Origin of the sequence: Xanthomonas campestris pv. asclepiadis (genome assembly GCF_020784175.1) — a bacterium.
GTDB classification, from domain to species: Bacteria; Pseudomonadota; Gammaproteobacteria; order Xanthomonadales; family Xanthomonadaceae; genus Xanthomonas; species Xanthomonas campestris_D.
The window spans coordinates 1-57,671 of sequence record NZ_JAJGQM010000008.1; the positions used below are offsets into that span (position 1 = coordinate 1).

Below are 57,671 nucleotides of genomic sequence, written 5' to 3' on the forward strand. Positions count from 1 at the left end.
CATCGTTGGTCTCCTTGGTGGCTAGTGTGCCCGGGGACCTCTAACTATGGATGGACCAATTTTACGGGGAGTCGACACGTGCTATTCGCCAGGAGCGCGCCATCCTCGATCTGTTCGCTGAGCGGGTGAAGGTGTTTGAGGCCAAGCTTCGCGCTCAGCAAGATCTTCGCCTGGAACGCGTCATCAAGAACCATGCGCAGATGCTGGCGCTGTTCGACTGTCTGCGACTGGTTGTCGCTCTACCTGACGACATGGTCGAGCAGACGCGGCTCGCGTTGTTGGACATGGCGCTGGAACGACAGAAGGCGATCAGCGCAGACCACGCGATGGTCAACGAATTTTGGGAGGTCTACGAATACCTCGAGGCGACCGGCCACGGCAAAGCTGTGGTCAACCACAGCCGCGACGCGCAGCGCATTGCAATCAACCTCAACCACTTCGCTGCACGGGCTTCACAGTTCAGTCAGCCAGTACCCGATCTCAAGGTGCTGCGTGCGCTGCTCGGGGACTCGCGCCGGCACAAGTTCATGGGCGCAAACGTGGCTGTCAACAGCGCCGTCCTCAAGGACGATCTGACCGGCGTCGGCACCACCGTGAAGTGCTGGGTGTTCCAGAAATGAGCGCGCTTTCTCATGTTGGATATTTTGGGAAATTTTCGTTGACTTCTACCAAGGATCGGAGCGAGTATTCCTACGTCGCCGCACATTCGGCGACCGGGCTTGGCAGCCCGATTACTCAGGCGCACCAGCGCCCATCGACCGATGCAAGGCGCTTTTTTGTTGCCCTGCATCGCGCCGGGCACGTGCTTGCCATCTTTATGGCGGGCGGTACGTGGAGGGCTTCGGCCCTGCCGGCTCCTGAGTCCGGTCTGCCAACCCGTGCCGTCCGCCACCCTGCTTGGCAGCGGGTTGGCGGACTCCAATCTACTCAGGAGTCCAGCATGCCCTACGACACCCAAGAAGCGCCCGCGTCTGCGGCGTGCCAGGTCGCACACTATTTCGGCCTGATCGCCAACACCCTCGAATGGAACCATGCCGCGTGGCTGAGCCTGATGGCGCGCCTCGAAGGCACTGGTAAGGCCATCCACGCCCTCACGCTTGCTGACGTTGCTGCAGCGATCGCTGTCGTCGATGCTGCGTATACGGAGGCGCAGCGATGAGCGCCAACAAGCAATTTCGCGTCTGCGCAGGCGTCATCCTCAGCTTCGAGATGATGCAGGGCTATGTGCTGGCAATGCTGCATTCCGATGCGCAGCACGACGTGGCACCGGTGCTGATCGCCTGCGAAGCCACTGGCTTTGATGACGTGTTGCTGGGTGGCGATGCGCAGAGCGTGGTGCTGGGCCGGCTGCATGTCTGCATGCGTGTAGATCCTGCAGTCGACGTGCTCACCTGGCTGCAGAAACAAGCAGGCGCCAACGGAAACGCACGATGAACACGGCGCAGGCACTCGCTTATCCAGAAGACGCCGATTACACGATCAGCGAAGAAGAACACGACCGCCTATGGCGCGTGCAGCAAGCAGCCAGCTTGCTTGCCACTCTCAATCACAACATCGCCACAAGTGCAGGAATCAGCCACGACGGCATCGCCGCTGTTGCCGATTTCATGCGCAAAGAGTTGCTCGACATCGCCTGCGGCGCCAGGCACCTGCGTGAACCCACCAAGCCGCCAACCGGCGCCGATTTGATCTGACCGTTCCAGCGGGTCCGGCGGGCGGTGCGTCAACACCGCCCCTGGACCTTCCATCAACGAAGCTCGAGGAGAGCCACATGCAACAGCACGCTGTCACACGCCCGCAGATTTCCAGTGCCGGACCCTGCCAGGAGGCTACCACGCCCGTCGGAGCCGCCTTCGACTTAGCCGCAGGCAAGGACTGTAGCGCGATCGCCACGCTCTACATCACCCACGACGCGGTGGTGGTGGTGGTGGTGGTGGCCGCTCTGACCATGGGGCAGCACAGCAGTGCCGCCCAGTGCTGGGAGCGCCGCCGAGGCCCTGGCAAAGGATGGAAGCTGATCAGCGGCCCACGCCTATTCACCAGCGAGGCCGGCCGGATCAGCAATGCGCTGGCCGAATTTATGGACGATCTGGATTTTCCTTTCGACCTGGCCAACATGCTGCCGCGCCGCCCGACCGCTGCCGCCGAGGCGGCGATCGCTGCTGCCGCGCGGGAGGTGGCGCATGCTTAATTTGGCCCTGATCATGATTGCGCCGACGATCGGCGGCGCGCTGCTCTACCGCCTATGGATCTCGCGCCCGACGCATACCGCATATATCGGGCTGGCCGGAGGGCAGATCCCGCAGCGCCTGCGTCACCGCACCCACATGGCTGTAAGGCGGGAGGCTGCTCATGGCTGAGTCGGTCATCCTTCGGCTCGCAGGGCAGCTGCAAATCTCTCAACGCCGAGGCTCTACGTCGGGAACTCGGCCTGCAGGAGGTCATCGAACTGGACGACATGTTGTTCGCGTTCCGCGCTGATCGCCTGGAGTCTTCCGGGCAACTGATCCTGACCTGCGACGATCAGCAAGCCAGTACCTGGTCGGTGCGCTGGGGGTTGCGCCTCATGCGTGTCGAGGAAGCACGCGCCCAGCTCGGCGCCGCATGGAGGACGCAGCCATGAACCTGCAGCGCACGATCGAGGTTGCTCGCGCGGCTGCGCGTATGGGAGAGCCTGGTCCTTTGTCCACCGGAGAAGTGCTGACCGCCGCTCTGGTGCTGAATCGTGCCGATTGGCTGGCCGAGATGGACTACACCATCGCCGAGGCGCTGGACCGTATCGACTCCGACACCGTGCAGCATCTGCGGGATGCCGAACGCGCATTGCGCCGGGAGGTACCGTGACGCAACGTCAGGTCGACCACAACACACCACTGCCGGGCTGTAGGAACGGCCACACCGCGCGCCACATCCTCGACCTTCGCCGTCCTGAGGCTGGTGGCGGGCACTTCGTGGAGTGCGCCTGCGGGCGCACGCAGAAGCATCCCAGCTTAGAGCTGGCCATCGCTGAGTGGCGACGTGGCAACGGGATCCGCGCGGCGCGTCAGCCCCGTCCAGCAGCCAGCAACGTGGTGCAGATGGGGCTGCGACTGACCGGAGGTACGGGGCGATGACGCAAAACCTGCGGCGCCATGCGAGCAACGACTGCATTACGGGTACGAAGCGCACGGCGGTGATCGTCAGTGCGTTGAGTCATGAGGGATTGAGCGTCCAGACCGCTGACGGCAAACCAGCGAGGCTTGCAGTTGTAGATCAGGATGGACGCGTTATTGCAGTTGGCCAAGAGATTGCTGCTGCGGCCTTCGATGCGTCCGTGAAGTCGTATCGCAACTTCTTAATCGGCAACGGCCACCTGCGTATCCTGTCGAAGCCAGTACCCACCTAACGACGCCTCTTCCTCAAAGTTTACTTGAACTAACTTTCGGGCAGCCAAGGCTGACGAAGCCGACTTTGGGGTTCAGCTGGGACATGGAAGCAGGAGCCTGGGAACGGAGCGGCCTGGGGCCTGAGTGGAGCAATTATAGCGGCGCGCGGGCAGCGCTCTGAACCGCGCTGCGGGCAGGCAAGGTCATCTTAGCGAGACCCTCACCTGCAGCGCCGCCGATCCGGTCGATAATGCGCGCCTTCCCCTACCGCAGCAGGAGTTCCCATGGGTCACTGGACCACGCTCGACACCCCCGACGGCCAGGTCGCCGCCTGGCACGCCACCCCGACCTCCAGCCCGCGCGGCGGCCTGGTGGTGATCCAGGAGATCTTCGGCGTCAACGAACATATCCGCGCGGTGGCCGACGATTACGCCGCGCGCGGCTACGAAGTGCTGGCGCCGGCCTTCTTCGACCTGGAAGAGAAGGACGTGCAGCTGCCCTACGACCAGGAAAGCCTGCAGCGCGGCCTGGCACTGGCCAATGCGGTCGGCCTGGAGCGTGCGGTGGAGGTGGTCAAATCCGCCGCCACCCTGCTCAGCCGCGCCGGCAAGGTCGGCACCGTGGGCTATTGCTGGGGTGGCTCGGTGGCGCTGCTGTCGGCGATCCGCCTGGGCCTGCCCTCGGTGAGCTATTACGGGGGCCGTAACACCCAGCTGCTGGACGAAACCCCGACCGCACCGGTGATGTTCCACTTTGGCGAGCAGGACAGCAGCATTCCGCCCGAAGCGATCCAGGCCCACCGCGAGAAGCTGCCACAGATGGAGACCTTCGTGTACCCGACCGGCCACGCCTTCAACCGCAGCATCGACCCGAACCACTACGACGCCGACAGCGCCGAGCGTGCGCTGCAACGCACCCTGGGCTTCTTCGAAGCGCATCTGGGATGAGCGGGACTGCAGCGGGCACCTCCGAGGCAAGCGGTTTCCAGCTCGACGCGCGGCTGGCCGCGGACAGCGTGTTCGTCGCCGACGGACCGCTGTCGCAGGTGCGACTGATGGATGACAGCCGCTTCCCGTGGCTGCTGCTGGTGCCGCGGGTGGCCGATGCCAGCGAGTGGATCGAGCTGGATGGCGGCCAGCAGCGCCTGTTGCTGGCCGAGATCAATCAGCTCTCGCAGTTGCTGCGGGTCGAGCCCGGCGTCGCCAAGCTCAATATCGGCGCGCTGGGCAATATCGTGCGGCAGATGCATGTGCACCTGGTCGGCCGGCATCCGGGCGATGCGGCCTGGCCCGGCCCGGTCTGGGGCAGCGGCAGCGCGCAACGCTTCGACCCTGATACGCTGCAGCAGCGTGTCGCTGCATGGGCGCAGCGGCTACGATAGGCGCCCGCCCCACAACCACCTTCCCGCATGAAATCCAATGTCGTCGCCGCGCTGATCCTGATCCTCGTCGGCCTGCTGTTCCTGGCCAATAACCTGGGCTGGACCAATGTCAGTCTTGGCCGGCTGATCGCCACCTGGTGGCCGGCGGCGTTGGTCGCTTGCGGTGTGGGGATGTTGTTTGGGCGCGGCAAGTAGTCGGGAATCGGGAATCGGGATTGGGGAATCGTGAGAGCGGGCTTCAGGCGCTGTTGATTCCCTGGTTTGCTTTGGTGTCTTCCAAGAGACCAGCCCCGATTGCGCGCTGGCGCCGTCTGGCCGCTGATTCGCCAGCCGGTGCCCCTGGCTACCTCTCGGCTTTGCCGACATGACGTTTGTCATTCGCAAGTATTGACTTCCGGCACCTGATCGCCGGGCGCGTTGCGCGCAGCATGGCCTCACACCTACCGAGGACATCGCCATGCGCTACCGTCTGATCCCCGCCCTGTTCCTGATCACGCTGGGCACGCTGTTTCTGCTCGACAACCTCGGGCTGGCCCGTCTCGATGTGGGCAACCTGGTGTCGACCTGGTGGCCGGCGTTGCTGATCGGCGCCGGCGTGCGCCAACTGCTGCGCTACCGCGAGCGGGCGACCGCCACCTGTTGAAGGTCGCGGCCGCACCACGGCATCAGGTGCGCGGCAGGGTCACGCCGGTCTGGCCCTGGTACTTGCCGCCGCGGTCCTTGTACGAGGTCTCGCAGACCTCGTCGGACTGGAAGAACAGCATCTGCGCCACGCCTTCGTTGGCGTAGATGCGCGCCGGCAGCGGCGTGGTGTTGCTGAATTCCAGCGTGACGTGGCCTTCCCACTCCGGCTCCAGCGGGGTCACGTTGACGATGATCCCGCAGCGCGCATAGGTGCTCTTGCCCAGGCACACCACCAGGGTGTCGCGCGGGATGCGGAAGTATTCCACCGTGCGTGCCAGCGCGAAGCTGTTCGGCGGGATGATGCAGACATCCGATTCGATATCGACAAAGCTGCCCGGATCGAAGTGCTTGGGGTCGACGATCGTCGAGTTGATGTTGGTGAAGATCTTGAACTCGCGCGAGCAGCGCACGTCGTACCCGTAGCTGGAGGTGCCGAAGCTGACGATGCGCTGGCCGGCGGCATCGTGCTTGATCTGCTCGGGCTCGAACGGCTCGATCATCGCGTGCTGTTCGGCCATGCGCTTGATCCAGCGGTCGCTCTTGATGCTCATGCGGTGTTCCTTGAAGACGGAAGGCGGCGGGCCGAGCGGCCCGCGCGAAAGGAAGCGAATTCTAGCAAGCGGCCGGCACCAGCGGCCGGCCTGCGCGCTACAGCAACGAAGCCGAAATCGGGATGCTGGCGCGTGGGCGCTTGCCCAGCTCCTCAGATAGACGCGCTGCCGCAGCCAGATAGGCCCGCGCTGCCGCCGACTCAGGCGCCGCCACCACGATCGGCTGGCCGGCATCGCCCTGCTCGCGGATCGCGATCGCCAATGGCAACGACCCGAGCAAGGGCACACCGTACTGCGCGGCCATGCGCTCGCCGCCGCCTTCGCCGAACAGGTGCTCGCGGTGACCACAGCTGGAGCAGGTATGCACCGCCATGTTCTCGACGATGCCGAGCACCGGCACCTCGACCTTTTCGAACATCTTCAAGGCCTTGCGCGCGTCCAGCGTGGCGATGTCCTGCGGCGTGGTGACGATCACCGCACCGGCCACCGGGATCTTCTGCGACAGGGTCAGCTGGATGTCGCCGGTACCTGGCGGCAGGTCGACCAGTAGGTAATCCAGGTCGTCCCACAGCGTGTCGTTGAACAGCTGGGTCAACGCCGAGGTCGCCATCGGCCCGCGCCAGATCATCGGCGTGTCCTGGTCGACCAGCAAGCCGATCGACATCGCCTCGATCCCGAATGCGCGCAAGGGCTCGATCGACTTGTTGTCCGGGCTGTCCGGCCGCCCGCTCAGGCCCAGCATCGCCGGCACGCTCGGCCCGTAGATGTCCGCATCCAGCACGCCCACGCGCGCGCCCTGCTGACGCAAGGCCAACGCCAGGTTCACCGCGGTGGTGGACTTGCCCACCCCACCCTTGCCGGAGCCGACCGCGATCACATTGCGGATACGCGGATGCGGCGCCAGCGCGCCCTGCACCGCGTGCGCGGGGATTCTGCGCTCGCCGCTCATGCGCGTGCGCTCCGGGGGAGGTCGATCGCCTTGCTTGAAGCGTATTGCACCATCGTCGTCATTGCCTGCCTGATTCGTCGTGCGCTGCCAACACAGCGATGGCTGCATCGCCAGGCGCAGCGCATGGGAAGACCGGCAGTTTACCGGCTCGGCCACGGGCACATGCGTTTCAAGCTGCCACCAGACATAGGCGCTGCTCGCTTACCCATGTGTCAAATAGAGACAAATTTCACAAATCTGGACACATGATTAAGGAATTGTTACGTTCGGGATTCAGTTCAGCCAGCGCTCAGCGAGCACAGCTGTTTCGCAAAATCCCAGCGAGGAATCCGCAAGGTCATGTCGAGCCGTCTTCCGCAACACACCCAGCGTCATCGTTTGAGCACCGCGTTGTTTGCCGTGCTGGCCGCTTCTGCCGGCCACGCTGCCGCGCAGTCAGAAAACGGGGTCGCACCCGGCACCACCGATCTGGACAAGGTCACCGTCACCGGCTCGCGCATTGCACGCACCGGCTTTGTCACACCCTCGCCGGTCACTGCAATCAGCGCCGAGGAAATCCGCGCCACCGGCGCGACCACCATCAGCGATCTGATGGCGCGCATGCCGGCGCTGGCACCGAGCTACACGCTGGGCAATTCCACCCGCTTCATCGGCACCGCCGGCCTGGGCCTGCTCGACCTGCGCGGCATGGGCACCGACCGCACCCTGGTACTGGTCAACGGCCGTCGCCACGTGGGTTCCAGCCCGGGCTCGACTGCGGTGGACGTCAACACGATTCCGGTGGAATGGGTGGAACGCGTCGAAGTCATCACCGGTGGTGCCTCGGCCGTCTACGGCGCCGACGCAGTGGCCGGCGTGGTCAACTTCATCCTCAAGAAGAACTTCACCGGATTCGAGACGCGCGCGCAGACCGGCCTGGCTAATGAGGGCAACTACAATCGCTCCTTCGCCAGCTTCTCGGCAGGCACCGACTTGCGGATGGCCGCGGCAACATCGCGGTGTCGGGCGAATACAGCAAGCAGGACCGCTTCGGTCGCGGCAACCGCGCCATCGGCCGCGAGTATCTGGTGTCGGTTCCCAACCCCGCCTTCGACCCGAGCCAACCGCCGAGCGAACGCAATCCGCAGAATGTGCTGAGCGGCCCGGGCGGCAATCATTCCACGTCCTACGGCGGCACCTTCAACCTGGGCACCTTCGATTTCCGCAACCCGGCTAGCTACGGCAACCGCTACCTGTTCAACCAGGACGGCAGCTTCCGCCGCAATCGCTACAACGGCACGGTGGTCAGCAACACCTCGTGCGTGGATTGCGATTTCGTCGACCTGAATGCGGTCGCCGACCTGCAGCCCGGCTTCGATCGCAAGAGCGTCAACACCATGATCAACTTCGAGGTCAGCGCGAACCATCGCCTGTTCTTCGAAGGCAAGTACAGCGAGACCGATTCGGAATTCTTCGGCCAGCCGGCCTTCGACAGCTCGCTGCGCGTGCGTCGCCAGAACCCGTATGTCAGCCCCGAACTCGGTGCGCTGATGGATTCGCGCGGTGCCACGCAGATCCTGATGAACCGCTTCAACGTCGATGCCGGCCGCCGTGGCGAGAACATCGAGCGCAAGACCTATCGCGCGGTGCTCGGCGCCGAAGGCAACTTCACCGACAACTGGACCTACGACGTGTCTGCCAACTACGGCAAGACCACGGTTGATCGTCTGAATCTCAACAACCGCATCAACGAGCGCTGGCAGGCTGGTATTGATGCCGCACGCGATGCCAGCGGCAACATCGTCTGCCGCACCACGCTGGATCCGAACGCGATCAATCCGCACACCAACCGCGTCTATTCGGCGCTGGCGCGCGAAGGCTGCGTGCCGTTCAGTGTGTTCGGCAATGGCGCGGTGACCCCGGAAGCAGCCGCATGGTTCAACACCACCGCGCGCTCGCAGGCCAAGATCCAGCAGACCGTGTTCAGCGCATCGGTGGCCAACAGCAACCTGCTGTCGCTGCCGGCTGGCGACATCGGGTTTGCCGGTGGCGTGGAATACCGCAAGGAGCAGAGCGAGGAAATCACCGATCCGCTGGCAGCCTCGGGCGCGACCTTCCTCAACGCCATCCCCAATAACGGTGGCGAATACACCGTCAAGGAAATCTTCGTCGAGAGCACCATTCCGTTGCTTGCCGGCCTGCCGGGCGTGGACCGGTTGGCACTGGATGTGGCAGGACGCTATTCGGACTACGACAGCATCGGCTCGACCAAGACCTGGAATGTAGGCCTGGACTGGACCATCATCCCGTCGCTGCGTCTGCGCGGCACCGTGGCACAGGCAGTGCGCGCGCCCAGCATCGGTGAGCTGTACGACTCGCAGAGCGAGAACTTCGCGACCATCAACGATCCCTGCAACTACCTGCCGACCAACACCAACCGCCCGGGCACCGCGGGCGATGTGGCATTGCGCCAGGCCAACTGCAGTGCGCTGGGCGTGCCGGTGGGCTGGATCGATACCTTCACCTCCACCCGCCCCGGCGTGAGCGGCGGCAACCCGGAGCTGAAGCCGGAGCGCGCGCGCAGCCTGTCCTATGGCCTGGTGTGGCAGCCGGAGTTCTTCGACGGCTTCGGCATGTCGATCGACTACTGGCGCATCGACCTGCAGGACGCGATCGGCACCGTGACCGCGGAGACCAATGCCACGCGCTGCGTGGACAACCCGGGCGGCATCAACAACAGCTTCTGCGGCTTCGTGCAGCGCGCCCCACTGGGTGGATTCACCGACCCGCAGGGCCGTATCTATCCCGAGCACAGCATCATCGGCTGGCAGGCGCTCAACGAGAACCTGTCACGCTCGCGGCGTGTGGGCGTGGATCTGGAGATGGACTACCGCTTCCAGCTCGGCGAAGGCAATACCGTGCTGCGCCTTGTCGGCACCCGTTTGATCCAGGCGCGCGAATGGGTGTTCCAGGACTTCCCGGCCGAATACGACGAGTACGTGACCTACGTGACCGACCCGCGCTGGCGCGCGCAGTTCCAGACCAAGTACAACTGGAACGAATGGCGTGCCTCGTGGGACATGAACTACGTGGACGGCAATCTGCGCGTGACCCCGGAGAGCTACAACAGCAACCCGGGCTCGGCCAGCCCGATCAGGAACGGCTCGTACACCTACCACAACTTCCAGTTCGGCTATCAGTTCCCCGGCTCGAAGATCGACGTCTACCTCGGCATCGACAATGCCTTCGACAAGGATCCGCCACGCAACTACTTCGGCTCGGACTTCACCTCTGCGCTATACGACAACGTTGGGCGGTTCTTCTATCTGGGCACGACGGTCCGGTTCTGAGTCCGGTTGACGATGTATCGAAAAGACCCCGCTCGCCGGGGTCTTTTTTTGAATCCATGTTTCAGATGAAACCAGTCAGCCAAACTCAACAATCAGATGCCTAGCGCATTGCTCATGTAGCGCTCGGTTAATCGGCGCGATGTCACGCCGCATGGCATGCGCTGACAAAAATGAATACTTGTGCAGCGCAAGCACGCTCCCGTTCGTAGGGCTGGCAATTTGTGCGCAAATCCGCATATTCGATGCGGATCTCGCCCTTTTCATTAACGAATCATTCAAACCGCTTGCGACTCAGCCCACAGATTCATTACGTTCGGGTTAAGGCCATCTGACTTTGCGATGACCGCCACTTCTCCCGATACCCAGTTGAAAGGTTAGGAATGAGCAATCAATTTCGTCGCCACGCCCTCAAGCGCACTGCTCTGGCAGTCGTGCTCGGCGCCTGTCTCGCCAACGGTGCGGTCTACGCACAGAGCACAACCGGCAGCATCTACGGTAGCGCTCCCTCGGAAGCCGGCAGCACCATCGTCGTGCAGAGCGACACCGGCCTCAGCCGCACGATCACCATCGATGCCAACGGCCGTTACAACCTCGGCTCGTTGCCGGTCGGCGCCTACACCGTGACCTTGAAGCGTGGCGATCAGGTCGTCGACACCCGCAAGAATGTGCAGTTGCGCGTCGGATCAGGCACTGAGGTGTCTTTTGCTGGCGCAGCTGCCTCTGGCGGAAACGCCGATGCAACCACGCTAGGGGCAATCACCGTCACCGCCGCCAATGCACCGAAGATCGACGTGAGCTCCACCAGCTCGCGTTCGGTGATCACCTCCCAGCAGCTTGCGATCCTGCCTCTTGGCCGTAGCGCGGAAGCAATTGCCTTGCTGGCACCGGGTGCCGTGGCGGGCAGTGGCGCATTCGATAACGGCTCACGCTCGGTCGTTTCGTTCGGCGGCGCCGGCGTCACTGAAAATGCTTACTACATCAACGGATTCAACGTCAGCAACCCGCTTAGCAACCTCGGTGGCGTGAGCTTGCCGTATGGCGCGATCGACCAGCAGGAGACCTACACCGGCGGCTACAGCGCGCGTTACGGTCGCTCGACCGGCGGCGTGATCAATCAGGTCGGCAAGCGTGGTACCAACGAATGGCATTTCGGTGCTCAGGCAGTCTGGGAACCCAAGTCGCTCGCAAGTTCGCCCGAGAACGTGCGCTTCCCCAATAACACCTTGCCAGATGGATTTGAATACACCAATCCGGATCAACCCGGCACACTGTATCGCAGCCGCAAGGACGACGCAGCGACTCGCACGGTCTATAGCGCGTATGCGGGCGGCCCGTTGATCGAAGACAAGCTGTTTGTTTTCGTGGCAGGCGAATCGGACAAGACCGATGGCGTTTCCACCAACTCCAGCGCGGCAAGTGTCCTGGGACGGAACAACTACGCCTATAGCGCGCCAAAGTTTTACGGCAAGATCGACTGGAATATCAACGACAGCAACATTGTGGAATACACCCGCATCGAGAGCACTGATCGTCGCGCTGGGTATTACACCGATTTCGATTACGACACATCAACCGGTGGTGGCCGCAGCGGCACGTTCGCTGATACCTACAAGATCAAGGACCGGTACGACATCTTCAAGTACACCGGTTATCTCACCGACGACCTGACCTTGAACGCCACATGGGGCCGTAGCCGCCAGGACAATCTGCAGGGCAATCCGTACGTTTCCACTCTTCCTTACCTGCAGAATGTTACTAACCAGGACCCTGCGCTGACCGGTGGTACCCCGATCACCAATGACCAGGCAAGCAACCGCATCAAGGCAGCTCTTCCGCAGAACAAGACCCGCAGCCTGCGCCTTGAACTCGAATACCGGCTTGGTGACCACGACCTGACCGCCGGCGTGGATAACATGTACTTCAATGCGTCCAATGAAGGTGTTCAGACGACCGGGCCGGGATACCAGTGGCTGTTTGCGCGTCAGTCCAACCCTGCGGTCGACATCCGCCCGAGCCTTGGTGTCGGCCCTTCCGGCGGCAATGGCTACTACGCACAGCGCCGCATTTTCACCACGACAACAAGCATGGCAGTCGAGCAGAAGGCGTATTACCTGGAAGATCGCTGGCAAGTCACCGACAAGTGGCTGGTATTGCTTGGCATCCGTAACGACAAGTTCACCAACTTCAACAGCGCAGGCGCTCCCTATGTTGACAGTGGTGATCAGTGGGCACCACGTCTGGGCGTGAGCTGGGATGTGTTCGGCGATTCGTCGCTGAAGCTGTACGCTAACCTGGGACGCTACTATCTGGCACTGCCCAATAGCGTTGCGGTGCGCGGTGCATCTGCTTCCACCTATACCGATGAATACTTCGCCTACAGCGGGCTGGACGCAAATGGAGAGCCGACTGGCTTGAGGGCGTTGGGCCCGGGCCCGGTCTCTTCGAATGGTGAATACGGCCAGACGCCCGACCCGAATTCGTTCGCACCGAGCGACTTGAAGTCTCAGTACCAGGATGAATTCCTGATGGGCTTTGAGAAGACGCTTGGCGAGAAGTGGAACTCGGGTGCAAAGGTGACCTATCGCAAGCTGCAGACCGCGATCGATGACGTCTGCGATACAGGCCGGATAGCCGATAAGCTCGAGGCCAGTGGTATCGATTCCTCGTCCGTTGCCATTCCTGGCTGCGTGATGTTCAACCCTGGCGAAACCAACACCTACAACTTGGCCAATGTCGACGGCTCGGGCCGCACGCAGGTGCGTATGTCTCAGGAGGATTGGGGATTCACCAGCGGTGCCAAGCGTAACTACGTGTCGGTCGACTTGTTCCTGGAACATCCGTTCGACGAAAAGTGGTTCGGCCGCGTCGATTACACCTGGTCGCATCTGTACGGCAACACCGAAGGCCAGGTGAAATCCGATCTGGGACAGGCTGACGTTTCCAAGACGCAGGACTGGGACTCGGCAGAGCTGATGTACTACGCAGGTGGAAGTCTGGCCAATGATCGCCGCCATCAGTTCAAGGCATTCGGTGCCTATCAGTTCACACCGGAATGGATGGCATCTGCCACGGTGCGCGTGTTGTCCGGCACACCAAAATCGTGCCTGGGCTATTTCGGCGAGGGCGAGCAGGATCCGATTGGCTATGAGTCGGCTTACCACTATTGCGCCGGTTCTCCTTCTCGTCCGGGCGACGCAGGCCGCACGCCTTGGCTGACGAATCTGGATCTGGGCGTGACCTATCGCCCGTCGTTTGCCGATCACAAGCTCGCCATCGGGCTGCAGGTCTTCAACGTACTCAACGACCGCGATGCCACACGTACGGAAGCGGTGTACGGGGACGACCGTTACACGGTGTCCAACACCTATGGCATGGGCACCTACTTCAACCCACCGCGCTTCGTCCGTCTCTCTGCGGCTTATGACTTTTAAGCGCAGCGTTCAGAACTAGAACACGCACTTCTCCACGGCCCCGAAAGGGGCCGTTTTTTTTAGTGCGTCCCCTACTGCAGCTGCGTCGGAGCCCGCCTCCCGCCCCTCTACACACCCCGCACCCATGACCTTCGACACCATGCCATCCGGCTGGCGAGGCGTAGAGTGCCGGCCACGGCTCCGGCGACGGAGCTTCCCAATCGACTGCTGCTCCTGGAGCCTTTGTGATTCGAACACCTCATCTATTGACGTTGACCCTGGCCGTGGCGGCCGCGCTCAGTGGTTGCAAGAAATCCGACGACGCTGCGCCGGCGGCCCCGGCCGGCGACGCCGCAACTGCGGCAACCGCTGCGCCTGCAGCTCCCAAGGCGCTGACCCTGGACCAGAGCAAGCTGCCGGCGGTGAACCAGTTCACTGCCGCCGATCTGGACCCCAACGGCAATGCGTGCACGGATTTGAATGCGTACGCCAACGCCAAGTTCCTGGCCGCCAACCCGGTGCCGAGCGACCGCACCAGTTGGGGCGCGTTCGAGATGCTCGACGAGCGTTCCAACGCGATCCAGCAGCAGCTGGTCGAACAGGCTGCGGCCGACACCGGCGCCACCGGCGTGGAAAAGATCGTCGGCGACCTGTGGTCCACCGGCATGGACGAGGCCAAGATCAATGCCCAGGGCATCGAGCCGCTGAAGCCGGAACTGGCCGCGATCGACGCCATCAGCGACCAGGCCAAGCTGGTCGACTATCTGCGCAGCAGCGCGGCCAAGGGCAACAACGAACTGTTCGGCTTTGGCGCTGAGGCGGATTTCAAGAAGTCCAGCCAGAACATCGCCTACGCGATGCAGGGCGGCCTGGGCCTGCCGGATCCTGAGTACTACACCAGCGACGCCAACAAGGCCAAGCTGGAGGCCTACCAGGCGCACGTGGCCAAGGTGCTGGAACTGTCCGGCGTGGCCGCGGCCGATGCTGCCGCGCAGGCCAAGCAGGTGGTCGCGTTCGAGACCCGTCTGGCCAAGGTCTCCAAGACCAGCACCCAGATGTCGCGCGATGCCTCGCTGGCCTACAACCCGATCTCGCCGGCCGATGCCGACAAGCTGACGCCCAACTGGTCGTGGACGGAATTCTTCAAGTCACAGGGCGTCCCCACGCCGGAGATGTTCTCGCTGGCGATCCCGGCCTTCCACCAGGAAGTGAGCAAGATGATCGCCGACACCGATCCGGCGATCTGGCGTGCCTACCTGCGCTTCCACACCGTCGATGGCGCCTCGCCGTTCCTCAGCCAGCCGTTCGTCGATGAGAACTTCGCGTTCTACAACCAGACCCTGCGCGGGCAGAAGCAGATCAAGCCGCGCTGGAAGCGCGTGCTGGCCACCATCAACGGCCAGACTGGCGAAGCGCTGGGCCAGATGTACGTCAAGGTCGCGTTCCCGGCCGATTCCAAGGCCAAGATGGAAACCCTGGTGAGCAATCTGCGCACCGCGCTGAAGGCCCGCATCGAAAAGCTGGACTGGATGAGCCCGGAGACCAAGACCAAGGCGATCGCCAAGTGGGAAAGCTTCACGCCCAAGATCGGCTACCCGGAAAAGTGGCGCGAGTGGAACGGCCTGAACACCAGCCGCGACAGCTACCTGGGCAACGTAATGGCCGCGTCCGAGTACAACTACAAGTGGAACCTGTCCAAGATCGGCAAGCCGGTGGACAAGACCGAATGGGGCATGAGCCCGCAGACGGTCAATGCCTACTACAACCCGCTGCAGAACGAGATCGTGTTCCCGGCCGCCATCCTGCAGCCGCCGTTCTTCGACCCGAATGCGCCCGAGGAAATGAACTACGGCGGCATCGGTGCGGTGATCGGGCATGAGATGACCCACGGCTACGACGACCAGGGCAGCCGCTTCGGTGCCGACGGCAACTTCATCGCCGATCCGGGCTGGTGGACGCAGAAGGACCTGGACGCGTTCAAGGCGCGCACCGGCAAGCTGGTCGCACAGTTCGACGGCTACCGCACCCCGGCGGGTGACAAGGTCAAGGGCGACCTGACCCTGGGCGAGAACATCGCCGACCTGGGAGGCCTTAACACCGCCTACGACGCAATGAAGACCGCCACTGCCGGCAAGGACGATCCCAAGACCGACGGCATCACCCGCGACCAACGCTTCTTCCTCAACTGGGCCACGGTGTGGCGCCGCAACTTCACCCCGGAAGAACTGGTGGTGCGCCTGAAGACCGATCCGCACGCGCCGGCCAACTTCCGCGCCATCGGCGCACCGTCGAACATGCCGGCATTTGCCGCAGCGTTCTCGTGCAAGGCTGGCGATGCGATGGTGCGTCAGGGCGACAAGGAGGTCGTGATCTGGTAATTGCGCAACGGTGATAAGACAACAGCGGCGATCTTCGGCTCGCCGCTTTTTTTTTGCGTACCGGCGTTGCCGAGTCACGCGCTGTTTCGCCATACGGCTGTCGCCGGCAACAGAGGCCGTGCCTCTCGCGTAAAACCTGTTGCAGCACGTCACACGTCAAAGGACGACGTGTTGCACGCGCCGGATGCACACCTGCCGGCGCCGCACCCCCTTGGCACAAAAAGCAAAGCTGGGTACTGCAAACAGCCCAGCTCCGATGCCCGCTTGGTGAACCGGTGTTGCAGAACAATCTCAACAAAGCTCAAGCCCAAGAGTGGCAAGGCCGCGCCCGCTTATGCTCGCCGTCCATCTCCCCCTGCTGGTGACCGGACATGCCCCTGCTCAGGAATTCTCCCCTCGTCCTGGCCCTGCTGATTGCCATGCCCGGCTGCAAGCGCGTTTCCGATCAAGGCAGTGCGCCCACGCAGGCAGCGGCGCCTGCTTCGGCGGCGGCGGTGGCCAAAACGACCTTCGATATCGGCGAACTGGACACTACTGGATCGGCGTGCCAGAACCTGGACACGTTCGTCAATGCAAAGTGGAACAACGCCAATCCTATTCCTCCTGATCAACCCAGCTCGGGAATTTTCAATCAGCTACTGGACAATAGCGGGCTCACCCAACGCGCCATTCTCGAAGCCGCTGCCAGGGAACCGGACAGGCAGACGAACCCGGTCGCACGCAAGCTGGGGCTTCTCTATGCAGCAGGCATGGATGACGCCGCGATCCAGGCCGCTGGATACCAGCCCATCGAGTCGCAGCTGACGGAGATCGCAACACTCAAGTCAAGCAAGGATGTCGCCGACTACATTTCCCGTCGCCATGCGGAGGGAGATGGCCAGGTCTTCAAATTCGGCGCGGGCGCGGACCTGCGCGATGCGCGCAGGCAAATCGCTTTTGCCAGTGAGGGCGGCTTGGGATTGCCGAGCAAGGAGTACTACACCGCCTCCAAACATGCGTCCATTCGCGAAGCCTACCTGGCCTATATGGCCGAATCCTTCATGCTGACCGGCAGCAACGCCGAAACTGCCAGGGCACAGGCCAAGGATGTGCTGGCCTTGGAAACACGTCTGGCCGCCGCCTCGCTGTCGCCAACGGACGCAGGCCAGAGCCAAAAAGGCGGTCACTTCGTCAGCGTCGCCGATGCCGACAAGATCACTCCACATTTTTCGTGGAAGGAGTTCCTTGCAACCCAGGGTGTGGACGTGGGCGATGGTTTCTCGCTATCGCAACCGCGCTTCTTCGCAGAGTTCGACCGGCAGTTGGCCACTGCGCCGATCGCGCAGTGGCGAGCCTACCTGCGCCTGCATACCATCTCGGCAGCATCCGACAGCCTCAGCAAGGCCTTTGTCGACAACCACTTCGCGTTCTATGGCAAAACCCTTGCCGGGATGCCGCAGCCAGAACCCCGCTGGAAACAGGTGATGAGCGCGGTCAACGATGCAATGGGCGAAGGCCTGGGCCAACTCTATGTTGCCAAGACTTTCACGCCTGAGGCCAAGCAGCGCGCGACGGAAATGGCCGAGAACATTCGCATTGCACTCAGGACGCGTATCGAAAATCTTGACTGGATGAGCGCCGAGACCAAGACCAGAGCGCTCGCCAAGTGGGCGACCCTCCTGCCCAGGATGGGCTACCCGGACGTCTGGCGTGACTGGTCCGCGCTGGAGATCGTTCCCGGTGCGTACTACCGCAACCTGCAGGCGGCAGCGAAGTTCAACTACCGCCATGACATCGCCCAGATCGGCAAGCCCACCGATCCCAAGCGCTGGGACATGTTGCCGCAGACCGTCAACGCGTACTACAACCCGAAGACCAACACGCTCACTTTTCCGGCCGCCATCCTGCAACCTCCACTCTTCGATACCCGCGCCGACGACGCCCTCAATTATGGCGGCATCGGCTTGATCATCGGACACGAGGCGACGCATGGCTTCGACGATGAAGGCAGCCAGCTCGATGGAGCAGGCAACGTAGTCGACTGGTGGACAGCGCAGGATCGCAAGGCGTTCGAACAGCGAGCAGGCAGGCTGGTCGAGCAGTTCGATGCCTACATACCGCTTCCAAGCCGCCCAACGGTGCGCGTCGATGGACGGCGCGTGCTGAACGAAAATATTGGCGACTTGGGCGGGCTCAACATTGCCTATGACGCACTCCAGCGTTCATTGCGCCAGCATCCGGAGCGTGCGGCAACCATCGACGGCTACCGCCCTGAGCAGCGATTCTTTCTTGCTTTTGCACGGATCTGGCGTGGGCAGGTGCGGGAGCAAACGCAGCTGGCCACTCTTGCCAAGGCACCTCAGGCACCACGCAACCTCCGCGCGATCGCCGCTCCATCGAACATGCCGCAATTTTCCGCCGCGTTTTCCTGCAAGGCAGGCGATGCGATGGTGCGCGCCGAGCAGGACCGCGTGGTGATCTGGTAGCGCTTCGGGAGCGGGCACAATCGATTCCAGCAGCATTGCCACATGTGCAGGCCCGCACTCGCGGGCCTGTCGCGTTCATGCAAGCGACCGGCACCGAGGACCAACGGCAGCTCGCGCTCGCCTGCGCGGCACGCAGCCTTGCTAAACTCCGCCGACTTCAATCTGGCCACCCGTCTTCTCGATGCCCACCATTCGTCCGCTTGCCCTCGCTCTTGGCTTCAGCCTGATCACGCTGCTGTCCGCCCCCGACGCCGATGCCGCTCGCAAGAAGAAGGCTGCCCCCAAGGCCCCGGCCGTCTCGGCGGCCTGCACCAATTTCTACGATTACGCCAACGCCGCCTGGATCAAGAGCAACCCGGTGCCGCAGGCCGGTGCCGTCACCGCGCTGGGCCAGCTGTCCGAGCGCGCCCTGCAGCAGCAACGCGAGTTGCTGGATGCATCGATGAAGGCGCCGCAGGGCAATGTGCAGAAACTGCTCGGCGACTTCTGGGCCAGCGGCCTGGACGAAGCCTCCGTCGAAAAGGACGGCTCCAATCCCATCGCTCCCTTGCTGTCGCGCATTGATGCGATCAAGAAGGCCAAGGATGTGCCCGCTTCCATCGCCGCGCTGCATCAGGTCGGCATCCCGGTCGGCTTCAACTTCGGCCCGGACGTGGACCTGAAGGCGCTCGACCGCCATATCGGTTACTTCATGCAGGGCGGCATGGGCCTGCCCGATCCGGCGTTCTATACCCGCACTGATGCCGACACCCAGGCGCTGATGGGCCGCTACCGCGCCTACGTCAAGCAGATCCTGGCGCTGACCGGCACCCCGGCCGACAAGCTCGACGCCGATGCCGCCTCGGTGCTGCAGATCGAGACCGCGCTGGCGCGTAGCGCGCAGTCGGTGCAGGGCATCAACAACCCGTTCAACAACTACGCCCCGATCGCCACCAAGGAGCTGACCAAGCAGTACAAGAACCTGCGCCTGGCCGACTTCCTGGAAGCGCAGGGCGTCAAGGACGACCTGGTGTCGATGGCCGACCCGGCCATGTTCAAGCAGCTTGACAGCATGATCGTCAGCATCAAGCCGGAACAGTGGAAGGCCTATCTGCGCTGGCGCGTGGGCGATGCGATGGCGCCGTACCTGTCCAAGAGCTTCCACGATGCCGAATACCAGTTCCGCGGCCGTCTGCTGCGTGGCGATGCCCTGCCGCCGCAGCGCTGGCAGCAGGTGCTGGACGCGATCAATATCGCCGCCGGCCCGATGCTCGGCCGCGAATACGTGGCGCGCTATCTGAGCAGCGACACGCGCCGCCAGGCCGAAGCCATCGCCGACCAGATGCGCGACGCGCAGCTGGCCGCGCTGGAGCGCACCGGCTGGGGCAACGGTGAGGTAGTGGCCGAAGCCAAGGCCAAGCTGTCGGCGATGAAGATCGAAGTCGGCGCACCGCGGCGCGATCTGGATTACACGGTGCAGCCGATGGGCCGCGGCAGCTTCGGCGGCAACATGCTGATCGCCTCGACCTGGCGTCACCGCGAAGAGATGAAGCGCATCGGCAAGGGCAATGCCGACCGTCGTTGGGACGTGCTGCCGCAGCAGCCGGCAGTGGCCTACGACATCGCGCAGAACCGCCTGATCATCACTGCCGCCGTGCTGCAGCCGCCGGTGCTCACCGCCGGCAGCACGCCGGCCGCGCAGTACGGCGCCTACGGCGCGCTGGTCGCCCACGAAATCACCCGTGCCATCGACGCCAAGGGTTCGCTGGTGGATGCCAAGGGCGAATTGCGCAGCTGGTGGACGCCGGCCGAGAAGACCAGCTGGACCCTGCTGACCGGCAAGGTGGCCGAGCAGTTTGGTGCCTACCCGTATCCGGGCGTGCCCAACGTCAAGGTCAACGGTGCACAGACCGCCGAAGAAAACCTGGCGGATCTGGCCGGTATCGAACTGGCGTGGCAGGCCTTCAGCAAGGCACAGCCCGCCGCCACCGAGGCCGACAAGCAGGCCTTCTTCACCGCCTGGGCCGGCTTGTGGGCCCAGCAGCTGTCGCCGAACGAAGCGGTGCAGCGCGCCAGCGCCGACATCCGTGCACCGGGCCAGTGGCGCACCAACGGCCCGCTGTCCAACCTGCCGGAATTCGGTGCGGCCTTCAGCTGCAAGGCCGGCCAGCCGATGCAGCGCGTGGATGCCGAGCAGTTGAAGATCTGGCGCTGATTCAGGCGCCAGGACGTCACTGGCCATCAACACGCAGTGGCAGGCAATGAAAAAGAGCGCGGAATCCGCGCTCTTTTTTGTCTCCGGCGTTGATCTATCTGGCAACCTGTCTCAAACGCGCTCTGCGTAGGAGCGGACCTGGCCGCGACAAGGCTTTACCGGTAAACCGGCGTCGCGGCCGGGTCCGCTCCTACGAATCAATGCGTTGCCTGACCTCAGCGCACCACGCGCAGCGGCGGCTTGCGCCCCTTGCCACCGCCCTTCTTGCCACCGCTGCCGCCAAACGGCGACTGCCCGCGCCAGTAGCGAATCATCAGCCAGCCGAACAGCATGCCGCCCAGATGCGCGAAGTGGGCCACGCCCGGCTGCCAGCCGGTTGCGCCCAGGAACAGCTCGATCGCACCGAACACGATCACGAAGGTGCGCGCCTTCATCGGGATCGGCGGAAACAGCAGCATCACCCGCTGGTTGGGAAACAGCATGCCGTAGGCCAGCAACAGGCCGAACACCCCGCCCGACGCCCCCACCACCGGCGCCCCGCTCTGGGTAAACCAGGCCATCAGCAACTGGCACACGCCGGCACCGGCCACGCACACCAGGTAGTAGGTCAGAAAGCGCTTCTGGCCCCAGGTCTGCTCCAGCGCCGCGCCGAACATGAAAAGCGCCAGCATGTTGAAGAACAGATGGTTGAACCCGCCATGCAGGAACGCATAGGTCAGCAACTGCCACGGCATGAAACTGGCGCCGGGCGAGAACGCATCGAAGCCGTTGGAGATCGGCCACAACATCAACGACGACAGCGCCGCATCGGAGGGCAGCACGCCGGCGCCCAGGTCGCCCAATGCCCATTGCAGCAGGAACAAGCCAATATTGGCGATCAACAACGCTTTGGTGACGGGCGGCAGTTGGGGCATGACGGCATCCTTCGGAATGCCAACCATCATAACGTCAGGCTTATGAAGGTCCCCACACGGCCGCATCCAGCCGCTGCGCGGCACTGGCGCGGCGCACCCGGCCCCGCTCGACCGCCACGCCTTCGGCACGCAGCCGCTGGCATTGCTCACGGTAGCCGGACGAACCTTCCGGCAACGCGATCCGACCATCGCTGCGCAGCACCCGGTGCCAGGGCAGTTGCGGATCGTCATTGCCGCTTAGCACGCGGGCCACCAGCCGCGCTCGCCCGGGCAGGCCGGCGCGCAGTGCGACCTCGCCATAGCCGGCGACCTTGCCGGAAGGAATCGCGCGAATCGCCGCGAGGATACGCAGTCGCGCCTGTTCGCTGGAGAGCGTCTCGCCGTTGCAGCCGGCACGCGCAGGCGGACCCGCAGGGGGACGCGTCACTGGGTTGCGGGGCTTGGACATCGTGCAAGGATGCCAGCTATGAAGCATGGTCGGCTGGGACGGCAGATCGGCAGTTGATTGACGCATCGAATTTGCCTGACCCTCACCCCAACCCCTCTCCCGAGGGGAGAGGGGCTTTGATCTGTTCGCTCGCAGGGCCCTGGCCTGCGTCAAGCGCACTTACGTCGGGTGCAGAAGTAGCATGCGGTGTTGCGCGGGGCTGCCGCAAGTTGTGAAACGCAGGGGCCGACGTCAGTACCGGCATCAGGCAAGGGACTGATGCCCTCGTTGGTCCGGCCACAACAGCCGCATCGATGCACAGTGCATCAATGCATCAACACGATCTCTTCCGACGAGGTGGGATGGATCGCCACGGTCTCGTCGAAGTCGCGCTTGGTCGCGCCCATCTTCACGGCTACCGCAAAGCCCTGCAGCATTTCGTCGGCGCTTTCGCCCAGCAGATGCACGCCGACCACGCGCTCTTCTTCGCCCACGCAGACCAGCTTGAACAGGCTGCGCTGCGGCGCGTCGGCCAGCGCGTACAACATCGGACGGAAGTTGCTGCGGTAGATGCGCACTGCGTTGCCGTGCCGTGCGCGTGCCTGCTCCTCGGTCAGTCCGACCTGCCCAAGCGGCGGATGCGAGAACACCACGCTCGGCACGCCTTCATAGTCCATGCGCGCATCGGGCTGCTTGCCGAACAGGCGGTCCATCAACTTGCGTCCCGCCGTGATCGCCACCGGCGTCAGTCCGACCTTGCCGCCGACATCGCCGATGGCATGGATGTTCGGTACGCTGGTGGTCTGCCCTTCGTCCACCACCACCTCGCCTTTGCCGCCCAGGCGCACGCCGGCCGCTTCCAGGCCCAGCCCCGCCGTGTTGGCGCGTCGGCCGGTGGCGAAAAACACCTGGTCGAAGACATCGTTGCCCTGCTCGCTGGGATGCACGGGATGGCCATGCACGCGCAGCTTGCCGTGTACGTCGCGTTCCAGCCCGGTGGTGGAAAAACCGAAATGCAGGCGTACGCCCAAGTGCCGCAGGTTGTCGGCCAGTTGCAGGGTCAGCTCGGCATCGAAGCGCTCCAGCAGCCGCTCGCCCTGTACAAACAAATGCACGCGACTACCCAGCGCCTGCAGCAGGCCGGCGATTTCCACCGCGATATAGCCGCCGCCGACAATCGCCACCTGCTCTGGCGCATGACAGAGATTGAAGAAATCATCGGACACCTCACCGTGCTCGGCACCGTCGATGTCCGGCCGCAGCGGATGCGCACCGGTGGCGATCACGATGTGCTCGGCGGTGACCGGCACGCCATCGCCACCCATGATGGTATGGCGATCCTGCAGCACGCCGCGCTGCGGAATCATCACCACGCTATCTTCGTTGAGCCGACGCCGGTAACTGGCGTGGATGTTGTTGATGTAGCCCTGCCGGTGCGTGACCAGTTCCTGCCAGGCCAATGTCGGTCGTGCCACATCGAAACCCAGCGCCCCGGCCAGCTCGATCTTGCCGGCCAGATCGGCCGCCAGCCACATCGCCTTCTTCGGCACGCAGCCGAGATTGACGCAGGTGCCACCCAAGGCGTTCGGCTCCATCATCGCCACGCGTGCACCGTGCTTGGCCGCGCGAAACGCAGCGGCCAATCCGCCGGAGCCGCCGCCCAGGATCACCACGTCGTAATCGTAACGGGCACTCACGCGAATCGCTCCGCCCGGTAAGGATGCGGGTCCAGCGCGGGTGCGCGGCCCGTGATCAGGTCGGCCATCAATTGTCCGCTTGCAGTGCTCATGCTGATGCCGAGCATGCCATGTCCGGCTGCGAGCCAGACGTGAGGACGGCCCGGCACCGCGCCCAGCACCGGCACGTCGTCCCAGGTCATCGGCCGCCATCCATACCAGCGTTCGATCACGGCCGGACCGGCTGGCGCATGCAGATAATCGGCCGCTGCGCGCTCCAGTGCCGCCAGACGCGTGGGGTTGAGGTGGGTGTCGTGCCCGGAGAATTCCATCGTGCTGCCGATACGCAGACGATCGCGCCACGGCACCACGAACACCCAACGGTCCTTCAACACCACCGGGCGACGCGGCATCAGCGCCGGGGCGGTATAGGTGATCGAATAGCCCTTGCCGGCCTGCACCGGCAGACGCAAGCCCAGTTGCGCCGCCAACAGCGGCGACCATGGGCCGGTTGCGATGACCACCTCGCGCGCCTGCAGTCGCCCGCGCGCGGTGTGCACGCACGCGCCACGTGCGTCCGGCACCAGCGCATCGACGCGGCACTGCGCCTGGATCACCGCACCACGCGCGCGCAGCACTCTCGCCAGTTCTGCGGTGTAACGCTCCGGGCGCAGATGCGCATCGCCGGGGAAATGGATCGCACCGGCAATGCCCGCACGGAATGCCGGATCCTGGCGCACGTAGTCGGCACCCTCGATCATCTCGGCCTGGATACCCCACTGCGCAAGCACGTTGCACTCGTGGCGATAGTGCGCAAAGCGGCGCGCATCGGCAAACACATAGTCCAGCCCATCGCTGCGAAATTCGCAGTCCAGCGCATAGCGCTCGACCCAGTCGTCGAAGCGTTGCCGCGCATCGCCCAGCAACGCCGCGCGCGCCTGCGCGCTGGCCTGCCAGTGACGCGTATTGCAGCGCTGCGCGAACTGCAGCAACCAGCGCCACAGCGCCGGGTCAAGACGTGGCCGGATATACAGCGGCGCGTCCGGCGTCAGCATCCACTTCAGCGCCTGCGCGATCATGCCCGGCGCTGCCAGCGGCGGCGCATGGCTCGGCGTGATGGTGCCGCAGTTGCCGTACGACGTCGCCGCACCCACCGCACCGGCATCGAGCACGTGCACCTGCCGGCCCGCTTCGACCAGTGCCAGCGCAGTCGCCAGCCCAATGGCGCCGGCACCGACCACCACCACATCGACAGGCGCGGCGCTCATGTGCGCACTACCCCACGCGCACGCTGCTGCGGCGCATCGGCGGCACACGCAGATAGGTCACGCTGCGCCATAGCCATTCCATCGGCCCGAAGCGGAACCAGCGCAACCACAGCTGGCTCAGCACCACCTGCAGCGCAAACAACGCCAGCGCGAACGGCAGCTGCCATACGCGCGGCAGCTGTTCGAAGTAGCCAAGCCCGTAACCGTAGAAGATCCACGTGCACACCAACGATTGCATCAGGTAGTTGGTCAGCGCCATGCGCCCGGCGGGCGCCAGCCATGCCAGGCGCGGTGCCAGGCGCACCACCCACGCCGCATAGCCCAGGCTCATCAGCGGTCCGGCAATCAGCGACAACGCGAATGCACCCGACAGGCGCAGATCCAGGCGCGCCGGATCGATCCACGGTTCCAGCGCGTAACTCACCCCCATCACGCCCAGTCCGAGTGGCAGTGCGCCATAGCGCAAAGCGCGGAACAGGCGCGGGAAGCGCTCGGGCGCGGCGATCGCCCCACTGCGCACGAACCAGCTGCCCAGCAGGAACATGCCGAGCATCGCCGGGCCGTTGATGCTCAGCCCGGTCATCGCCTGCTGCAGGTCGTGCCAGCGCTGCAGCGTGGCCTGCGCATAGCTGCCGCTACCGAAGGCGGCGCGCTGCGCCTGCACGTTCGCTGCTGCCTGTTGCGCTGCGTCGGCCACCGCGGCCTTCCATTCCACGGCAGATGCCGGGTCGAGCTGGGTCAAGGTGCCCGCGACGCCGTACAGCAGCATCATCCCGGGCGCGCAACAGTAGACCAGTGCGGCAAACCACGGCAGCGTCACCGTCGGCACCGCGCGTGTGGCCAGCAGCAACAAGGCCAGCAAGGCGTAGGTCACCAGAATATCGCCGGACCACAGCAGCAGCGCATGCGCCAGCCCGATTACCAGCAGCGCAACGGTGCGACGCAGATACGGGCCGAACAACCTCCGCCCGGCCTGCGCGGCGCGTTGCGCCATCACCGCAAACCCCATGCCGAACAGCAGCGAGAACAGCGTGTAGAACTTGCCCTGCACGAACAGATACACCAGCGCATCGGCAACCCGGTCGGCACCGTGCCAATGCGGCTCCACGCCGGTGACCGCCAGATCGAGCGGGCCGACGAAGGCTTCGATATTCATCAGCAGGATGCCCAGCAGCGCAACACCGCGCAGCACGTCCAGCACGGCAATTCGCTCGCTGGTTGCAACGGGCAGCAGAAGATCGCGCGGGGTCATCGCGGCGCGCACAACGCGGCGCGGCGATTACGGCGCGCACCATGCAAACAGCCCGCCGAGATGGCGGGCCGCGGAAACACATCCAGCGAGCGTTGGTCGGGCGAACACGACCTGCGCAGGCGAATCGGCATCACCACGCGGTGCATGCCGATATTGCCGATTGCCCGCATCGGTCGGCCCGCCACACAGACAGTGACGGCTGCGCTCAGTGGTGATGGCCGCCTTCGCCATGCACATGCCCGTGGTCGCGCTCTTCCTGGGTGGCTTCACGCACCTCGATGATCTCCACGTCGAAGTGCAGATCCTTGCCGGCCATCGGGTGATTGAGATCGACATCGACCACGCTCATGCCGACCTTCTGCACTGTCACTGCGCGCGGGCCGAAGTTGGTCTGCAGCACCACCTGGGTGCCCGGTACCAGCTTGGTGGCGCCGAAGTGCTTCTTGGGCACGCGCTGGCTCAGGCCTTCGCGGTATTCGCCGTAGGCTTCGGTGGCCTTGACGTCCACGCCGAAGCTCTCGCCGGCTTGCTTGTCCATCATGGCCGCTTCCAGGCCCGGAATGATGTTGCCGTGACCGATCATGATCGCCAACGGGTCACGCTCCTTGGAGCTCTCGATCGGCTCCTGGCCAATCTCCGAAACGGTGTAGTGGAAGCGGACGACGCTGTCTTTTTCGATCTTCATGCCTGGCTCTGGATAGGCTGCCCGGTGGCAGACGGTGGAGGACGGCTTGTCGGCCGCCGGGTGCGCCGCCATCATGGCGACCTTTCGAACCGCCCATTATCCCGGCTCCATGCATATCACGCCAGTTTTCGCCGTCCGCGCCCGCCGCGCCGCGGCCAGTTCGTTGCTGGGCCTGCTCGTGCTGCTGGGCGGTTGCGCACAGGCACCGGTCCGTCGACCGGCCGCTGCCCCGCCACCGACACCGCGGGCATGGCCGCAGGTGCCACCGTCGAATCCGGCCGCCGCCAATAACATCCTGATGCGTGCGCTGGGCCTGGTCGGCACGCCATACCGCTTCGGCGGCAATACGCCGGAGACCGGCTTCGACTGCAGTGGGCTGGTCACCTATGTCTACAAGGATGTGCTGGCGCTGTCGCTGCCACGCACCTCGCGTGAACTGGCCGAGGTACAGGGGCCGCGCATCCCGCAGGAGAAACTGACCACCGGCGATCTGGTGTTCTTCGGCTCCAGCGGCAACGTGACCCATGTCGGCATTTATGTCGGTGAGGGCCGCTTCGTGCATGCCCCCACCACCGGCGGTACCGTCCGCTTGGATTTCCTGGATGGCGCGTACTGGCGTGACCATTATTCAGGTTCAAAGCGGGTTTTGCCCTGATATGTGATGCCTGTCACATTTCATAAAACGGAAATTTAACCTTTTTTGAACGTAACGATTCTTTCACCAAGGCATCATCCCGCATCGACAGCAGAATTGTGATTCCCGCGTGACGAACGACGAACAGATCATCACTGGCGCCGCACCGCTTCCGCCCCGGAAACCGCTCCGCCTGCTATGCGCCACCGCTCTTTGGCTCGCAGCCCTTCCCGCCCTGGCCCAGACCGCCAACGGCACCCCATCCGCTCCGCAGACGGCCCCGCCGGACAGCACCGTCGCCGCCGAGAAAGCCGCAACCCGCAGCCGCGCCGACGCCGCTGCCACCGCAACACTGGCCGCCCTGCTTCCGCATCTGGCCGCCAACGACGCCATTCCGCTGATGGACCGTTCGGCGATGTTCGCCGGTGACCTCAGCCGCCTGCTGGCCAATTACGACGTGTCCCAGAGCGCGGCCAACGCCGCCCCGAACGCCGTGGCCGACAGCCGCGTCCAGGTGATCCTGCAACGCGCCATGGCCCTGCTCGGCACCCCGTATGTCTGGGGCGGCGAGTCCACCGAAGGTTTCGACTGCAGCGGCCTGGTCGGCTATGTGTTCAAGACCGCCCTGGGCATCGACCTGCCGCGCGTCTCCCGCGACATCGCGCGCGACGAATCTGCTGAACTGATCAAGGACCCCAACGCGCTCAAGGCAGGCGATCTGGTGTTCTTCGGCAGGCGCGGCCGCATCGACCACGTGGGCCTGGTGGTCGGCGATGGCAAGTTCCTGCACGCGCCCAGCCGCGGCAAGGACGTGCGGGTGGATTCGCTGGCCAGCGGCTATTGGAGCGAGAAGTTCATCCAGGCGCGTCGGGTGCTGTGACCCACTGCGTGGACACTGCGTCGATTGCATGACAGAGGCCGCGGCGATCCCGCGGCCTTTTTGTTGCGTCGTCGTCGCCCATGGACGTTCTGCAGGCCCTATGACCGCTGCATGACAGAGGGTGCCAGCCATCGCCGGGCCAAGTGGCAGGCAGCGAGTGTCAGGCTGCCTGTGGCCCCTCGCGCATGGCCGGGCCAACGGCGCAGCGCAGCGTGCGCCGCAGGTTACCGCGCGGTGTCGGCCTGGTAATGCGCCATGGTGTCCTCGATGCCCTTGCTCAGCTCCATTACCTTGAGCGCATATTCGGCCAGGCGCTGGTCTTCCGGCGTACCCGGCTGCCAGGACGGCACCGCCACCGGGGTGATGCCGTCCGGGTCCATCGCCACGAACACGATGATGCAATGCGTGCATAGCCGCGAGTCACCGCCCATCGGGCTGCGCGCCCGCACGTCGATGGCGAAGTGCATGCTGGTGCGGCCGGTGTAGACCAGCTTGGCCGATACCGCGACCAGATCCCCGATCCGCACCGGCGCCACGAAGCGGATGCCGCCCACCGCCACGGTGACGCAGTAGTGCCCGCTCCAGCCACTGGCCGCGGCAAAGCCGACCTGGTCGATCCACTTCATCACCACGCCGCCATGCACCTTGCCGCCGAAATTGACGTCACTGGGCTCGGCCAGAAAACGAAATGTCAGATCACGCTGTTGGCCAATCACCGCCCGCCCTCGTCAATGGATGAGCTGGCAGTGTGCCATGCGGGTGGGACCCCAGTGCGCACAACCAATAACGCCCGACGCATCGTCCGGCAGCGCGGATGCTTCAATCAGGAACGTAGCGCGTCCAGGTTGTCCTGCCTGCGCAGACACAACCAGGGAAAGTGCGGCTGTTTCATCTTGAGCATCCGCCGCAGACGCGCGCCTGGGCGTCGCGGGTCGAATAGTCGCTGCACAGCAAAGCGGTCGAAGCTGGCGTAGGTGTGCTGATGGTAGTGCGCGGCCAGCGCCGGAACGCCCAGGTCTGTGAAATAGCGTAGGCTGCGCGCGGCGCTTGCATTGGCAGCTCGCGCATCTGCATACAGCGGGCTGTCCAGGATATGCAGTTCGCCGCCGTCGCGCAGTTGGGCGAGCAAGCGGATGACCAATGCGGCGGGGTCGGCGAAATACTGGATGCAGGCCGGGATCACGATGACGTCGAAGAGATCGCGCGGCAGCGCCAGGGTCTGGATGTCGGCGGCGATAAAGCTCAGGCGCTGGTCGTGGCCGAACACACGCGCAGCCTGGGCCAGTTCGGTGCGATTGACGTCGATACCGCAGACGTCGCGCTGCAGCGACTGCGCCAGCAACTGCGACAACCAGCCGTTACCGCAGCCCAGTTCGGCAATGGCGCCCTCGCCTGCCTGCGCGCGCAGGTGCTGGACCAGCAACGCGCTGGACAGCGCACGCACCTGCCATTCCAGACTGGTGCCGAGCTTGCCGCCAGGGCGCGGCAGGCTGCGCACCTGTGCATCGGTGTAGAGCCGGCCTTCCTTGCGCCGGACGTCCAGATACTGCTGCTCGAACGGGTCGTCGGCCAACGACCGCTGCACGAACACGCCGTCGACGCTCTCCAGCTCAGGCAACTGCTGCAGGCGATCGCGCAGCGTGGGAAATCCGACGCGCATCGGCGGCGGTCAGCGCTGCGTCGGAGCGTGGTCGGTCAGCGGATCTTCCAGCCCCACGTTAGTCGATGCCGACTCGTAGACTGCCTTGTCGAGCAGGCCGGTCTCCTTGGCCACCAGCACCGGCACCAGCATCTGCCCGGTCACATTGGTCATGGTGCGCATCATGTCGAGGATGCGGTCGATCGCATACAGATAGCCGATCACTTCCAGCGGCAGATTGGCCGCACTCAGCACCACCGTGGCCATGATCACCGCGGTGCCGGGCACGCCGGCCGTGCCGAAGCTGCCGAGCACCGAGGCGATCAACACCACGAAGTACTGGTTTGCGGTCAGCGGCACGCCGGTGTATTGCGCGATGAACACCGCGCACAAGGCCGGGAAGATCGCACCGCAACCATCCATCTTGATGCTGGCACCCAGCGGCACTGCGAACGCGGCATAGTCCTTGCTGACGCCCAGGTTGTGCGTGATCGAGCGCATCGCCACCGGCATCGCGGCAAAGCTCGATGAACTGACGAAGGCCACCTGCATGCCCGGCGCGGCGCCGCGGAAGAACTTCCACGGATTCAATCCGTGCAGCAACAACAGGCTGCTGTAGACCACCACGATATGGATCGCGCAGGCCACATACAGCGCCAGCACGAAATTGCCGAACGGCAGCAGCTTCTCGAAACCATAGCTGCCGACCAGGCTGGCGATCAGCCCGAAGGTGCCCAGCGGGGTCATTTCCAGCACGAAGCGGGTGACCTGGATCATGATGTCGCTCAGCTGCGCGGTGAGCTTGCGCGCCTCGGCCACGCGCTCGCCGAGCTTGACCATCGCAAAGCCCAGCAACGCAGCGAAGAAGATCACCGGCAGGATCGATCCGCGCCCGGCCGCCAGCACCGTTTCGCCGGCCGCATTGGTCTTGGTGCCGATGCCGGTCAGCGCAAAGAACGGATTGGACGGCACCACGTCCAGCAGCACCTTGATCGGGCTGGGGACATCGCGCGGTTTCCAGGCCGAATCCACACTCAGGCTGAAATGGCCGGCGCCGGGCTGCATCAGCGTGCCCACTGCCAGGCCCACGCCCACCGCCAGCGCGGCGGTGATGACGAACCACAGGAAGGTGCGCCCACCGAGCGCGGCGACGGATTTTTGCCCGTGCAGCGAGGAGATCGCATTGATCACCGCAAAGAACACCAGCGGGATCGCGATCATCTTGATCAGGGTGACGTACAGATCGCCGAGTGGGCCGAACCACACATCGGCCGCCGGGCCCATGGCCCAGCCGGCCAGCGCGCCGAGGACGAAGCCGGCCACCACGCGTTGCCAGAACGGAATGCGCAACCAGGCCGAGACCAATGTCATGCGTCGAATCATCCGGGGGAGAGTGCATGCACCATAGCCCAGGCCCGCGCCGCCCGCGAGGCCACGACTGGAACAGCGGCGTGTCATCTGTGTGACACCAGGCATCCCGGCATAATGCGCGCTGATTCAGTCACGAGTTCGATGCCGATGCGTTACCGCCTGCCTGCTCTCGCCGCCCTGACCACCGTGTGTGTCGCCGCCTGCGCGTCCAGCGCCGGCACCAGCGCATCCGCGCCCGCCGCCGTGCGCGTGGAGGTGCCGCAGGTGGCGCATCCCGCCGGCGAGACGCCGCAATGGTGGTACCGCTCGGGCGCCGCGCGCGCAGCCGGCAACGGCGCGATGGCCGGGCGCGCGCGCAACGTGATCCTGTTCCTGGGCGACGGCATGAGCCTGACCACGGTGGCGGCAGCGCGCATCCTGGATGGCCAGCGCAAGGGCGGGCCGGGCGAAGAGAACCTGCTGTCGTGGGAGCAATTCCCGGCCACCGCCTTCAGCAAGACCTACAACACCGATTCGCAGACGCCGGATTCGGCCGGCACCATGACCGCGATCACCACCGGGGTGAAAACGCATATGGGCGCGATCGGGGTCAGCAGCGGCAACCGCAGCGACTGCGCCGACAGCCTGGGCAAGGGCCTGCTGAGCTGGCTGCAGCTGGCCGACAGCGCCGGCATGGCCACCGGTGTGGTCACCACGACCCGCCTCACCCACGCCACCCCGGCGGCGACCTATGCGCATTCGCCGGACCGCAACTGGGAAAACGATACCGACCTGCCCGAGTCCGCCCGCACCGCCGGCTGCCAGGACATCGCCCAGCAACTGCTATCCACCGCGCGCTTCGGGCGCGGCCCGCAGGTGGTGCTGGGCGGCGGACGCAGCCAGTTCCAGACCGTGCAGGAACGCGATCCGGAGTACGACGACAAGGTCGGCCTGCGCCTGGACGGCCGCGACCTGGTCGCCGAATGGAAACAGGCGCACCCGCAAGGCGCCTATGTCTGGAACGAGCAACAGTTGCAGGCGGCCTCCGGCGCGCCCGCGTTGCTGGGCCTGTTCGAGCCGGATCACATGCAGTTCGATCACGACCGCAATCGCACCGCGCAAGGCGAGCCCAGCCTGACCGAGATGACCCGCACTGCGATCCAGTCGCTGTCGCGCGACCCGAACGGCTTCGTGCTGATGGTCGAAGGCGGCCGTATCGATCACGCCAACCACGCCGGCAATGCCTACCGCGCGCTCGATGAAACCGTGTCGCTGTCCGATGCGGTGCGCGCCGCCGTGCAGACCGCGCCGCCGGACACGCTGATCATCGTCACCGCCGACCATTCGCATACGCTCAACTTCGTTGGCTACCCGGTGCGCGGCAACCCGATCCTGGGCAAGGTGCGCGGCACCGGCGGCGAAGAAGGCGACCGCACCCAACTGGCCACCGACCTGGCCGGCCAGCCCTACACCACGCTGAGCTACGCCAACGGCCCCGGCTACACCGGCGCCAGCAACGCGCAGCCGGCCGGCGCCAAGAAGTACCCGCACGAACCCAGCAGCAGCGAGCCGGCCGCCGGCCGCCCGGACCTGACCCACGTCGACACCGAGGCGCCCAGCTACATGCAGGAATCGCTGGTGCCGACCAAGTCTGAAAGCCATGGCGGCGAAGACGTCGGCATCTGGGCCACCGGCCCGGGCAGCGCGGCCTTCCGCGGCACGCTGGAGGAGAATGTGATCTACCACGTCATCGTCCAGGCCACCCCGCGCCTGCGCGAGCGCCTGTGCAAGGCCGGTACCTGCGACAGCACCGGCGTGCCGGTGGAGTTGCCGCAGTCGGCCACGTTCGAGACTGCGGCCAAGCGCTGATGGGCAGGCTGCGCGCAGCGCGGACGGCAGCGGCGAGTCAGTCGTCGCCGCTCGCACCCGGATGCAGCGTCGCAGCAAGCCACCTGCATCAATGACCGGGTTGCTGCCACCGGCACTGCCGCCTGGCCCGGTGCTGGTCGCCTACAGCGGCGGCGTGGATTCGAGCGTCTTGCTGCACCTGCTGGCAGCGACGCCGCGTTATCGCGACACGGGGCTGCGTGCGGTGCATGTGCATCACGGCCTGCATGCCGATGCCGACGCCTGGGCCGCGCACTGCCAGCGTCAGTGCGATGCCCTGCACGTCCCCTTGCAGATTGCGCGCGTGCAGGTCGCGCGCGATAGCGGCCTGGGGCTGGAAGCGGCGGCACGCCATGCACGCCACGCCGCGTTTGCCGCGGCACTGGCGCCCGGCGAATGGTTGGCGCTGGCGCACCATCGCGACGATCAGGCCGAAACCTTCCTGCTGCGCGCATTGCGCGCTTCCGGCCCGGACGGCTTGGCCGCGATGCGCGCGCAGCGTCCTTTCGCGGCCGGCATGCTGTGGCGTCCCTTGCTGGAGCGCGCGCGCGCCGAGGTGCTGGCGTACGCACAGGCACAGGGCCTGCAGTGGATCGAAGACCCCAGCAATGCCGATGCCCGCCACGACCGCAACTTCCTGCGTACCCAGCTGTTGCCCGTATTGCAGCAGCGTTGGCCGCAGGCCGCCGAGGCACTGGCGCGCAGCGCGCAGCTGAGCGCCGATGCCAGCGACCTGCTGCTGCAGGAGGACACCGCGCTGCTGCCCGGCCTGCTGACCGCCGCAGGCGCACTGGATCTGCAGGCCTTGCGTACACAGCCGGCAGCACGTCGGCCGCGGCTGCTGCGCGCCTGGGTGGCGGCAGCGCAAGCGCTACCGCTGCCTGCGCACGGCGTGGCTGCACTAGAGCAGGAGATCGAGGACGACGCGCCGGATCGGCAGGCCTGCTTTGCCTGGCAACAGGTGCAGGTGCGACGCTGGCGCCAGTGCCTGTACCTGTTGCATCCGCGCGCCGCGTGGCCGGCGGCATGGCAGGCATGCTGGGATGGCGCAACCCCGCTGCCACTGCCGGATGGCGCCTGCCTGCAGTTGCACGGCGCAGCCGGCCTGCGCTTCGCGCAACCGCTGCTGGTGCGCGCACGCCAGGGTGGCGAACGCATCGTGCTGCCGCAGCGCGCGCATTCGCACCGGCTCAAGCACCTGCTGCAGGCGCTGGATCTACCGCCCTGGCAACGCGCGCGCCTGCCGATCCTGTGGGCAGATGGCCAGGTGCTGGCAGCCGGCGATTGCATCCTCTCCGCGGCATTGAGCGACTGGCTGCAGGCCAACGGCGCATCCTTGCACTGGCGCGACGACGCCAATGCGAATTGACCCGCCTGCCTGCGCGCCGCACACTTTGGCGATGGTCAAAAAATCCTTGAATGAAACCTCCCCGGTCGCCCGCTTCGAACAGTCGCTGGAAGAACTCGAGCAACTGGTGCAGAAGATGGAAGTCGGCGACCAGAGCCTGGAGCAATCGCTCACGGCCTACGAGCGTGGCATCGGTCTGTACCGCGACTGCCAGCAGGCGCTGGAACACGCCGAACTGCGCGTGCGCATGCTGACCGACCCCGCGCGCCCCGATCTGGCCGAAGCTTTCGAGCCGCCGTCGCAGGACGGCGGCTGAGGTGAGTTCGGCGTTGTTCGACCACTGGATCGGCCGCACCGAACGCCGCCTGGAAGCCTGTCTGCCAAGCCCGGCGCTGGCGCCGCAACGACTGCACGCGGCGATGCGGCACGCGGTGCTGGGCGGCGGCAAGCGCATGCGTCCGCTGCTGGTGTATGCGACCGGCGCACTGTTCGGCGCCGACGAGGACAGCCTGGACACACCCGCGGTGGCGGTGGAACTGATCCACGCCTATTCGCTGGTGCACGACGACTTGCCGGCAATGGACGACGACGCCCTGCGCCGCGGCCAGCCCACCGTGCATATCGCCTTTGACGAAGCCACGGCGATCCTGGCCGGCGACGCGCTGCAGACACGCGCCTTCGAGCTGCTGGCTGCGGCCCCGGTCAGCGCGGAGCTGCGGGTCGGCTGGCTGCAGAGTCTGGCCACCGCCGCGGGCGCTGCCGGCATGTGCGGCGGCCAGGCGCTGGATATCGATGCCACCGGCCAGTTGCAATCGCTGCGCGATCTCGAGCGCATGCACGCACTCAAGACCGGCGCACTGATCCGCGCCGCCGTGCGCATGGGCGCGCTCACCGGAGCTGCCGCAGCCGACGATCAGCAGCGCCTGGATGCGTTCGCCGACGCGCTGGGGCTGGCGTTCCAGGTCCGCGACGACATCCTGGATGTGGAATCGAGCTCGGCGCAGCTGGGCAAGACCGCCGGCAAGGACGCCGCGCAGGCTAAATCCACCTATCCCGCCCTGCTCGGAATGGAGGGCGCCAAGGCCAAGCTGGCCGAACTGGCCACGCGCATGCACGACATCCTGCAGCCCTACGGCGCGCCCGGCGACACGCTGGCGACGCTGGGCCGGTTTGCGGTGGACCGCGCGCACTAGAACGCAGCATTCGTGCGAGCGGCGTGCAGCCTTACCGCCGTGCCGTACATCTCGTACCCGCACCCGCGCCAGACATGCGCAGACACTCACGCAAGAGCAGTCATCGGCCGGCCTGGGCAGTGACGTGCGTGCGCCGATCATCGTGGTGGCCGGCGAACGGATGACCGAGGCATGGGCTGCGCCCTGTTCGCGCACGGCCGACCGACGATCAGCCAGCTGCCTGCAGCGACGACGGCGACCAAGCTCTCGGACAATTGGTGGCCCGGACGCAGCCTCTTCCGCGCTCCAGTGGACGCACACCGTACCTTTTCGTGCACCTGGATACCGGCGTCGATCAAGCGATCGCGCTGCTCTTTGCGCACACCGTGCGCCAGCGCACGGTGTGTTTGTAGCGCGCCGCCCTGCAGGCGATGCGCTGTGTCACAGAACGTAAATTCTCTTTCCGTAAATTTTCACAAGAGCATTTTCAGAAATTGATCGCAAAGTGTGGATGACAACGCAATTTTCGGCCGAATTGTCGCCATCCGTGTCTGTTTTTGTCGTTACGTGATCACCAGCAGGCCAAAAACGGCATCAATCGGTTCTCTTGTTGCGTCTGCTCGCTCTGCCTAGGTTGACCTGCCCGCGTCTGCGGACATCCCCCGACCACATGGAGAGTCACTGGTGAAGAACGTTTTTCTCGCATCGTTTGCAGCAGGTACGTTGGCCGTTGTTGGCGTGCTCGGTTCGGCGCAGGCGCAGTCCGTGCGCGGCCCGGTCCCGTTGACCATTGAACTGGCGCCGGTCGCCGATCAGGCCGGGAGACACCAGGGCAAGATTGCAGTGACCGTCACCAATAACGGCAGCCAGATCGCCCGCGTACCGACCTACCGGCTGCCGCTGCAATCGCTGGACAACGGCATCCTGGAAGTGAGCCGCGATGGCGCCCCGGTGACCTACACCGGACGCCTGGTCAAGCGCGGCCTGCCCAAGGCGGCCGACTTCACCATCCTCAAGCCCGGCCAGACCGTGCAGGGCGTGGTCGACCTGGCTGCCGCCTACGACCTGTCCACCAGCGGCAACTACACCATCCGTGTCAGCTCGCCGCTGCAGTACGCCTCGCTGGCCGATGGCAGCCTGCTGAAGACCGCCGATGGCAAGACCGCGGTGGCCGGCAGCGCGCCGTTGACGGTGTGGCTGGACGGCGTCAACCGCGGCGTGCAGCGCCGGATGGCGATCGGTCCGACCGCCGTGGTCAACGGCGTCAATTACCTGAACTGCAGCACCACCCGCACCAGCCAGGCCGGCAGCGCGGTCACGGCGGCCCGCGCCTACTCGCAGAACGCGCGCAATTATCTCAATGCCGGCAGCACCGGCGCGCGCTACACCACCTGGTTCGGCGCCTACAACGCCTCGCGCTACAGCCGGGTTAGCTCGAACTTCGTCAACATCGACAACGCGCTGGACCAGAACAACGGCCAGATCACCATCAACTGCGATTGCACCGACAGCGCCTATGCGTACGTCTACGCCAATGCGCCGTACGAGATCTACGTCTGCAACGCGTTCTGGAGCGCGCCGACCCAGGGCACCGACTCCAAGGCCGGTACGCTGGTGCACGAGATGAGCCACTTCACCGCGGTGGCCGGCACCCAGGACCGCGTGTATGGCCAGTCCGGTGCGCGCAACCTGGCGATCAGCAACCCGGCCCAGGCAATCACCAATGCCGACAGCCACGAGTACTTCGCCGAAAACACGCCGGCGCAGAACTGATCGCGTCAATGCCCGAAACGACAAAGGCCCGGCAGCGATGCCGGGCCTTTGTCATTGGCATTGTGCCGGATTACTTGATCAGGCGCAGCGTGAACGGATAACGGTAATGCTCGCCGTTGTTGGCCTTGACCGCGGCCAGGATGCAGAACACCAGATTGGCGATCCATACCAGCGTCGGCACGAAGAACAGGATGCCGAACGACACGATGGTCAGGATCACCGCAGCCACATAGGCGATGATCACGGTGATCTGGAAATTCAACGCTTCCTTGGCCTGGTCGGTGGCGAACGGCTTGGACGGGCTGGCGTCCTTGCTGATCAGCCAGATCACCAGAGCGCCGATGAAGGATGTCAGGATCCCGAGCAGATGCGCGGCCAGTGCCAGGGTGCGCTCCTCCGACGGCGTGCTGCTGCCGATCGGCGGCGGCGGCGGTGCGGCGTGCGACTCGAATTCGCTCATCATGTCTCCCCATGCATGGTTGTGGTGCGGCGGACTATAGCAACGATTCAGCCAGCCACCAGTGCGGGAAGACATGGTCTCGCTGGCGCACGGCGACTGCCGACAAGTACAGCGGCAAGACGCGCGCGCGCAGGGTGGTCCTGGTCCGCCGCGCTCAGCTGTCGCCTGCCACCGTCATGCGGTTGAGCAGCACCGAGCCGATCTTGACGTGCGAGCGCGGATCGACGTCGTTGCCGACCGCTTCGATGCCGGCGAACATCTCGCGCAGATTGCCGGCGATGGTCAACCCGTCGACGGGATAGGCGACCGCCCCGTTCTCGATCCAGAAGCCACCGGCGCCGCGCGAATAGTCGCCGGTCACCGGATTGACCCCGTTACCCATCAGCTCGGTGACCAGCAGGCCGCGCGACATGCCGGCGATCATCGACCTCAGATCGCCGGCATTGGCGGTGACCTGCAGGTTATGCACGCCGCCGGCGTTGGCGGTGGTCTGCAGGCCGAGCTTGCGCGCCGAGTAGCTGCCCAGCACATAGCGCTGCAGCACGCCGTCGCTGATCAATGCCGAACGCCGGGTCGCCACGCCTTCGCCGTCGAACGCGGCCGAGCGCAGGCCGCGCCGCAGGTGCGGCAGCTCTTCGATGTTGAACCAGTCCGGGAACAGCTTGCTGCCGACACTGTCGAGCAGGAAGCTGGCGCGGCGATACAGCGCGCCGCCGGAGACCGCGCCGAGCAGGTGCCCGACCAGCGAGCGCGCCACCTCCGGCGCGAACAGCACCGGCAACTGGCCGGTCGGCAGCAAGCGTGGCTGCAGCCGCGCCAGGGTGCGTTCGGCGGCGTGGCGGCCGATCGCTTCCGGCGCCTCCAGGTCCTCGCGCGCCAGCGCGCTGCTGTACCAGCCATCGCGCTGCATGCCGTCGCCCTGGCCAGCGATCAGCGCGCAGCTGATCGAATGATGGGTGCCGCGCTCGCGGCCGATGAAGCCATGCGAATTGGCGTAGACCGACAGGCTGAGCCCGGTGCTGGCCGAGGCGCCATCGGAGTTGCTGATGCGCGCGTCGGCATCGCGCCCGGCAGTCTCGCAGGCCAGCGCCAGGTCCACTGCGGTGTCGGCGTCCAGCGCCCAGGGGTGCCAGCTGTCCAGCTCGGGGAAGTCGCGCGCCATTAGCTCCGGGTCGGCCAGGCCGGCGGCAACATCGTCTTCGGTGTAGCGGGCGATCGCGCAGGCCTGGGCAACGGTCGATTCCAGGCTGGAATCCTGCAGATCGGCGGTGCTTGCGCTGCCCTTGCGCTTGCCGAAGTACACGGTGACCGCAATGCCGCGGTCGCGGGTGGATTCCACCGTCTCCACGTCGCCCAGGCGCACATTGACATCCAGGCCGCGCTCTTCGCTGCAGCTCACTTCAGCCTGGGTGGCGCCGGACGCACGGGCGCGCTCGAGCAGGCGCTGGGCGATGTCGGTGAGCGCTTCCAGGCGCTGCAGGCTGTCGTCGTGGACACGTGTTTCAGAGGAGAGTGCGTTCAATGCTTTATCCTAGTCTCATGGTGCGAGTGACCTGATGGAGGGTCCCTACGCAAGAGCTGGCCGGCATGGCCAGAATTTTTAATCAGTCTGTTTTGGGATGTATTGGCAATGCGCGGACGCGACGAAGACACCGGTGAATTCCGCGGCGCCAGCCGCAGCCAGCAGCGGCGCGAGGCGCTGGAAATCTTCGACCTGGGCGAAAAGCTGGTGGCGCTCACTCCGGCGCAGCTGGCCAAGTTGCCGGTGCCCGAATCGCTGATCCCGCATATCGAGGAGAGCAAGCGCATCACCTCGCATATCGCGCACAAGCGCCAGCTGGCGTTTCTGGCCAAGCACATGCGCCGCGAGGACGACGAAACGCTGGCCGCGATCCGCGATGCGCTGGATGCCAACAGCGACACCGCGCGCCGTGAGGTGGCCGCGATCCACCGCGTCGAGCGCTGGCGCGAGCGCCTGCTCGCCGAAGGCGACGTGGCGCTGGCCGAGCTGCTGGAAGCCTACCCGGCCGCCGACCGTCAGCAACTGCGCCAACTGGTGCGCAACGCCATCCACGAGCGCGCCAAGAACAAACCGCCGCGCGCCTACCGCGAGCTGTTCCAGGTTCTGCGCGAGTTGTCTCAGGCGCAGGGATTGGAGAGTGGGGATTCGGGATTGGAAGACGACCAGGATCTGGAAGACGACGAATAGGACCTGGCGGCCGCATTCGCGCAACTGCTCAACGAGCGCCTCCGCCGCAGCCAATCGCGGCAGCATGCTTCCAACATCGGCAACCTGGGTCGGCGACACCTGCGCGCCGAAGACGCTGCGCGCCTCTACCGCTGCGCTTCCCGATGCTCTTATCCCGATTCGCGGCATCAAGCCCGACGCGGCGCAAGGCTCAAAAACGCGATATCCCGCTCCTGCCGTTGCGATTCCCGAATCCCGATTCCCAATTCCCCGCATCTCAGGCCTGCGTTCCGCCAACGGTGATGCCGTCGATCAACAGCGACGGCTGGCCGACGCCGACCGGCACGCTCTGCCCGTCCTTGCCGCACACGCCCACGCCTTCGTCCAGCGCCAGGTCATTGCCGATCATGCGCACCTTCTGCATGGTCTCCGGTCCGTTGCCGATCAGCGTGGCGCCCTTCACCGGCGCGGTGACCTTGCCGTCTTCGATCAGGTAGGCCTCGGTGGCCGAGAACACGTACTTGCCGCTGGTGATGTCGACCTGGCCGCCGCCGAAGTTGACCGCGTAGATGCCCTTCTTGACCGAGCGGATCATCTCCTGCGGATCGTGCTCGCCGGCGCGCATGTAGGTGTTGGTCATGCGTGGCATGGTCAGGTGCGCAAATGATTCGCGACGGCCGTTGCCGGTCGGCGCCACGCCCATCAGGCGCGCGTTGTGGGTGTCCTGCATGTAGCCGACCAGCACGCCGTCCTCGATCAGCGTGGTGCACTGGGTGGACGTGCCTTCGTCGTCGATATTGAGCGAGCCGCGACGGCCATCCAGGGTGCCGTCATCGACGATGGTCACGCCCGGCGAGGCCACGCGCTCGCCGATGCGGCCGGCGTAGACGCTGGTGCCCTTGCGATTGAAGTCGCCTTCCAGGCCATGCCCCACCGCCTCGTGCAGCAGCACGCCGGGCCAGCCTGGGCCGAGCACCACCGGCATCACGCCGGCCGGTGCGGGAATCGCCTCCAGATTGACCAGCGCCTGACGCAACGCTTCGCGGGCGAAGCCTTCCGGGCGGCCGTCGGCAAACAGTTCGGCATAGCCGTAACGGCCGCCGCCGCCGGAATAGCCAGATTCGCGGCGTCCGCCCTGTTCGACGATCACCTGCACGTTCAAGCGCACCAGCGGGCGCACGTCGGCGGCCAGTACGCCGTCGCTGCGCGCGATCAGCACCGTGTCCACACCGCCGGACAGGCTCACCATCACCTGCTTGACGCGCGGGTCGGCCGCGCGCACGTACTGGTCGATACGACGCAACAACTCGACCTTGGTCGCGCTGTCCATGTCGTCGATCGGGTCGGTGGCCGGGTACAGCGCGCGGCCATTGCCACGCACCAGCGAACGGGTGGATTGCGCGCCGCCCTCGCGCGAGATCGCGCGTGCGGACTGCGCCGCCTCCAGCAAGGCGTCGCGCTGGATATCGTCGGAATAGGCGAAGCCGGTCTTTTCGCCGGCAATCGCGCGCACGCCCACGCCTTGTTCGATGGAATGCGCACCGTCCTTGACGATGCCGTCTTCCACGCTCCAGCTCTCGCGTCGCGAATGCTGGAAGTACAGGTCGCCGAAGTCGATGCCCGGGCCCAGCAGGGCGCCGAAGGTACGGTCGAGATGGCCGGTGTCCAGGCCGGAAGGAAGCAGCAGCCGGGTTTCGGCCAGAGTGAGAGCGTTATCGGTCATGCAGTCAGGATGGGGCCCGCGCGCCAGGGAGACAAGTCGTTCGGCTGAACATGCGGCACGGCTATCATCGCGGGCCCATCGCCACGCCGACGCCCGCGCATGAAGCTCATTGCCTACGTCCTGGATGGCCATACGCTGGACATCCGCCCCGCCCCGCACGAGCGCGACTGGATGGACGCCACCGACCAGCGCTATGCCTACCGCTGCCTGCCGCTGGCGATCGCCAATGCGCATGGCTGGGAGCTGCTGTGCCAGGCCGGGTTCGAGGCCAGCTGGGACGGCCGCGATGGCCTGGACGCGATCCGGATCAGTGCCGATGCAGGCGCCGCGGCACCGGCGATCAGCCACTTCGGCTACGGCGTGCTGACCTTTCACGTGCCCTGCCTGTTTCGTACCGATACCGGCATGGATCTGTTCGTCACCGGGCCATTGAACCGGCCCAAGGACGGCATCGGCGCGCTGAGCGGCATGGTCGAAACCGACTGGAGCCCGTACACCTTCACCATGAACTGGAAGTTCACCCGGCCTGGGCACGTGCGCTTCGCGGCCGGCGAGCCGTTCTGCCACCTGTTCCCGCTGCCGCGGCAGCTGATCGAACAGGTGCAGCCGCAGTGGAAGCCCCTGTCCGAGGCACCGCAACTGGCGCAGCAGCATGCCGACTGGACGCAGAGCCGCACGCAGTTTCTGGAGGAACTGCCGGATGCGCAGTCGGCCGCGGCGCGCGAGAAATGGCAGCGCGGCTACTTCCGGGGAGTCGCCGGCGCCGACCCGGCGCCGGTGCAAGGGCATCGTTCGCGCCTGCGCCTGCCGATGTTCGCGCGTGCCGACAGCGATGGCGACAGTGATGGCGACAGTGATGGCGACAGTCCGGTCGATTGAGTGCAGGAAACGTAGCGCGCGCGGCTTGATAGTTGGCGCGCATGCTGCATTCGATAGGCTGGCCGCAAGGCTCGATCGCCGGAGCGACTCAATACCTGCACGCGCTGGCGCGCGCCATTAAGCGCGTCAGCGGGGCGACCGACCGGGCGTGCCTGGCGTCGCCGTTGGCGCGCCCGCTGCTGGCGGCTTGCCGGGCACACGCTCGCGCACGTCGCGTTCCACCACGTCCACCTGCGGATCCTTCCACGGCCCGGTGACGTGATAGGTCTTGGCGCCGATCGCGCCCAACGGTTTGCCGAGCACCGCATTGGCAGCCGCGCCCACCGCCGCACCGACCGGGCCGCCGGCCACCGCGCCCACCACGGTGAGCAGATTGCCGGCCTTGGGGTTCACGTCCACGGTCTGGTCGAAGGTCTGCGCGCGCAGGTCGGTCTGCCCCCGGATGGCGATGTCGGCGGCCGGACCTTCGATACGGATCGCATCGGTGCGCGCGAAACCTTCGCCGAAGCGCACCTGACCCTCCAGCTTGTTGAAGGCCAGCCCCTTGGAGAAGAAATCGCGGAAGTCGAACATCAGCCGGCGTGGCAGCTGCGCCACGCTGAGCAGGCCGAGCACGCGGCCGGCGCCGGGATCCACTTCCAGCAGCTGGCCGTTGCGCACGTCGATCTTGAGATCGCCATCCAGCGAACCGAGCGCAAACCCGGTCGGCGAGCCCTGCCAGCCGGCGTTGAGTTCCAGCTGGCCTTCGCCGCCGCGCAGCTGGCCGCCCAGGGTGAGGTTCTGCAGCAGGTTGCCGAGATTGCGGCTGTCCACCCGCGCCGACAGCCGGGTACTGGCGGAGTCGCCCTTGCCGCGCCAGGCGCCGGTCAGGCCGATGTTCTGGTCGTTGGAGCGCAGTTGCAGCTGGTCCACCTGCATGCCGTCGGTCAGCCGGCTGCTGCGCAGGGTGGCCGCGCCCAGGGTCATCTTGCCGACCTGCAGGTCGTCGATGTCCAGCGACAGCGGCGGGATCGAGACCGGGTCGAATTCGGCCACCGCGCGGCGCGCCGGCTCCGGCAACGCACCGGCCAGCGGGTCGCCCGGCTCGGGCACGGCCGGTTCGGGCGGTGCGGCCACCGGCTGCCAGTGCACCGTGCTCAGCTTGCCCTGCACGGCGGCGCCATCGGCATTAGGCACGCTGAGCTGGCCGGCCAGCGACGGGCCGTCCAGGCTCACTGCCACCGCGTCGCGGGTCGGCCGCAGGCGCAGGCGCGTCTGCGGAAAGACGCCGCCGATCATCAGCAACCGGTCGGCCTGCACATCCACCTGTTGCAGCGGCACCGCGTCCTTCTTCGGCGTTGCCGGCTGGCCCGGCAGCGGCGGCGTGTCCGGCGCGCTGCTGCCGCGCGCCAGGCTGATCCAGTCGATCGCATCCAGCGAGGCAGTGCGGCCGGTGACCACCAGGCCGTTGGCCGGCGGACGCTCGCTGACCGTGTCCGTGCCCATCACCACGCGCACGCCGGTCTGGTTGCCCTGGCTGCTGGCCTTGAGCGCGACCAGCTTGCCGAAAGCCACGTCGATATCGCCGTCGCCCACCGGCAAGGCCACCTTGACCTGCGTATCCAGCGGCTGCGTGGCCGCCTTGTCCAGTGGCGCAGGCAGATCCAGGGTGGTGCCGACCAGTTCCGAGCGCAGCGTCAGCAGCGCCTGCGGGTCCGCTTGCCCGGGGGTCGGCAGCGGTACGTCCACGCCCACCTGCCAGGGTGCGCTGCCATGCACGTAGGGGCGCAGCCATTCCATCTGCGGCGCGCGATCGAACAGTTCCCTGGCGTCCAGGGTGGCGCCGAAGCGCGCCTCGAATGCCTGCGCGGGGTCCTGCACAAAGCCACCGGCACGCAAGGACAACTCGCCGCTGCGGCCCTGGTGCTGCACGCTCAGGCGCTCGGCGGCAAAGCCGGTGTCGCGGTATTCGGCCTGTCCGCTGACCTGGTCGAAGGCCAGGTTCCAGCGCGCATCGGCCAGCCTGGCGCCCTGCAGCGCCACCGTGCCTTGCAGGTGGCCGCCCACGCCGCGGGTACGCAGGGGACGCAGCAAGTCGAAGCTCACCGCTGCCGGGCCGGATACCGCGAGATTGCGCAAGGTGTCGCCGTAGCGCTGCTCCAACGGGCTCTTGCGCAGCATGCCCAATAGCTGCGCGGCGTCGGCCTGGGTAGAGGCGCGCACGTAGAGCTCGGAGGTGGCGAAGCTGGGAATGCCGGCTTCCAGGGACGCGATCGGCGCACCGGCCAGCTCGCCCCTGCCCTGCAGGGAAAATCCGTTGCCGAGGAAGCGCAGGTCGGCCTGCACCTGCTCCATCGCCGTCCAGTCCGGGTTGAACGGGATCACGCCGTCGCGGATCTGGCCGAACGCTTCGAAACGTCCATCGTTGTTGTCGAACGGCCAGTCGTCCAGATCGCCGCTGACCAGGCCGGTGCCGCCGGTGATCACGCCGCCGGCCACCGCCGTGTCCAGCCAGTCGATGGCCGCCTTGCTCATCTTGGAGCGGATCCAGAACTTGCGCGCCACCGGCAAGGCGACATCGTCCAGTTGCGTGGCCAGCTGGATGCGCGGGCGGCTGCCATCGTTCTGGAACCACAGCCCGCCGCGCACATTGGCGCCGTAGTCCCTGGCCTGCACGCGTAGCGCCGGCGTGGCGACCTGCCAGCCGGTGCCGTCGCGCCAGCCCACGATGCTGCCGGCCAGCTGCAGCTCGTGCACCACCCCGAAGCCGGTCGGCCAGTCGAACCGCAGCGTGGCATCCGGCGCGGGATCGAGCTCAATGGCCTGCGCGTCGCCATCGATCCGGCCACGCAGGCCGCTGATGCCCGGCGTGTTGCCCACCGGCAGGAAGCCCAGCTCCTCGATCCGGCCCTGCGCCCGCACCGCTCCGCCCTGCTCGCCTGCAATCTGCAGATCGGCCAGGCGCAACTGCGGCCGGGATAGGCTCAGCCAGCGTCGCAGGCCAGGCGACAGTTGCTCGCTCAAGGCGGCCGCGGCGATCAGGCCGGAGACATCGAGGTGTTTGCCCATCACCGCGTAACGCCGCCCGCCGGCAATGCTCAGCCCGTCCAGCCGCTGCAGCCTGGCCGCCTGGCCCAAGCGCAGCAGCGGCGCATCCATGCGCCAGCCGCCGTCGACGGTCTGCCAGCGCGCGCGCGCCTGCAGCCGCTCCCACACCAGCGTGCGGCGTGCGGTCTGCTCGGGCAAAGGTGCGCCGGACAGACGCAGTTGTTGCAGATCGGCATCCACGGTGACTGCAGTGATCCGGCGCGCGCGCAACTGCGCCCAGGCCTGTAGGCGTCCGCCACCGCCGTCCACGCGCATGCCGCCGAACTGCAGCAACGCCGCCCAGGCGGCCAGATCGGCCGGGTCGGCCTGCGCATACGCGCTGCCGTCGCCGCTGTCGCGATCGAATGCGATCACCGTGGTCAGCGGTGCGCGCTGCAGGTCGATCCAGGCGTGGCTGCCGACGTTCACGGTCGAGCCGTTGACGCGCAGGCGCAGGTCGATGCGCGGCAGCGTGGTGTCCACGCCGATCGACGGCGCGGCCACCCGCAGGCGCGCCTCGGCCACCTGGATCTCGCCGAGCCGGCGCAGCGCTTCCAACGGGTCCGAATGCCGCCCGGCCGGCAGGCCCTGCACCGACCACACGCCATCGTCGCTACGTTGCAGTGTCAGCGCCAGGCCACGCAGACGCACCTCGGTCAGCGAGTGGCCGGGCAACAGGCCGGCGTACATCGCCAGCAGGATTTCGGCCTGGCCCACACGCACCTCGCCATGCGGGCCGATCCGCAAGCCATCCAGCCGCAGCAACGGGCCGCGCCGGGTCCATTCGGTCTGCAGGCGATCGAACGCGATCGGCTGGCCGGCGCGCTCGCTCAGCCACGCGGCGATCTGCTGTGGCCGCTGCTCGGCCAACGGCAACGCCTGGCTGGCCGCACCCACCAGCAACGCGATCGCCACCAGCGCAAGCGCAGTGGCAGTGATCGCATAGCGGCGAAACAGACGGAGACGGCGGCGCAGCGGGGTGGGCATCAGGGGCGGGGATTGGGCATTGGAGATTGGGGATTGGTCAAAGCAAAGCCGCGCACAGTGCCGTCAAGCGCCATTATCGGACCAAGCCACGCTACCAGAGCCGGCGTTGACCAATCCCGAATCCCGACTCCCCAATCCCGGACTCACAGCAGCACCACATCGAACTGCTCCTGCAGATACTGGTCGTCGGACTGGAAGCGGATGCTCTTGCCGAGGAATTCCTCCAGCTCGGCCACGGCTGCGGACTCTTCGTCGGTGATGCGGGCGACGACCTTCGACGAGGCGATCACCAGCAGCCGCGCGGCATCGAACTGGCGTACCGCGCGGGTGATCTCGCGGAAGATCTCGTAGGTCACCGTCTCGGCAGTCTTGATGGTGCCGCGCCCGCTGCACTGGCCGCAGGTTTCCGACAGCTGCCGTTCCAGGCTCTCGACGGTGCGCTTGCGGGTCATCTCGACCAGGCCCAGCGGCGAGAATTCGTACACGGTGGTCTTGGCATGATCGCGCGCCAGCGCCTTTTCCAGCGTGCGCAGCACCTGGCGGCGATGCTCGGCATCGTCCATGTCGATGAAGTCGATGATGATGATCCCGCCCAGGTTGCGCAGCCGCAGCTGCCGCGCCACCGCCTGCGCGGCCTCCAGGTTGGTGCGGAACACGGTTTCCTCGAGATTGCGCTGACCGACGAACGAACCGGTGTTGACGTCGATGGTGGTCATCGCCTCGGTCTGGTCGATCACCAGGTAGCCGCCGGACTTGAGCGGCACCTGCTTGTTCAACGCGCGCCCGATCTCGTCCTCGACCCCGTACAGGTCGAAGATCGGCCGGTCGCCGGTGTACAGCTCGAGCCGCTCGGCCAGCACCGGCATGTACTTGGCCACGAACGCCTGCAGCTGCGCGAAGGTTTCGTTGGAGTCGACCTTGACCTTTTCCACGTCGCGGCGGATCAGGTCGCGCACCGCACGCAACGGCAGGCTCAGGTCTTCGTAGATGATGCTGCACGGCGGTGCTTCGCGGCCGCGCCGCTCGACCACGTTCCAGACCCGCGACAGGTAGGCGATGTCTTCGGCCAGCGCCTCGGCCGGCTGGCCTTCGGCATTGGTGCGGATGATGTAGCCAAACCCGCCGTGCTGGGCCGAGACCTCGCTGACAATGGTCTTCAGGCGCAACCGCTCGGCCTCGTCCTCGATCCGCGCCGACACCCCGACGATCTTGGATTGCGGCAGCAGCACCAGATAGCGCGAAGGAATGCTGATCTGGGTGGTGAGCCGCGCGCCCTTGGTGCCGATCGGGTCCTTGACCACCTGCACCACGATGTCCTGCCCGTCGCGCAGCAGTTCCACGATCGGCACCGCGGCCGCCGGCGGCGGCGGGATCGGCGTCTCCTCGGTATCGACCACGCTGGCCGGCGCCGGCGCCGGACGCACCACGTCATTGGCGTGCAGGAACGCGGCGCGCTCCAGACCCAGCTCGACAAAGGCCGCCTGCATGCCCGGCATCACCCGCTGCACCTTGCCCTTGTAGATGTTGCCGACCACACCCCGGCGCCAGCCGCGCTCGATATGCAGCTCCTGCAGCATGCCGTTCTCGATCACCGCGACGCGGGTTTCGCGCGGGGTGACGTTGACCAGGATTTCTTCCGACATCAATGCGCTCCGAGGGCTGTGAGCAACTGCGAGGTGTGAAACAGCGGCAATCCCATCACGCCGGAATAGCTGCCGGACAGATGGCTGATAAAACGTTCGGCGCGGCCTTGAATCGCATACGCGCCGGCCTTGCCCATCGGCTCGCCGCACGCCACGTACGCGGCGATCTGTGCAGCATCAAGTGGCGCGAAGGTCACCTCCGACACCACCAGGGCCTGCACCGGCGCGCGTTGTGCGCAGACTAGAACCACGGCCGTGAGTACCTGGTGGGTACGCCCGGAGAGCAGGCTCAGCATGGCGATCGCATCGTCCGCATCGGCCGGCTTGCCGAACACCCGCTCGCCCAGCACCACTTCGGTATCGGAGCCGAGCACGATCGCATCGGGGTCGCCGGCCTGTACCTGCGCCAGGCCGGCACGCGCCTTGTCCAGCGCGACGCGCTGCACGTACTGCGCAGGCGATTCTTCGGGCGCGCGCAGTTCGGGCACGTCCAGTTGCAGGGTCTGGAAAGGCACATCCAAGCGTTGCAGCAGTTCTTGTCGGCGCGGCGACCGGGAGGCGAGATAGAGCATCCGTCCAGCATACCTGTTGCTCCTCCTTGCCCGCTTGCCGATCCGGGCGGCAGTGGTCGCGTTCGACTCACAACATGTTCATCGAACCCGCAACACGCTTCGCTGACAGACCAGGAGATCTCATGCGTACCACCCTCACACCGTTGTTGCTGGCCCTGTCCATCGCTGCCGGAACCGCCATGACCGCCCACGCCCAGACCACTCCGAGCTACACCATTCCCAACGATGGCACCCTGCTCAACGTGTCGGCCGAGGCGGACGCCAAGCGCATACCGGACATCGCCACGCTGTCGGCCGGCGTGGTCACCCAGGCCGCCGACGGCAACGCCGCCATGCGCCAGAACGCCGAACAGATGAGCAAGGTCATGGCTGCGATCAAGGCCGCCGGCATCGCCGACAAGGACGTGCAGACCACCGGCATCAATCTCAGCCCGCAGTACACCTACAAGGAAAACGAAGCGCCCAGGATCAACGGCTACCAGGCCAGCAACACGGTCAGCCTCAAGGTCCGCGACATTTCGCGCCTGGGCAAGGTACTGGACGCGCTGGTCGCCCAGGGCGCCAACGACATCAACGGCCCCAGCTTCTCGGTGGATCAGCCCGAACCGGCCTACGACGAGGCCCGCGTGGCCGCCCTGAAGAAGGCCCAGGCCCGCGCCGACACCTACGCCAAGTCGCTCGGCCTGAAGGTGCGCCGCATCGTCAGCATCTCCGAAGGCCGCAGCGGCGGCGGTGCGCGCCCGATGATGATGGCCGCCTCGATGCGCTCGGCCAAGGCCGAGATGGACACCCAGGTCGCCCCGGGCGAGAGCACCTTGTCGATCAACCTGGATGTGACCTTCGAGTTGGGACGTTGACCTGGCCGCAATCGCGTTCGGTGTGATGTCCAGACTGCCCTCCCCGAGGGCAGTTTTTTGTTGGGCAAACCGAAAATTCTGGTGCCTCGCCTTGCGATGACAGATGCCCACCCCCTTCCGTCCACGGGTCTGCCGCGCCGGCCACTCTGCATGGTTCGACGCGAAGGGGCGAATCAATCAGCCGACCTCCAGCGCTTCGAAATCACTTGTGTCCGTGCAAACGGCGCGGTAAACCTACGCTACCGGATGGTGTAGTGCGTCCGGGTCGCGCTGGTCCTTTCCGCAGTTCCGTTGAGGAGGTGGATGATGGTTCGCACGCAGTCGCAGGTTTCTTCCCGATCCACAGGCATCGACACCTCGCGCGTCCTGGCGATGAGCACTGCGGTGGCCTTGCATTTGCTGGCCGGCGGGTTATTGCTGATACCGCTCTCGTACCGGGCGGTTCCGCAGCCGCCCGCACCGAAAGAGCGCTGGGTCATGCCCATCACCATCGCGACGCCACCACCGCCGGTGATGACGATCAAGCGGGAGTTCACGCCGAAAGTGCCGCACACACCGCCGACCACGGTGCAGGTGCAGGTGCAGGTGCAGACCCCGGTGATCAGTGAGCCTGCCGTGGTCGACAACGCAACGTTCGCCTTACCTGCGGTCTCGGAGGCGGCGTCTGACAGCGCGCCGGCGATTGCCGCGCCCAGCGGCCCGGTCGAGGCAGGCCAGCTGCAGTATCTGAGTTCACCGGCGCCGAGTTACCCGGTGGCGGCGTTGCGTGCCGGGCAGCAGGGCACGGTGCTGCTGCGCGTGCTGGTCGGCACCGATGGCCGCCCGGCCGAGGTGAGCGTGCAGACCAGCAGCGGTCATCGTGCGCTCGACCTGGCCGCACGCAGCCAGGTGCTGCGCAGCTGGCGCTTCCAGCCGGCGATGCAGAACGGCCAGGCCGTGCAGGCATACGGCCTGGTGCCGGTGAGTTTTTCGTTGAATTGATGCGTCATCACCTGCGGCGACCCGGATGCCCGGTCGCCGCATGGTCTGGCGTTGTGCAGCCGGCTGCTGCGAGGCCGCGGTTTCAGCTGTTGCATGCGCATCGTTGCAGTGCGCCTTGCGTGCACGCGACGACGTGCGGTCTCGCGGATCGGGTTGAGGATGCGCCCGGCTACTTGCCCGCATACCCATCTCGAAAGCGCAGCGGCTACGCGCGGATTACTGCCCTCGCGCATGCCACTTAGGCGCGGTGATACGGATGGTTGGCCAGCATCGCCGCAGCGCGGTACAGCTGCTCGGCGACGATCAGGCGCACCAGCATGTGCGGCAGGGTCAGCGAGCCGATCGACCAGCTTTCGCTGGCGGTTTTCAGCACCTCGGCGGCATGACCTTCGGGGCCGCCGATCAGGAACGCCAGATCGCGGCCCTGCCCGCGCCAGTGCTCCATGCGCTGGGCAAGCTGTTCCGAACTGAGCGGGCGGCCCGGGATATCCAGCGCAACCACGTAGGCGTTCTTGGGCAGCGCGGCGAGCACGCGGCGGCCTTCGTCATCGATGGCGCGTTGTGCATCGCGGCCCTTGCCACGCAGGCCGGGCTCGATCTCGACCAGCTCCAGCGGCATCCAGTGCGAAAGACGCTTCTGATATTCGGCAAAGCCCTGCGCCACCCAGGCCGGTGCGCGCTCGCCGGTAGCGATAAGTCGGCATTTCATGGCCACATGATATCCGCGTCACAGCTTGGGCATCGGAACCGGGGCGATCGCGCCGGTGTCATGGTGCGGTTACAGCGGGCTTCTAGCGTCGGCGCACTACCCAGCCCGCAGGAGTCGTTCGATGCCGATTTTCGATCCCGCCCGCCGCCAGGTGCTCAAGGGCAGCGCCGCCGTGATGGCCGCCGGTGCGCTTGGCAGTTTGAGCGCGCTGCAATCGCGCCAGGCCCAGGCCGCCAACAGCGCCTCGCCGCCGCTGCAACTGGCCCCTGTGCCCAGCCGCTATGGTCCGCTCGCGCCGGTCGCCGACCAGAGCACCGGGCTGCCGTTGCTGCAGTTGCCGCGCGGTTTCAGCTACCGCTCGTTCGGCTGGAGCGGCGATCGCATGGACGATGGGCAGCCCTGCCCCGACCGCCATGACGGCATGGCCGTGGTCGGCCTGCGTCGGCCCGACTGGCGACCGGGCAGCGATCCGCTGCGCGGCCTGGAATATGTGCTGATCCGCAACCACGAACGTGGTGCGGCCACGCCGTTCCGTGCACCGGCGATGTACGACACCGGCCTCGTCAGCGGCACCCAACTGGCCGGCGGCGGCACCACCACCCTGAGTTACGGCCGCCGCGGCTGGGGCAGCCTGGAGCCGAGCCTGGGCGGCACGCTGGTCAACTGCGCCGGCGGCCCCACGCCGTGGGGCACCTGGCTGAGCTGCGAAGAGATCAAGACCAATGCGGTGTCCAGCACCGGCCGCAAGCACGGCTACGTGTTCGAAGTGGACCCGGACAGCCAGCGCACCAGCGGCCGGCCGCTGGTCGGGCTGGGCCGCTTCAGCCATGAAGCGGTGGCGATCGATCCGCGCACCGGCATCGTCTATCTCACCGAAGACGATCGCAACAAGGCCGGCCTGTATCGCTTCATCCCCAACGACCGCCGCGGCCGCAATGGCTCGCTGGAAAATGGCGGCCGGCTGCAGGCCGCACGCGTGCGCGGGCGGCGCAATGCCGATCTCACCGTCGCCAGCATCGGCCAGCAGTTCCAGCTGGAATGGGTGGACATTGCCGAGCCCGATCTGGATGGCATCGCCGCACCGGTCGGCTTCCCCGATATCGGCGCCAACGACACCCTGAGCGGGCCGTTTGCGCAGGCGTGGGCCGATGGCGCGCTGCGCATGAGCCGTGGCGAAGGCATCTGGTACAGCTACGGCAAACTCTTCATCGTCGACACCAGCGCCGGCGTTGATGCGCAGGGCCGCCGCGGTTACGGCAACGGCGCGGTATGGGTGCTGGATCTGTTTACGCAACGCTTGAGCGCACTGTTCGTCAGCGGCAACCAGCTGGCCGCGCACAACCCGGACAACGTCACCGTCAGCGCGCGCGGTGGCGTGGTGCTGTGCGAAGACGGCGGCGAGAGCCCGGACGAATATGGCCCGGGCGCGCGACTGCTCGGGCTGACGCGCGGCGGCGAATCGTTCTACCTGGCAAAGAACAACGTGCAGCTCACCTCGCAGCAGATCGCCGATGCCGGCAAGACCATTGCCGAAGGCGATTACCGCGATACCGAGTTCTGCGGCGCCTGCTGGGACCCGCTGGCGCGCACCCTGTTCGTCAACATCCAGACCCCGGGCATCACGCTGGCGATCACCGGGCCGTGGGAGCGCGGGCCGTTGTAAGCGCGCGGCCGTCAGCTGGCTGTTGTAGACAATGGCAACGGCCAGTGCTGCCGAACGGACCGGCATCCGTTTGGCCGCGTCGATCCAACTGCTGTCAGAACGCCGTGCATGCATGCGTCTCGATTGCACGCCTGGCAGCGTGTCCAACCGAGGCTACGCAGAGCACGTGCGCGCACCAGCAGTGGCGCGTGTGCAAGCTGACAACGACGCTCAGACCGTGATCAGAACCAGGTGGCGTCGTGCGCGCCCGACATGGCGCGCTGCAGCTTCAACCAGCGCTTGAGCGATTGCGGGTCTTCCAGCTCGCGCAGGCCCCGGCGCGCATCCATCAGGTCGTCTTCGATCTCGCGCTTGAGCTGTGCCATCAACCGGCCCAGTCGCTCGGGCTTGGGTCGCGATGAGAGTTCAAGCCCGTATTCGGCGCAAAACTCGTCCGACTGCTGCTGCAGCTGCTGTTGCAACTGCCTGCACTGCCGATCCAGTTCGCGGTTGTAGTCCTGCAGGCGCGCGGCGCTCATCGCGTCCACGCCTTGCGCGTCCATCAGGCCGATCTCGGCCTGCAGTTCAAGCAGACCCAACAGATCGCCGGCCTTGTAGGCGGCATTGAGCCGCTGCATCAGGATGGTGCGCGCGGCGTGGTCGTCGGCGCCCTTGGCGCGGTCCGGATGCAGATTGCCGGCCAGCTTGCGATACAGCTCGCGCAGCGGCGGCGGCTCGGCATTTTCCACCACCGCCTGTTTCTCGGCACGCTTGCGCCGTTGCGTACGGCGTTGCTGTTGTTGCGCGTGCTCCTGCTCGAGCCGCTCGCTGACGCGTTCAAAGAGTTCTTCGGGCGAGTCGATGCCGTCCAGTTCGTCGGCATCCAGGCCATAGGCCTGGCCGAGAATCTGCTTCATCAGTGCATCGGATTCGGCCACTTCCTGGTCGTAACCGACGGCGCTGTGGCGATCGTAAATCGGGCGTAGTGCCTCGTGGCCGGCCTCGATCAGCGGGGCGGCGATATCGCACAGCAACTCGGACAGGAATGCGCGATCGGCCTTGCCCAGCTTGACCGTGGCATGCGCGCGGTCGAGCACTTCGACCAGCGTGATGTCGGCCGCGCGGCGCTGGTCGAGCAAGGGCTGTAATTGGGCGTGATAACGCTCGCGCCATTGTGAGCGTGCAAGCTGCCAGGCCTGCAGGTCGGCACGATGCCGCTCCAGGTCGCGCAGCAGGCGATCGAAGCGCTTGCGTGCCGGCGACAGCGGCGCGCCGGACGTCTGCGCGCGCTGGCTGCGCAGCTGTTGCAGCGCCTGCGAGGCAGGCGCGTCGGTCGGGGGTCGGGCATTGCGCGGCATGCCCGGCTCACTCACTCTTCGGGGTCGGCATCCGCGTCGTCCGGACGCTGGTCGCCCACGGTCCACAGGCGTTCCAGTGCATAGAACTCGCGCACGCGCGGCAGCATCACATGCACCACCACATCACCCAGGTCCACCAAGACCCACTCGGCCTCGCGCTCGCCTTCCACGCCCAGCGGCATGACATCAAGACGCTTGGCGAACTTGACCACCTCTTCGGCAATCGACTTCACATGACGGGTCGAGGTACCCGAGGCGACCACCATGTAATCGCAGACGCTGGACTTGCCGCGCACATCGATCTCGACCACGTCCTTGGCTTTCAGCTCCTCCACGGCCTCGCGCACGGTGGCCAACAGGGCCGGCACGGACGGCGGCGGATTCGGAATGGAGGTCTTGATGACTTGGGCTTGGGTGGTCAAAGCGGGCAACTCGATGGAATTGGCGTGAATTATAGGCCGGTCCGGCCGGCTGCGTGTTCAGCTAGTCGGCGGGGCTAAGCCATAGAGGCCTTCGTGCGCGATAAATGCCACCACCGACGCCGGTACCAGCGCCTGCCAGTGGCCGCCGCCGGCGATGCGCGAGCGCACCGCGCTGGCCGATTCGCCGCGCAACGGCTGCTGCAGCGACCACAGGCGGCCGGCCGGCGAGATGCCCAGTTCGCCCGCCCTGGCGGCCCAGCGGCCCTGCACTGCCGCGGCGAGCTGCGGCGCATCGGCCAGGTCCAGCGTCGTGCCCGGACGCGCGGCAATGACGAAATGCGCCAGTTCGAACAAGTCTTCCCACTGATGCCAGCTGCTTAGCCCCATGAAGGCATCGGCACCGAGCAGCCAGGCGATGGGCGTCGTGGCGCCGAACTCGGCGCGTAGTTCGCGCAAGGTATCGACGGTGTAGGACGGCGCACTGTTCCGGCTGGCGCGTTGCAGCTCGCGGGTGTCCAGTACCAGCCCGGGCGTGTCGGCCAGCGCCAGTTCCAGCATGCCTGCGCGCTGCGCTGCGGTGGCGCCGGGCGCGGGGCGATGTGGTGGATCGGCGGCCGGCACCAGATGCACCAGCGCGCCCAATTCGTCGCGCGCGGCGCAGGCGATGGCGAGGTGGCCCAGGTGGATCGGATCGAAGGTGCCGCCGTAGTAGAGGTGGAGCTGGGAATTGGGAGTCGGGAATCGGGAATCGGCGTGGGGCTGGGAATCGGGAGTCGGGAGTCGGGAGTCGGAAGAGCGAAGGTCTGTGGCGGGCTGGGCGTCGGGGGGCGGCACGGTGGGAGCCGCGCTGCTGGGGAGGGCCGCAGGTGCGGCATGGCCGGGGGGTACGCTGTGTCGGGAGGCGGAGCGCGCGTCGCTGTTGGCGCAGGCGCGGTCTCCGGTGGCGGCATCGCCGGCCTTCACGCCAGCAATCTCACCGCGCGGGCTTCGGCCACGGCGACCAGCAGGCGTTCCAGGCCGACCCAGGGGTCGCCGTCGGCGCGGCCCTTGGCCATGCGGTCGACCCGCGAGGCTTCGGCGACGAAGCGCTCCCAGCGACGCGGTTCGGGATGCCGCTGCAGCGCGCGCTTGAACGGCGCCTGGCGCGATTCCCACAGGCCTTGCGCCTTCATTTCGGCAGCGAGGTTGCCGCCGTTGGCCTGCACTTTGGCCAAGGCCGCGGTACGCAGCAGCTCCTTGATCAGGATCGGCATCAGTGCGGCCACCGCCTCGCCTTCGGCGCGCAGGCCGGCCAGCATGCGGATCACTGCGGCCGGTTGCCCGGAAAAGGTGGTTTCGGCCAGGCGGAACACGTCGTAGCGCGCGGCATCGGCGACCAGCGATTCCATCGCCTCCAGGTCCAGCACCTTGCCATCGGCCAGCAGCACCAGCTTGTCGATTTCCTGCGCGGCGGCCAGCAGGTTGCCTTCCACCCGCTCGCTCAGCCGCTGCACCGCGGCGGCGTCCGCACGCAGGCCGTGGCTACGCAGGCGGCGCTCGATCCAGTCGGAGAGCTCGTGCGGCTTGATCGCCCAGGCCACCGAAATGGTGCCGATGCGGCCGATCGCATCGGCCCATTTGCCCTGGTGCGCCTTGCTCCAGTCGTTGGCGGTGATCAACAGCACCACATCCGGCGGCGGGTTGGCGCAGAAGCGGGTGATGACCTCGGCGCCGTCCTTGCCTGGCTTGCCGCTGGGCAGGCGCACTTCCACCAGCCGGCGCGGACTGAACAAGCTGGGCGCGTTGAAGGTCGCATCCAGCTGGTTCCAGTCGAACTCCCGGCCATCGGCATCGAAGACTTCGCGTTCGCTGATGCCTTCGGCACGCGCACGTGCGCGCACCGCATCGGCTGCTTCCAGCACGCGCAAGGTCTCCGGACCGGCGATCAGGTAGACCGGCTGCAGCGGCTGGTTGGACTGGCCGGCGAGCTGTTCTGGGCGAAGTTCCATGACTACGTAAGTTCCATGACTACGAAGGCAGGCGCCACTGCACCGTCACGCACAAGAACGCGTCGGCAGCGATCGTCGGGGCATGGTCACCGCGCGGCAAGCGCGACATGCGCCTGGCGCAAGCCAATTCCGGACACCGGGCGCGGTTGCCCGGCAGATGCGCGGACGGGCGGATCACCAGCTGCTCAGTTATTCGACGAAGAAGCGGGCGGCAGCGACGCCGGCACGCTCGATTCCGGCGTGGACGGCTGCACCGGCGGTGTGGGGGCCGGCTGCAGCGGCGCGCTGGGCGTGCTTTCCAGCGTTTCGCCACGTTCCATGCGCGCGCGCACGACGCTGTCGATGCGCCGCAGGATCGAGGCCGACATGGCCTTGCGCAATTCGTTGGCGAGGATCTCGCGCTCGGTCGCGGTACCGGTGGCATCCACCGGTGGCGACACGTAGTCGCGCGACAGCTCGATCACCTGCTGCGGCACCAACACCGAGCCGTTGGCGGTGGTGACGGTGAAGATTGCGGCATAGCGCAGGCTGTATTCCTGCGCGCGGCCCTGGCTGTCGATGGCGATCGGCAGATCGCCCCAACGC

At 66.0% G+C, this 57,671-nt stretch carries 50 protein-coding genes and 3 pseudogenes (1 of these 53 running past the window's edge); 30 read left to right on the plus strand and 23 right to left on the minus strand.

The window, feature by feature from the left end; all coding sequences use genetic code 11:
- Window positions 1–77: 77 nt before the first annotated feature.
- The 13 genes and pseudogenes from LL972_RS05720 to LL972_RS05785 form a co-directional block, all read left to right on the plus strand.
- A pseudogene (locus LL972_RS05720) lies at window positions 78–620 on the plus strand (bifunctional DNA primase/helicase); the annotation flags it as partial.
- A gap of 320 nt (window positions 621–940) precedes the next feature.
- Window positions 941–1,159 (plus strand): hypothetical protein, encoded by a 219-nt coding sequence (locus LL972_RS05725; RefSeq protein ID WP_228326755.1) that lies wholly within the window; start codon window positions 941–943, stop codon window positions 1,157–1,159.
- Window positions 1,156–1,434, plus strand: a complete 279-nt coding sequence (locus tag LL972_RS05730; protein WP_228326756.1) for a hypothetical protein — start codon at window positions 1,156–1,158, stop codon at window positions 1,432–1,434. The genes LL972_RS05725 and LL972_RS05730 overlap by 4 nt, the downstream gene beginning before the upstream one ends.
- Complete coding sequence (locus tag LL972_RS05735; protein WP_228326757.1) at window positions 1,431–1,694, plus strand: hypothetical protein; 264 nt, start codon at window positions 1,431–1,433, stop codon at window positions 1,692–1,694. The genes LL972_RS05730 and LL972_RS05735 overlap by 4 nt, the downstream gene beginning before the upstream one ends.
- 77 nt (window positions 1,695–1,771) lie before the next feature.
- Complete coding sequence (locus tag LL972_RS05740; protein WP_228326758.1) at window positions 1,772–2,191, plus strand: hypothetical protein; 420 nt, start codon at window positions 1,772–1,774, stop codon at window positions 2,189–2,191.
- The gene (locus LL972_RS05745) at window positions 2,184–2,360 is read left to right on the plus strand and encodes a hypothetical protein (RefSeq protein WP_228326759.1); all 177 of its coding nucleotides are present in this window, start codon (window positions 2,184–2,186) and stop codon (window positions 2,358–2,360) included. Before LL972_RS05740 ends, LL972_RS05745 begins: the two co-directional genes overlap by 8 nt.
- A pseudogene (locus tag LL972_RS21780) lies at window positions 2,353–2,623 on the plus strand (hypothetical protein). The gene LL972_RS05745 and the pseudogene LL972_RS21780 overlap by 8 nt, the downstream one beginning before the upstream one ends.
- Window positions 2,620–2,844 carry a hypothetical protein gene (locus tag LL972_RS05755; protein WP_228326761.1) on the plus strand — a complete coding sequence of 75 codons (225 nt, stop codon included), beginning with the start codon at window positions 2,620–2,622 and terminating at the stop codon, window positions 2,842–2,844. Before LL972_RS21780 ends, LL972_RS05755 begins: the two are co-directional and overlap by 4 nt.
- A 265-nt stretch (window positions 2,845–3,109) precedes the next feature.
- Complete coding sequence (locus tag LL972_RS05765; RefSeq protein WP_228326763.1) at window positions 3,110–3,385, plus strand: hypothetical protein; 276 nt, start codon at window positions 3,110–3,112, stop codon at window positions 3,383–3,385.
- A gap of 264 nt (window positions 3,386–3,649) precedes the next feature.
- Entirely contained in the window at window positions 3,650–4,312 is a 663-nt protein-coding gene (locus tag LL972_RS05770; RefSeq protein ID WP_104648033.1) for a dienelactone hydrolase family protein, read from the plus strand.
- Window positions 4,309–4,746, plus strand: a complete 438-nt coding sequence (locus LL972_RS05775; RefSeq protein WP_228326764.1) for an HIT domain-containing protein — start codon at window positions 4,309–4,311, stop codon at window positions 4,744–4,746. Before LL972_RS05770 ends, LL972_RS05775 begins: the two co-directional genes overlap by 4 nt.
- A 27-nt stretch (window positions 4,747–4,773) precedes the next feature.
- Complete coding sequence (locus LL972_RS05780) at window positions 4,774–4,941, plus strand: LiaI-LiaF-like domain-containing protein (protein WP_006452352.1); 168 nt, start codon at window positions 4,774–4,776, stop codon at window positions 4,939–4,941.
- Window positions 4,942–5,203: 262 nt separating this feature from the next.
- On the plus strand, window positions 5,204–5,389 hold the full coding sequence (locus tag LL972_RS05785; protein WP_228326765.1) for a LiaF transmembrane domain-containing protein: 186 nt from the start codon (window positions 5,204–5,206) through the stop codon (window positions 5,387–5,389).
- A gap of 22 nt (window positions 5,390–5,411) precedes the next feature.
- On the opposite strand, the gene dcd is transcribed toward LL972_RS05785, so the two are convergent.
- Window positions 5,412–5,981 carry a dCTP deaminase gene (dcd, locus tag LL972_RS05790; protein ID WP_228326766.1) on the minus strand — a complete coding sequence of 190 codons (570 nt, stop codon included), beginning with the start codon at window positions 5,979–5,981 and terminating at the stop codon, window positions 5,412–5,414.
- Window positions 5,982–6,078: 97 nt separating this feature from the next.
- Window positions 6,079–6,930, minus strand: a complete 852-nt coding sequence (gene apbC / locus LL972_RS05795; RefSeq protein WP_228326767.1) for an iron-sulfur cluster carrier protein ApbC — start codon at window positions 6,928–6,930, stop codon at window positions 6,079–6,081.
- A 339-nt stretch (window positions 6,931–7,269) separates the two neighbouring features.
- Here apbC and LL972_RS05800 point away from each other — a divergent pair.
- From LL972_RS05800 to LL972_RS05820, 5 genes and pseudogenes are all read left to right on the plus strand, one after another.
- Window positions 7,270–10,259, plus strand: a pseudogene (locus LL972_RS05800) (TonB-dependent receptor plug domain-containing protein).
- 380 nt (window positions 10,260–10,639) lie between these two features.
- A complete protein-coding gene (locus tag LL972_RS05805) occupies window positions 10,640–13,690 on the plus strand; it encodes a TonB-dependent receptor (RefSeq protein ID WP_228326768.1) in 3,051 nt (1,016 codons plus the stop codon).
- Between the two features lie 245 nt (window positions 13,691–13,935).
- Window positions 13,936–16,047: a M13 family metallopeptidase gene (locus LL972_RS05810; protein ID WP_228326840.1), complete on the plus strand. Its 2,112-nt coding sequence runs from the start codon at window positions 13,936–13,938 to the stop codon at window positions 16,045–16,047.
- Window positions 16,048–16,418: 371 nt separating this feature from the next.
- On the plus strand, window positions 16,419–18,512 hold the full coding sequence (locus LL972_RS05815) for a M13 family metallopeptidase (RefSeq protein ID WP_228326769.1): 2,094 nt from the start codon (window positions 16,419–16,421) through the stop codon (window positions 18,510–18,512).
- A 181-nt stretch (window positions 18,513–18,693) separates the two neighbouring features.
- Window positions 18,694–20,706 carry a M13 family metallopeptidase gene (locus LL972_RS05820; protein ID WP_228326770.1) on the plus strand — a complete coding sequence of 671 codons (2,013 nt, stop codon included), beginning with the start codon at window positions 18,694–18,696 and terminating at the stop codon, window positions 20,704–20,706.
- Window positions 20,707–20,921: 215 nt separating this feature from the next.
- On the opposite strand, the gene LL972_RS05825 is transcribed toward LL972_RS05820, so the two are convergent.
- From LL972_RS05825 to LL972_RS05850, 6 genes are all read right to left on the minus strand, one after another.
- Window positions 20,922–21,620, minus strand: coding sequence for a rhomboid family intramembrane serine protease (locus LL972_RS05825; RefSeq protein WP_039512199.1), 699 nt, complete (start codon window positions 21,618–21,620; stop codon window positions 20,922–20,924).
- 40 nt (window positions 21,621–21,660) lie between these two features.
- On the minus strand, window positions 21,661–22,068 hold the full coding sequence (locus tag LL972_RS05830) for an MGMT family protein (protein ID WP_228326771.1): 408 nt from the start codon (window positions 22,066–22,068) through the stop codon (window positions 21,661–21,663).
- Window positions 22,069–22,373: 305 nt separating this feature from the next.
- Window positions 22,374–23,744, minus strand: a complete 1,371-nt coding sequence (gorA, locus tag LL972_RS05835; RefSeq protein WP_228326772.1) for a glutathione-disulfide reductase — start codon at window positions 23,742–23,744, stop codon at window positions 22,374–22,376.
- Window positions 23,741–24,991, minus strand: a complete 1,251-nt coding sequence (locus tag LL972_RS05840; RefSeq protein WP_228326773.1) for an NAD(P)/FAD-dependent oxidoreductase — start codon at window positions 24,989–24,991, stop codon at window positions 23,741–23,743. Before LL972_RS05840 ends, gorA begins: the two co-directional genes overlap by 4 nt.
- 7 nt (window positions 24,992–24,998) lie before the next feature.
- The gene (locus LL972_RS05845; RefSeq protein WP_228326774.1) at window positions 24,999–26,243 is read right to left on the minus strand and encodes a DUF418 domain-containing protein; all 1,245 of its coding nucleotides are present in this window, start codon (window positions 26,241–26,243) and stop codon (window positions 24,999–25,001) included.
- Window positions 26,244–26,448: 205 nt separating this feature from the next.
- Entirely contained in the window at window positions 26,449–26,928 is a 480-nt protein-coding gene (locus LL972_RS05850; protein ID WP_104534164.1) for an FKBP-type peptidyl-prolyl cis-trans isomerase, read from the minus strand.
- A gap of 73 nt (window positions 26,929–27,001) precedes the next feature.
- Here LL972_RS05850 and LL972_RS05855 point away from each other — a divergent pair, with 73 nt between their 5' ends.
- On the plus strand, window positions 27,002–27,583 hold the full coding sequence (locus tag LL972_RS05855) for a C40 family peptidase (RefSeq protein ID WP_228326775.1): 582 nt from the start codon (window positions 27,002–27,004) through the stop codon (window positions 27,581–27,583).
- Between the two features lie 109 nt (window positions 27,584–27,692).
- The gene (locus LL972_RS05860; RefSeq protein WP_228326776.1) at window positions 27,693–28,442 is read left to right on the plus strand and encodes a C40 family peptidase; all 750 of its coding nucleotides are present in this window, start codon (window positions 27,693–27,695) and stop codon (window positions 28,440–28,442) included.
- A gap of 224 nt (window positions 28,443–28,666) precedes the next feature.
- Here LL972_RS05860 and LL972_RS05865 read toward each other — a convergent pair whose 3' ends face one another.
- The 3 genes from LL972_RS05865 to LL972_RS05875 all read right to left on the minus strand — a co-directional run bounded on the left by LL972_RS05865 (window position 28,667) and on the right by LL972_RS05875 (window position 31,452).
- Window positions 28,667–29,158 carry an acyl-CoA thioesterase gene (locus tag LL972_RS05865; protein WP_228326777.1) on the minus strand — a complete coding sequence of 164 codons (492 nt, stop codon included), beginning with the start codon at window positions 29,156–29,158 and terminating at the stop codon, window positions 28,667–28,669.
- 107 nt (window positions 29,159–29,265) lie between these two features.
- On the minus strand, window positions 29,266–30,102 hold the full coding sequence (locus tag LL972_RS05870) for a class I SAM-dependent methyltransferase (protein ID WP_228326778.1): 837 nt from the start codon (window positions 30,100–30,102) through the stop codon (window positions 29,266–29,268).
- Window positions 30,103–30,111: 9 nt separating this feature from the next.
- On the minus strand, window positions 30,112–31,452 hold the full coding sequence (locus LL972_RS05875) for a dicarboxylate/amino acid:cation symporter (RefSeq protein ID WP_228326779.1): 1,341 nt from the start codon (window positions 31,450–31,452) through the stop codon (window positions 30,112–30,114).
- Between the two features lie 141 nt (window positions 31,453–31,593).
- On the opposite strand from LL972_RS05875, the gene LL972_RS05880 reads away from it, so the two are divergent.
- The 5 genes from LL972_RS05880 (at window position 31,594) to LL972_RS05900 (ending at window position 37,611) form a co-directional block, all read left to right on the plus strand.
- Window positions 31,594–33,300 carry an alkaline phosphatase gene (locus LL972_RS05880; protein ID WP_228326780.1) on the plus strand — a complete coding sequence of 569 codons (1,707 nt, stop codon included), beginning with the start codon at window positions 31,594–31,596 and terminating at the stop codon, window positions 33,298–33,300.
- Window positions 33,301–33,391: 91 nt separating this feature from the next.
- Entirely contained in the window at window positions 33,392–34,687 is a 1,296-nt protein-coding gene (tilS, locus tag LL972_RS05885) for a tRNA lysidine(34) synthetase TilS (protein WP_228326781.1), read from the plus strand.
- A 31-nt stretch (window positions 34,688–34,718) separates the two neighbouring features.
- A complete protein-coding gene (locus LL972_RS05890) occupies window positions 34,719–34,982 on the plus strand; it encodes an exodeoxyribonuclease VII small subunit (RefSeq protein WP_228326782.1) in 264 nt (87 codons plus the stop codon).
- A gap of 1 nt (window position 34,983) precedes the next feature.
- Window positions 34,984–35,859 (plus strand): polyprenyl synthetase family protein, encoded by an 876-nt coding sequence (locus LL972_RS05895; protein ID WP_228326783.1) that lies wholly within the window; start codon window positions 34,984–34,986, stop codon window positions 35,857–35,859.
- A gap of 663 nt (window positions 35,860–36,522) precedes the next feature.
- Window positions 36,523–37,611: a M35 family metallo-endopeptidase gene (locus LL972_RS05900; protein WP_228326784.1), complete on the plus strand. Its 1,089-nt coding sequence runs from the start codon at window positions 36,523–36,525 to the stop codon at window positions 37,609–37,611.
- A gap of 70 nt (window positions 37,612–37,681) precedes the next feature.
- Here LL972_RS05900 and LL972_RS05905 read toward each other — a convergent pair whose 3' ends face one another.
- Both LL972_RS05905 and pmbA read right to left on the minus strand, forming a co-directional pair.
- Window positions 37,682–38,146, minus strand: coding sequence for a DUF4870 domain-containing protein (locus tag LL972_RS05905; RefSeq protein WP_228326785.1), 465 nt, complete (start codon window positions 38,144–38,146; stop codon window positions 37,682–37,684).
- A 79-nt stretch (window positions 38,147–38,225) separates the two neighbouring features.
- The gene (gene pmbA, locus LL972_RS05910; RefSeq protein ID WP_228326786.1) at window positions 38,226–39,593 is read right to left on the minus strand and encodes a metalloprotease PmbA; all 1,368 of its coding nucleotides are present in this window, start codon (window positions 39,591–39,593) and stop codon (window positions 38,226–38,228) included.
- Between the two features lie 108 nt (window positions 39,594–39,701).
- On the opposite strand from pmbA, the gene yjgA reads away from it, so the two are divergent.
- Window positions 39,702–40,280 (plus strand): ribosome biogenesis factor YjgA, encoded by a 579-nt coding sequence (gene yjgA / locus LL972_RS05915; RefSeq protein WP_104648048.1) that lies wholly within the window; start codon window positions 39,702–39,704, stop codon window positions 40,278–40,280.
- 256 nt (window positions 40,281–40,536) lie between these two features.
- Here yjgA and tldD read toward each other — a convergent pair whose 3' ends face one another.
- On the minus strand, window positions 40,537–41,982 hold the full coding sequence (gene tldD, locus LL972_RS05920) for a metalloprotease TldD (protein ID WP_104648049.1): 1,446 nt from the start codon (window positions 41,980–41,982) through the stop codon (window positions 40,537–40,539).
- 99 nt (window positions 41,983–42,081) lie between these two features.
- Between tldD and LL972_RS05925 the strand changes: the two genes are divergently transcribed.
- Window positions 42,082–42,861, plus strand: coding sequence for a DUF6065 family protein (locus tag LL972_RS05925; RefSeq protein ID WP_228326787.1), 780 nt, complete (start codon window positions 42,082–42,084; stop codon window positions 42,859–42,861).
- A 126-nt stretch (window positions 42,862–42,987) separates the two neighbouring features.
- Here LL972_RS05925 and LL972_RS05930 read toward each other — a convergent pair whose 3' ends face one another.
- The 3 genes from LL972_RS05930 to LL972_RS05940 all read right to left on the minus strand — a co-directional run bounded on the left by LL972_RS05930 (window position 42,988) and on the right by LL972_RS05940 (window position 49,129).
- Window positions 42,988–46,914: a YhdP family protein gene (locus LL972_RS05930; protein WP_228326788.1), complete on the minus strand. Its 3,927-nt coding sequence runs from the start codon at window positions 46,912–46,914 to the stop codon at window positions 42,988–42,990.
- Window positions 46,915–47,057: 143 nt separating this feature from the next.
- Window positions 47,058–48,557: a ribonuclease G gene (gene rng, locus LL972_RS05935; RefSeq protein ID WP_228326789.1), complete on the minus strand. Its 1,500-nt coding sequence runs from the start codon at window positions 48,555–48,557 to the stop codon at window positions 47,058–47,060.
- Window positions 48,557–49,129: a Maf-like protein gene (locus LL972_RS05940; protein ID WP_228326790.1), complete on the minus strand. Its 573-nt coding sequence runs from the start codon at window positions 49,127–49,129 to the stop codon at window positions 48,557–48,559. Before LL972_RS05940 ends, rng begins: the two co-directional genes overlap by 1 nt.
- 122 nt (window positions 49,130–49,251) lie before the next feature.
- Here LL972_RS05940 and LL972_RS05945 point away from each other — a divergent pair, with 122 nt between their 5' ends.
- Both LL972_RS05945 and LL972_RS05955 read left to right on the plus strand, forming a co-directional pair.
- Window positions 49,252–49,986 (plus strand): SIMPL domain-containing protein, encoded by a 735-nt coding sequence (locus tag LL972_RS05945; RefSeq protein WP_228326791.1) that lies wholly within the window; start codon window positions 49,252–49,254, stop codon window positions 49,984–49,986.
- Between the two features lie 303 nt (window positions 49,987–50,289).
- Window positions 50,290–50,967, plus strand: a complete 678-nt coding sequence (locus tag LL972_RS05955) for an energy transducer TonB (RefSeq protein ID WP_429002118.1) — start codon at window positions 50,290–50,292, stop codon at window positions 50,965–50,967.
- Between the two features lie 238 nt (window positions 50,968–51,205).
- On the opposite strand, the gene rlmH is transcribed toward LL972_RS05955, so the two are convergent.
- A complete protein-coding gene (gene rlmH / locus LL972_RS05960) occupies window positions 51,206–51,676 on the minus strand; it encodes a 23S rRNA (pseudouridine(1915)-N(3))-methyltransferase RlmH (RefSeq protein ID WP_228326792.1) in 471 nt (156 codons plus the stop codon).
- A 121-nt stretch (window positions 51,677–51,797) separates the two neighbouring features.
- Here rlmH and LL972_RS05965 point away from each other — a divergent pair, with 121 nt between their 5' ends.
- Complete coding sequence (locus LL972_RS05965) at window positions 51,798–53,339, plus strand: alkaline phosphatase PhoX (RefSeq protein ID WP_228326793.1); 1,542 nt, start codon at window positions 51,798–51,800, stop codon at window positions 53,337–53,339.
- A 221-nt stretch (window positions 53,340–53,560) separates the two neighbouring features.
- On the opposite strand, the gene LL972_RS05970 is transcribed toward LL972_RS05965, so the two are convergent.
- From LL972_RS05970 to lptE, 5 genes are all read right to left on the minus strand, one after another.
- Window positions 53,561–54,676, minus strand: coding sequence for a J domain-containing protein (locus LL972_RS05970; protein WP_228326794.1), 1,116 nt, complete (start codon window positions 54,674–54,676; stop codon window positions 53,561–53,563).
- Between the two features lie 11 nt (window positions 54,677–54,687).
- Window positions 54,688–55,098 (minus strand): ribosome silencing factor, encoded by a 411-nt coding sequence (rsfS, locus tag LL972_RS05975; protein WP_024939731.1) that lies wholly within the window; start codon window positions 55,096–55,098, stop codon window positions 54,688–54,690.
- 57 nt (window positions 55,099–55,155) lie between these two features.
- A complete protein-coding gene (gene nadD / locus LL972_RS05980) occupies window positions 55,156–56,061 on the minus strand; it encodes a nicotinate-nucleotide adenylyltransferase (protein ID WP_429002119.1) in 906 nt (301 codons plus the stop codon).
- On the minus strand, window positions 56,058–57,086 hold the full coding sequence (holA, locus tag LL972_RS05985; RefSeq protein WP_228326796.1) for a DNA polymerase III subunit delta: 1,029 nt from the start codon (window positions 57,084–57,086) through the stop codon (window positions 56,058–56,060). Before holA ends, nadD begins: the two co-directional genes overlap by 4 nt.
- Window positions 57,087–57,271: 185 nt before the next feature.
- A protein-coding gene (gene lptE / locus LL972_RS05990) for an LPS assembly lipoprotein LptE (protein ID WP_228326797.1) crosses the window boundary here: on the minus strand, window positions 57,272–57,671 show its 3' portion. It continues 242 nt past the right edge of the window; only the last 400 of its 642 coding nucleotides appear in the window; its start codon lies beyond the right edge, outside the window; it ends in the stop codon at window positions 57,272–57,274.

Bases quoted from the DNA above. Each gene is read 5' to 3' on its own strand.
- tldD (WP_104648049.1), bottom strand. From the start codon at position 41,982: ATGACCGATAACGCTCTCACTCTGGCCGAAACCCGGCTGCTGCTTCCT.
- LL972_RS05730 (WP_228326756.1), top strand. From the start codon at position 1,156: ATGAGCGCCAACAAGCAATTTCGCGTCTGCGCAGGCGTCATCCTCAGC.
- LL972_RS05830 (WP_228326771.1), bottom strand. From the start codon at position 22,068: ATGTCCAAGCCCCGCAACCCAGTGACGCGTCCCCCTGCGGGTCCGCCT.
- LL972_RS05940 (WP_228326790.1), bottom strand. From the start codon at position 49,129: ATGCTCTATCTCGCCTCCCGGTCGCCGCGCCGACAAGAACTGCTGCAA.
- tilS (WP_228326781.1), top strand. From the start codon at position 33,392: ATGACCGGGTTGCTGCCACCGGCACTGCCGCCTGGCCCGGTGCTGGTC.
- LL972_RS05875 (WP_228326779.1), bottom strand. From the start codon at position 31,452: ATGACATTGGTCTCGGCCTGGTTGCGCATTCCGTTCTGGCAACGCGTG.
- LL972_RS05725 (WP_228326755.1), top strand. From the start codon at position 941: ATGCCCTACGACACCCAAGAAGCGCCCGCGTCTGCGGCGTGCCAGGTC.
- LL972_RS05825 (WP_039512199.1), bottom strand. From the start codon at position 21,620: ATGCCCCAACTGCCGCCCGTCACCAAAGCGTTGTTGATCGCCAATATT.
- LL972_RS05780 (WP_006452352.1), top strand. From the start codon at position 4,774: ATGAAATCCAATGTCGTCGCCGCGCTGATCCTGATCCTCGTCGGCCTG.
- LL972_RS05785 (WP_228326765.1), top strand. From the start codon at position 5,204: ATGCGCTACCGTCTGATCCCCGCCCTGTTCCTGATCACGCTGGGCACG.
- LL972_RS05745 (WP_228326759.1), top strand. From the start codon at position 2,184: ATGCTTAATTTGGCCCTGATCATGATTGCGCCGACGATCGGCGGCGCG.
- LL972_RS05850 (WP_104534164.1), bottom strand. From the start codon at position 26,928: ATGAAGATCGAAAAAGACAGCGTCGTCCGCTTCCACTACACCGTTTCG.
- LL972_RS05880 (WP_228326780.1), top strand. From the start codon at position 31,594: ATGCCGATGCGTTACCGCCTGCCTGCTCTCGCCGCCCTGACCACCGTG.
- LL972_RS05945 (WP_228326791.1), top strand. From the start codon at position 49,252: ATGCGTACCACCCTCACACCGTTGTTGCTGGCCCTGTCCATCGCTGCC.
- LL972_RS05905 (WP_228326785.1), bottom strand. From the start codon at position 38,146: ATGTCTTCCCGCACTGGTGGCTGGCTGAATCGTTGCTATAGTCCGCCG.
- LL972_RS05955 (WP_429002118.1), top strand. From the start codon at position 50,290: ATGATGGTTCGCACGCAGTCGCAGGTTTCTTCCCGATCCACAGGCATC.
- LL972_RS05930 (WP_228326788.1), bottom strand. From the start codon at position 46,914: ATGCCCACCCCGCTGCGCCGCCGTCTCCGTCTGTTTCGCCGCTATGCG.
- LL972_RS05770 (WP_104648033.1), top strand. From the start codon at position 3,650: ATGGGTCACTGGACCACGCTCGACACCCCCGACGGCCAGGTCGCCGCC.
- LL972_RS05890 (WP_228326782.1), top strand. From the start codon at position 34,719: ATGGTCAAAAAATCCTTGAATGAAACCTCCCCGGTCGCCCGCTTCGAA.
- LL972_RS05775 (WP_228326764.1), top strand. From the start codon at position 4,309: ATGAGCGGGACTGCAGCGGGCACCTCCGAGGCAAGCGGTTTCCAGCTC.
- LL972_RS05870 (WP_228326778.1), bottom strand. From the start codon at position 30,102: ATGCGCGTCGGATTTCCCACGCTGCGCGATCGCCTGCAGCAGTTGCCT.
- LL972_RS05965 (WP_228326793.1), top strand. From the start codon at position 51,798: ATGCCGATTTTCGATCCCGCCCGCCGCCAGGTGCTCAAGGGCAGCGCC.
- apbC (WP_228326767.1), bottom strand. From the start codon at position 6,930: ATGAGCGGCGAGCGCAGAATCCCCGCGCACGCGGTGCAGGGCGCGCTG.
- LL972_RS05840 (WP_228326773.1), bottom strand. From the start codon at position 24,991: ATGAGCGCCGCGCCTGTCGATGTGGTGGTGGTCGGTGCCGGCGCCATT.
- rng (WP_228326789.1), bottom strand. From the start codon at position 48,557: ATGTCGGAAGAAATCCTGGTCAACGTCACCCCGCGCGAAACCCGCGTC.
- yjgA (WP_104648048.1), top strand. From the start codon at position 39,702: ATGCGCGGACGCGACGAAGACACCGGTGAATTCCGCGGCGCCAGCCGC.
- LL972_RS05970 (WP_228326794.1), bottom strand. From the start codon at position 54,676: ATGCCGCGCAATGCCCGACCCCCGACCGACGCGCCTGCCTCGCAGGCG.
- LL972_RS05740 (WP_228326758.1), top strand. From the start codon at position 1,772: ATGCAACAGCACGCTGTCACACGCCCGCAGATTTCCAGTGCCGGACCC.
- LL972_RS05805 (WP_228326768.1), top strand. From the start codon at position 10,640: ATGAGCAATCAATTTCGTCGCCACGCCCTCAAGCGCACTGCTCTGGCA.
- dcd (WP_228326766.1), bottom strand. From the start codon at position 5,981: ATGAGCATCAAGAGCGACCGCTGGATCAAGCGCATGGCCGAACAGCAC.
- LL972_RS05855 (WP_228326775.1), top strand. From the start codon at position 27,002: ATGGCGACCTTTCGAACCGCCCATTATCCCGGCTCCATGCATATCACG.
- rlmH (WP_228326792.1), bottom strand. From the start codon at position 51,676: ATGAAATGCCGACTTATCGCTACCGGCGAGCGCGCACCGGCCTGGGTG.
- LL972_RS05815 (WP_228326769.1), top strand. From the start codon at position 16,419: ATGCCCCTGCTCAGGAATTCTCCCCTCGTCCTGGCCCTGCTGATTGCC.
- LL972_RS05735 (WP_228326757.1), top strand. From the start codon at position 1,431: ATGAACACGGCGCAGGCACTCGCTTATCCAGAAGACGCCGATTACACG.
- LL972_RS05845 (WP_228326774.1), bottom strand. From the start codon at position 26,243: ATGACCCCGCGCGATCTTCTGCTGCCCGTTGCAACCAGCGAGCGAATT.
- LL972_RS05925 (WP_228326787.1), top strand. From the start codon at position 42,082: ATGAAGCTCATTGCCTACGTCCTGGATGGCCATACGCTGGACATCCGC.
- LL972_RS05765 (WP_228326763.1), top strand. From the start codon at position 3,110: ATGACGCAAAACCTGCGGCGCCATGCGAGCAACGACTGCATTACGGGT.
- LL972_RS05755 (WP_228326761.1), top strand. From the start codon at position 2,620: ATGAACCTGCAGCGCACGATCGAGGTTGCTCGCGCGGCTGCGCGTATG.
- LL972_RS05820 (WP_228326770.1), top strand. From the start codon at position 18,694: ATGCCCACCATTCGTCCGCTTGCCCTCGCTCTTGGCTTCAGCCTGATC.
- holA (WP_228326796.1), bottom strand. From the start codon at position 57,086: ATGGAACTTCGCCCAGAACAGCTCGCCGGCCAGTCCAACCAGCCGCTG.